The sequence below is a fragment of the Senegalimassilia sp. genome (assembly GCF_977052095.1).
Genome location: NZ_CDRSTZ010000003.1, coordinates 1 through 57,671, shown reverse-complemented (window position 1 = coordinate 57,671; position 57,671 = coordinate 1). Strand labels below are relative to the sequence as shown.

The 57,671-nt window shown below is 62.7% G+C and carries 48 protein-coding genes and 3 pseudogenes (1 of these 51 running past the window's edge); 17 read left to right on the top strand and 34 right to left on the bottom strand.

What is annotated here, in order from left to right; genetic code table 11:
* From ACWI6D_RS01255 to ACWI6D_RS01235, 5 genes are all read right to left on the bottom strand, one after another.
* Positions 1-2,226, bottom strand: the 5' portion of a protein-coding gene (locus ACWI6D_RS01255; protein ID WP_449133376.1) for a DEAD/DEAH box helicase. It extends 393 nt beyond the left edge of the window; the window shows 2,226 of its 2,619 coding nt (coding positions 1-2,226); it begins with the start codon at positions 2,224-2,226; its stop codon lies off the left edge, out of view.
* 120 nt (positions 2,227-2,346) lie between these two features.
* Positions 2,347-2,628, bottom strand: a complete 282-nt coding sequence (locus ACWI6D_RS01250; RefSeq protein WP_449133375.1) for a DUF2442 domain-containing protein — start codon at positions 2,626-2,628, stop codon at positions 2,347-2,349.
* A 9-nt stretch (positions 2,629-2,637) separates the two neighbouring features.
* The gene (locus ACWI6D_RS01245) at positions 2,638-2,904 is read right to left on the bottom strand and encodes a DUF4160 domain-containing protein (RefSeq protein ID WP_129425301.1); all 267 of its coding nucleotides are present in this window, start codon (positions 2,902-2,904) and stop codon (positions 2,638-2,640) included.
* Positions 2,905-3,045: 141 nt separating this feature from the next.
* Complete coding sequence (locus tag ACWI6D_RS01240; RefSeq protein ID WP_302936464.1) at positions 3,046-3,282, bottom strand: helix-turn-helix domain-containing protein; 237 nt, start codon at positions 3,280-3,282, stop codon at positions 3,046-3,048.
* A 133-nt stretch (positions 3,283-3,415) separates the two neighbouring features.
* Complete coding sequence (locus ACWI6D_RS01235) at positions 3,416-3,853, bottom strand: YbjN domain-containing protein (RefSeq protein WP_288285622.1); 438 nt, start codon at positions 3,851-3,853, stop codon at positions 3,416-3,418.
* Positions 3,854-4,060: 207 nt separating this feature from the next.
* Here ACWI6D_RS01235 and ACWI6D_RS01230 point away from each other — a divergent pair, with 207 nt between their 5' ends.
* Positions 4,061-4,522 (top strand): hypothetical protein, encoded by a 462-nt coding sequence (locus ACWI6D_RS01230; RefSeq protein ID WP_449133374.1) that lies wholly within the window; start codon positions 4,061-4,063, stop codon positions 4,520-4,522.
* 123 nt (positions 4,523-4,645) lie between these two features.
* Here the strand turns inward: ACWI6D_RS01230 and ACWI6D_RS01225 are convergent, their stop codons facing one another.
* A complete protein-coding gene (locus tag ACWI6D_RS01225; RefSeq protein WP_449133373.1) occupies positions 4,646-7,450 on the bottom strand; it encodes an AAA family ATPase in 2,805 nt (934 codons plus the stop codon).
* Positions 7,451-7,781: 331 nt separating this feature from the next.
* Between ACWI6D_RS01225 and ACWI6D_RS01220 the strand changes: the two genes are divergently transcribed.
* Positions 7,782-9,008 (top strand): OmpA/MotB family protein, encoded by a 1,227-nt coding sequence (locus tag ACWI6D_RS01220; RefSeq protein WP_449133372.1) that lies wholly within the window; start codon positions 7,782-7,784, stop codon positions 9,006-9,008.
* Positions 9,009-9,034: 26 nt separating this feature from the next.
* Here the strand turns inward: ACWI6D_RS01220 and ACWI6D_RS01215 are convergent, their stop codons facing one another.
* Positions 9,035-9,352, bottom strand: coding sequence for a hypothetical protein (locus ACWI6D_RS01215; RefSeq protein ID WP_449133371.1), 318 nt, complete (start codon positions 9,350-9,352; stop codon positions 9,035-9,037).
* 280 nt (positions 9,353-9,632) lie between these two features.
* On the opposite strand from ACWI6D_RS01215, the gene ACWI6D_RS01210 reads away from it, so the two are divergent.
* Genes ACWI6D_RS01210 through ACWI6D_RS01200 form a run of 3 tightly spaced genes read left to right on the top strand, consistent with a single transcriptional unit; the run spans position 9,633 to position 13,573 of the window.
* Positions 9,633-10,676, top strand: a complete 1,044-nt coding sequence (locus ACWI6D_RS01210; RefSeq protein ID WP_449133370.1) for a DUF4062 domain-containing protein — start codon at positions 9,633-9,635, stop codon at positions 10,674-10,676.
* On the top strand, positions 10,677-11,444 hold the full coding sequence (locus ACWI6D_RS01205) for an inositol monophosphatase family protein (RefSeq protein WP_449133369.1): 768 nt from the start codon (positions 10,677-10,679) through the stop codon (positions 11,442-11,444). It abuts the gene before it with no gap.
* Positions 11,441-13,573 carry a hypothetical protein gene (locus tag ACWI6D_RS01200; protein ID WP_449133368.1) on the top strand — a complete coding sequence of 711 codons (2,133 nt, stop codon included), beginning with the start codon at positions 11,441-11,443 and terminating at the stop codon, positions 13,571-13,573. Before ACWI6D_RS01205 ends, ACWI6D_RS01200 begins: the two co-directional genes overlap by 4 nt.
* Positions 13,574-13,910: 337 nt before the next feature.
* Here the strand turns inward: ACWI6D_RS01200 and ACWI6D_RS01195 are convergent, their stop codons facing one another.
* Together ACWI6D_RS01195 and ACWI6D_RS01190 are read right to left on the bottom strand one after the other, a co-directional pair.
* Complete coding sequence (locus ACWI6D_RS01195; RefSeq protein WP_449133367.1) at positions 13,911-14,279, bottom strand: hypothetical protein; 369 nt, start codon at positions 14,277-14,279, stop codon at positions 13,911-13,913.
* 31 nt (positions 14,280-14,310) lie between these two features.
* Positions 14,311-15,123, bottom strand: coding sequence for a toxin glutamine deamidase domain-containing protein (locus ACWI6D_RS01190; protein ID WP_449133366.1), 813 nt, complete (start codon positions 15,121-15,123; stop codon positions 14,311-14,313).
* 209 nt (positions 15,124-15,332) lie between these two features.
* On the opposite strand from ACWI6D_RS01190, the gene ACWI6D_RS01185 reads away from it, so the two are divergent.
* Positions 15,333-15,947, top strand: coding sequence for a hypothetical protein (locus tag ACWI6D_RS01185; protein ID WP_449133365.1), 615 nt, complete (start codon positions 15,333-15,335; stop codon positions 15,945-15,947).
* 35 nt (positions 15,948-15,982) lie between these two features.
* The gene (locus ACWI6D_RS01180) at positions 15,983-17,293 is read left to right on the top strand and encodes an ATP-binding protein (protein ID WP_449133364.1); all 1,311 of its coding nucleotides are present in this window, start codon (positions 15,983-15,985) and stop codon (positions 17,291-17,293) included.
* Between the two features lie 261 nt (positions 17,294-17,554).
* On the opposite strand, the gene ACWI6D_RS01175 is transcribed toward ACWI6D_RS01180, so the two are convergent.
* The gene (locus ACWI6D_RS01175; RefSeq protein WP_449133363.1) at positions 17,555-20,050 is read right to left on the bottom strand and encodes a hypothetical protein; all 2,496 of its coding nucleotides are present in this window, start codon (positions 20,048-20,050) and stop codon (positions 17,555-17,557) included.
* Positions 20,051-20,312: 262 nt separating this feature from the next.
* Positions 20,313-20,483 carry a hypothetical protein gene (locus ACWI6D_RS01170; RefSeq protein WP_449133362.1) on the bottom strand — a complete coding sequence of 57 codons (171 nt, stop codon included), beginning with the start codon at positions 20,481-20,483 and terminating at the stop codon, positions 20,313-20,315.
* A 69-nt stretch (positions 20,484-20,552) separates the two neighbouring features.
* Between ACWI6D_RS01170 and ACWI6D_RS01165 the strand changes: the two genes are divergently transcribed.
* Both ACWI6D_RS01165 and ACWI6D_RS01160 read left to right on the top strand, forming a co-directional pair.
* Entirely contained in the window at positions 20,553-20,708 is a 156-nt protein-coding gene (locus tag ACWI6D_RS01165) for a hypothetical protein (protein WP_288285636.1), read from the top strand.
* 178 nt (positions 20,709-20,886) lie between these two features.
* Complete coding sequence (locus ACWI6D_RS01160; protein ID WP_288285637.1) at positions 20,887-21,159, top strand: carboxymuconolactone decarboxylase family protein; 273 nt, start codon at positions 20,887-20,889, stop codon at positions 21,157-21,159.
* 332 nt (positions 21,160-21,491) lie between these two features.
* Here the strand turns inward: ACWI6D_RS01160 and ACWI6D_RS01155 are convergent, their stop codons facing one another.
* The 5 genes from ACWI6D_RS01155 to ACWI6D_RS01135 form a co-directional block, all read right to left on the bottom strand.
* Complete coding sequence (locus ACWI6D_RS01155; RefSeq protein WP_449133361.1) at positions 21,492-22,184, bottom strand: hypothetical protein; 693 nt, start codon at positions 22,182-22,184, stop codon at positions 21,492-21,494.
* Positions 22,185-22,462: 278 nt separating this feature from the next.
* On the bottom strand, positions 22,463-23,383 hold the full coding sequence (locus ACWI6D_RS01150) for a hypothetical protein (RefSeq protein ID WP_449133360.1): 921 nt from the start codon (positions 23,381-23,383) through the stop codon (positions 22,463-22,465).
* On the bottom strand, positions 23,380-23,823 hold the full coding sequence (locus ACWI6D_RS01145) for a hypothetical protein (protein WP_449133359.1): 444 nt from the start codon (positions 23,821-23,823) through the stop codon (positions 23,380-23,382). The genes ACWI6D_RS01150 and ACWI6D_RS01145 overlap by 4 nt, the downstream gene beginning before the upstream one ends.
* A complete protein-coding gene (locus ACWI6D_RS01140) occupies positions 23,823-24,734 on the bottom strand; it encodes a hypothetical protein (protein ID WP_449133358.1) in 912 nt (303 codons plus the stop codon). The genes ACWI6D_RS01145 and ACWI6D_RS01140 overlap by 1 nt, the downstream gene beginning before the upstream one ends.
* A gap of 1,349 nt (positions 24,735-26,083) precedes the next feature.
* Complete coding sequence (locus ACWI6D_RS01135; protein ID WP_449133357.1) at positions 26,084-26,929, bottom strand: Rossmann-like domain-containing protein; 846 nt, start codon at positions 26,927-26,929, stop codon at positions 26,084-26,086.
* A gap of 100 nt (positions 26,930-27,029) precedes the next feature.
* Here ACWI6D_RS01135 and ACWI6D_RS01130 point away from each other — a divergent pair, with 100 nt between their 5' ends.
* On the top strand, positions 27,030-28,031 hold the full coding sequence (locus ACWI6D_RS01130) for a hypothetical protein (RefSeq protein ID WP_449133356.1): 1,002 nt from the start codon (positions 27,030-27,032) through the stop codon (positions 28,029-28,031).
* 665 nt (positions 28,032-28,696) lie between these two features.
* Here the strand turns inward: ACWI6D_RS01130 and ACWI6D_RS01125 are convergent.
* The 8 genes from ACWI6D_RS01125 to ACWI6D_RS01090 all read right to left on the bottom strand — a co-directional run bounded on the left by ACWI6D_RS01125 (position 28,697) and on the right by ACWI6D_RS01090 (position 44,351).
* Entirely contained in the window at positions 28,697-29,809 is a 1,113-nt protein-coding gene (locus ACWI6D_RS01125) for an ABC transporter ATP-binding protein (protein WP_449133355.1), read from the bottom strand.
* Positions 29,809-31,038: a FecCD family ABC transporter permease gene (locus tag ACWI6D_RS01120; protein WP_449133354.1), complete on the bottom strand. Its 1,230-nt coding sequence runs from the start codon at positions 31,036-31,038 to the stop codon at positions 29,809-29,811. The genes ACWI6D_RS01125 and ACWI6D_RS01120 overlap by 1 nt, the downstream gene beginning before the upstream one ends.
* Positions 31,038-31,526: a hypothetical protein gene (locus tag ACWI6D_RS01115; RefSeq protein ID WP_449133353.1), complete on the bottom strand. Its 489-nt coding sequence runs from the start codon at positions 31,524-31,526 to the stop codon at positions 31,038-31,040. Before ACWI6D_RS01115 ends, ACWI6D_RS01120 begins: the two co-directional genes overlap by 1 nt.
* 2 nt (positions 31,527-31,528) lie before the next feature.
* Complete coding sequence (locus ACWI6D_RS01110; protein ID WP_449133352.1) at positions 31,529-32,290, bottom strand: MotA/TolQ/ExbB proton channel family protein; 762 nt, start codon at positions 32,288-32,290, stop codon at positions 31,529-31,531.
* An 18-nt stretch (positions 32,291-32,308) separates the two neighbouring features.
* Positions 32,309-33,472 (bottom strand): ABC transporter substrate-binding protein, encoded by a 1,164-nt coding sequence (locus tag ACWI6D_RS01105; RefSeq protein ID WP_449133351.1) that lies wholly within the window; start codon positions 33,470-33,472, stop codon positions 32,309-32,311.
* A gap of 37 nt (positions 33,473-33,509) precedes the next feature.
* Positions 33,510-34,127, bottom strand: coding sequence for a hypothetical protein (locus ACWI6D_RS01100; protein ID WP_449133350.1), 618 nt, complete (start codon positions 34,125-34,127; stop codon positions 33,510-33,512).
* Positions 34,128-34,434: 307 nt separating this feature from the next.
* Entirely contained in the window at positions 34,435-42,210 is a 7,776-nt protein-coding gene (locus ACWI6D_RS01095) for an InlB B-repeat-containing protein (protein ID WP_449133349.1), read from the bottom strand.
* 44 nt (positions 42,211-42,254) lie between these two features.
* Complete coding sequence (locus tag ACWI6D_RS01090; RefSeq protein WP_449133348.1) at positions 42,255-44,351, bottom strand: hypothetical protein; 2,097 nt, start codon at positions 44,349-44,351, stop codon at positions 42,255-42,257.
* 420 nt (positions 44,352-44,771) lie between these two features.
* Between ACWI6D_RS01090 and ACWI6D_RS01085 the strand changes: the two genes are divergently transcribed.
* The 3 genes from ACWI6D_RS01085 to ACWI6D_RS01075 all read left to right on the top strand — a co-directional run bounded on the left by ACWI6D_RS01085 (position 44,772) and on the right by ACWI6D_RS01075 (position 48,111).
* Positions 44,772-46,286 (top strand): APC family permease, encoded by a 1,515-nt coding sequence (locus ACWI6D_RS01085; RefSeq protein WP_449133347.1) that lies wholly within the window; start codon positions 44,772-44,774, stop codon positions 46,284-46,286.
* Positions 46,287-46,500: 214 nt separating this feature from the next.
* A complete protein-coding gene (locus ACWI6D_RS01080; RefSeq protein ID WP_449133346.1) occupies positions 46,501-47,439 on the top strand; it encodes a TOTE conflict system archaeo-eukaryotic primase domain-containing protein in 939 nt (312 codons plus the stop codon).
* Between the two features lie 144 nt (positions 47,440-47,583).
* Positions 47,584-48,111 (top strand): DEAD/DEAH box helicase family protein, encoded by a 528-nt coding sequence (locus ACWI6D_RS01075; RefSeq protein ID WP_449133345.1) that lies wholly within the window; start codon positions 47,584-47,586, stop codon positions 48,109-48,111.
* 4 nt (positions 48,112-48,115) lie between these two features.
* Here ACWI6D_RS01075 and ACWI6D_RS01070 read toward each other — a convergent pair whose 3' ends face one another.
* Both ACWI6D_RS01070 and rhuM read right to left on the bottom strand, forming a co-directional pair.
* Positions 48,116-50,170 (bottom strand): restriction endonuclease, encoded by a 2,055-nt coding sequence (locus ACWI6D_RS01070; protein ID WP_449133344.1) that lies wholly within the window; start codon positions 50,168-50,170, stop codon positions 48,116-48,118.
* 310 nt (positions 50,171-50,480) lie between these two features.
* A pseudogene (gene rhuM, locus ACWI6D_RS01065) lies at positions 50,481-50,816 on the bottom strand (RhuM family protein); the annotation flags it as partial.
* 53 nt (positions 50,817-50,869) lie between these two features.
* On the opposite strand from rhuM, the gene ACWI6D_RS01060 reads away from it, so the two are divergent.
* Both ACWI6D_RS01060 and ACWI6D_RS01055 read left to right on the top strand, forming a co-directional pair.
* A complete protein-coding gene (locus tag ACWI6D_RS01060) occupies positions 50,870-51,280 on the top strand; it encodes a hypothetical protein (RefSeq protein ID WP_449133343.1) in 411 nt (136 codons plus the stop codon).
* A gap of 713 nt (positions 51,281-51,993) precedes the next feature.
* Positions 51,994-52,833, top strand: a pseudogene (locus tag ACWI6D_RS01055) (transposase); the annotation flags it as partial.
* 210 nt (positions 52,834-53,043) lie between these two features.
* On the opposite strand, the gene ACWI6D_RS01050 reads toward ACWI6D_RS01055, so the two are convergent.
* The 5 genes from ACWI6D_RS01050 to ACWI6D_RS01030 all read right to left on the bottom strand — a co-directional run bounded on the left by ACWI6D_RS01050 (position 53,044) and on the right by ACWI6D_RS01030 (position 55,369).
* Entirely contained in the window at positions 53,044-53,565 is a 522-nt protein-coding gene (locus ACWI6D_RS01050) for an STAS-like domain-containing protein (protein WP_449133342.1), read from the bottom strand.
* A complete protein-coding gene (locus ACWI6D_RS01045) occupies positions 53,566-53,982 on the bottom strand; it encodes a hypothetical protein (RefSeq protein WP_302936495.1) in 417 nt (138 codons plus the stop codon). It abuts the gene before it with no gap.
* Complete coding sequence (locus tag ACWI6D_RS01040) at positions 53,976-54,272, bottom strand: hypothetical protein (protein ID WP_449133341.1); 297 nt, start codon at positions 54,270-54,272, stop codon at positions 53,976-53,978. Before ACWI6D_RS01040 ends, ACWI6D_RS01045 begins: the two co-directional genes overlap by 7 nt.
* A gap of 263 nt (positions 54,273-54,535) precedes the next feature.
* Positions 54,536-55,126 (bottom strand): UDP binding domain-containing protein, encoded by a 591-nt coding sequence (locus ACWI6D_RS01035; protein ID WP_449133396.1) that lies wholly within the window; start codon positions 55,124-55,126, stop codon positions 54,536-54,538.
* A 54-nt stretch (positions 55,127-55,180) separates the two neighbouring features.
* Positions 55,181-55,369, bottom strand: a complete 189-nt coding sequence (locus tag ACWI6D_RS01030) for a hypothetical protein (RefSeq protein WP_449133340.1) — start codon at positions 55,367-55,369, stop codon at positions 55,181-55,183.
* Positions 55,370-55,638: 269 nt separating this feature from the next.
* Between ACWI6D_RS01030 and ACWI6D_RS01025 the strand changes: the two genes are divergently transcribed.
* Positions 55,639-55,926 carry a hypothetical protein gene (locus ACWI6D_RS01025; protein ID WP_449133339.1) on the top strand — a complete coding sequence of 96 codons (288 nt, stop codon included), beginning with the start codon at positions 55,639-55,641 and terminating at the stop codon, positions 55,924-55,926.
* Positions 55,927-55,953: 27 nt separating this feature from the next.
* Positions 55,954-56,202: pseudogene (locus ACWI6D_RS01020) on the top strand (transposase); the annotation flags it as partial.
* Here ACWI6D_RS01020 and ACWI6D_RS01015 read toward each other — a convergent pair.
* The 3 genes from ACWI6D_RS01015 to ACWI6D_RS01005 form a co-directional block, all read right to left on the bottom strand.
* A complete protein-coding gene (locus tag ACWI6D_RS01015; protein WP_449133338.1) occupies positions 56,130-56,372 on the bottom strand; it encodes a sugar transferase in 243 nt (80 codons plus the stop codon). The pseudogene ACWI6D_RS01020 and the gene ACWI6D_RS01015 overlap by 73 nt on opposite strands.
* 258 nt (positions 56,373-56,630) lie before the next feature.
* On the bottom strand, positions 56,631-56,966 hold the full coding sequence (locus ACWI6D_RS01010) for a hypothetical protein (RefSeq protein WP_449133337.1): 336 nt from the start codon (positions 56,964-56,966) through the stop codon (positions 56,631-56,633).
* A gap of 93 nt (positions 56,967-57,059) precedes the next feature.
* Positions 57,060-57,671: hypothetical protein (locus ACWI6D_RS01005; protein WP_449133336.1), on the bottom strand; the 612-nt coding region annotated here is incomplete at its 5' end.

The window sequence follows — 57,671 nt, the reverse complement described above, 5'->3', positions numbered from 1 at the left end:
ATGCACCACCGCTTCAGCACCCGCTGCATCGGGCGGCGCCGCATCAAGCACCGACCCGGCGTTTTCCCACTCGTCCACCAAGCTGCTGTCAACGCTGCGCACAACCAAGCCCAGCCAAGCGATGATGTCCTTCAGCTGCTCGGTGCGCTTGTCCTCGGGGATGGTGCGGTCAAGGCCGCGGAATGCCTCGGACAGGTAGCGAAGTAAAATGCCCTCGTAGCGCATGATGCCCAGCTTCTGGATGTAGCCCTTGAAGTCGGCCGCGCTTTCCAGCATATCGCGCAGCACCGACTTCGGACGCAGGCAGTAATCACGCGCCCACGGCACTGCATCGCAGTACTTGCCGAATGCCGCATCAAGCAGGTCTTCCAGCGGCTTAGGATACGTGACCTCGGCGATGCGCTCTAGGCGCTCGTCATAGTCCACGCCATCCATCTTCATCTCCGCCATAGCCGCGTCGCGCGCCTTGCGTTCCTGCGCACGCAGCACCTGACGCGGGTCTTCCAGCGTTGCCTCGACCATGGAAACCAGGTCGAACGCGTACTCGGGGCTTTCAGGGTCAAGCAGCTCCAGCGCCGCCAGCAAAAACGGCGACAGCGGCTGATCGAGCGCGAAATCTTCCGGCAAATCCATGGTGACGGAATATGCGTCCTGGCCATTTTCATCCACATCGTGCACGACCACACCGGCATCGATGAGCGTTTGCAGAACCTCGGCGGCGCGCACGTGCAGCTTCACCTTTTCCTCGTCGGGCTGCAGCGAGTCATCGATAAGCTGGTCAACGCGAGCACGGGCGTTGCCACCTTGCTCAACCTCGGCAAGCACCATGGAATGCGTGATGCGCATACGCGGCGTCAACTGCTCGGGCACGGAATCGACCAGCTTCTTGAACGTGTCCTCGTTCCAGTTGACGAAGTTCTCGGGCGGACGCTTCTTCTTGATCTTCTTCAGCTTCTTCGGATCGCCCGCCGCCTTCACCTCGGCCTTATGGTTCTCGATTTCATGCTCGGGTGCCTCGGCTATGACCACGCCTTCCGTGTCGAAGCCGGAGCGACCCGCACGACCGGCAATCTGGTGAAACTCGCGGCTGCGCAGGCGGCGCATCTTGCGACCGTCGAACTTCGTAAGCTGCGTCAGCACCACGGTGTGGATGGGCACGTTGATGCCCACGCCCAGCGTGTCCGTGCCGCAGATAACGGGCAGCAGGCCCTGTTGCGCCAGCTTTTCCACCAGCAAGCGATAACGCGGCAGCATGCCCGCATGGTGCACGCCCACGCCGCAGCCCAGCAAGCGCTTGAGCGTTTTGCCGAACGCCGTGGAGAACTGCGCGCCCTTCATGGCTTCCTTCACCGCTTCGCGCTGCTCCTTGGTGGCCACGCCATAGCTGGCAAGGTTCTGAGCGCTGGTAAGCGCCGCGTCCTGCGAGAAGTGCACGATGTACAGCGGGCCCTCGTTCTTGCGCAGCGCCAGCTCCACCGTGCCCTCAAGCGGGGTGAGCGCATACTCGTACGACAGCGGCACGGGACGCGGGGCATCGATGACGTTCGACACGTCGCGCGTGGTTTGACGGCGCAGCAAATCGGCAATTTGCGTGACGTCCCCTAGCGTGGCGCTCATAAGCAAAAACTGCGTTTTCGGCAGCGTAAGCAGCGGCACCTGCCACGCCCAACCGCGATCGGTATCGCTGAAGAAATGGAACTCGTCCATGGCGACACTGTGGATAAGCGCATCAGGGCCTTCGCGCAGCGCTTGGTTCGCCAGGATTTCCTCGGTGCAGCAGATGATGGGGGCATCCGTGTTGATGTGCACATCGCCTGTGATCATGCCCACGTTGTCGCGGCCCAGAAGTTCCACCAAGCTGAAAAACTTTTCGCTGACCAGCGCTTTGATGGGCGCCGTGTAGTACGACGTCTCCCCAAAGCACATGGCCATGAAATGCATGCCCAGCGCAACCAAGCTTTTGCCGCTGCCTGTAGGCGTGCCCAAAATCACGTGGTCGCCCACCATAAGCGACATGAGCGCCTCTTCCTGGTGCGGCCACAGCTCAATGCCGCGATCGGCAACCCAGCCCGTGAACGCCTCGAACGCCTCTTCTTCCGTAAGGTCGGGGTTTGTGTCGTACAAGTGGTACGCCAGCGCGCCAAGCTCCCCCGGTTCATGCCCTTCGGCTTGCGCTGCGAGCGTTTCGACGATGTCCTCGCCCTCGAATGTATGAATATCAGCCATAAAGGATCCCCTTGTATCGTGAGCCTAAAGAGCCGTGCGTTTAATTCGCCGCTAGCTCTTCCCGGCGCGGTCTTTCAGATTGCGGCAACCGAGCATCCGTGCAGCGCCTTCGGCAGCAAACTACCGTGCAGCATCGATCGATATTGCCTGTTCGTATAAGGTTTCAGGCGCAACATCTTGGCCCTCGGGCCATTCGATGGTATCACCCGTTTCCGCAATGCGAACTTGTTGGAAATAGCCAGCATCAAGCACGTGCTGCCACGAAGCAGGACAGTGCTCAAGATATGACGCCACGTCGAATCGTCCGACAAAGCCGTCGGTCCAGGTTACAACCACTGTATGATTGGCATCGGCACAAACGGCCACTACGTCTAAGCCAATATCCCATTCCCTAGAGCACACCGCCACTCCTTAGCGCAAAGGTTCGATTCGATAGCAATCGCTTCGATGCGACGCGAGATACCAATTGTCTTGCAATTCCTGCTCATGCAGCGCAATCCATGCCTGCATAAGCTTGTGCTGCTTTATTGGCAAACCGCCGCGCAGCACCTGCCCTTCGAGCGAGTATACCGCCTTCTTGTCGGCATACTTCGCATGAATGTGCGGAAGCGAATGAGGGCTCCCAACCTCTACATACATGGTAACGATAATCCCGTAGAAACGGCTGAGTTCGGGCACAACTATCCCCTTCCCTGCGGCGCGGCGCCGCATTCCCGTGATGAAGAGGATCTTGCGAACGTGGTATGGGCTGAAGGCGGGACCCTTCGCCTGCTTGGACGCGGCATGAAGCCGAGCGTTCGCACTAGCTCGTTGCACCTACTATGCAACCTCTACGTCCGCAAGGTCGTCCACCAGGTTATCGAACACGTCCACCGCTTCGTCCACCAGTCGCCAAACCTTGTCGGGAATGTGCTCCGAAAGCCCTTCCCAAGCTACAACCTTGCTCACCGAAGCGCAGGTCACACGGGCAAAATCCTCCACCGACAGCCCCATGTACTCGCGCAAAGCGCGAAACTCGGCCCCGCCACGAACCTGCGAATTACCGCCAAAACCCATAGTGCGCCTCCTTTTGACTAGCTTGCATATGCCACGCGAAGCGGATAAATGCTTCGCGACGAGCAAGCGCGCAGCGTCCGACTTCGCCAAGCCTCAACCCGCAAAGCCGCAGGGCCGCGCGCAAACCCGTCGCCTACGACGTCTTCACCAAATCGCCCAGTTCCTCGATATAGCGGCTGGCGCAAGAGACGACGATGCGCAACGCGCGCACGCAAACGGGGCCGGCGTTACGCTCGTCAACAATCAAGTTGTAGTCGCATGCAACTCGATCTCGAGCGTCGTTGAGGTAGCACTTTGCGAAACGATAATCGCTGTTGACCTGGTTAAGCTTGACGATGATTTCAGGAATTTTCGCCGTGTCAACCACGCGCGCAATTGACGGCTCGACGAAATTGACCGCGTCGGCCTCATCGCCATCTTCATCGAAGTCGACGAAGACGATAAACTTCACGCCACGCGTTTTCACGGGAACCACCACGATGTTCTCTTCTTCGCTCAACAGTTCGAACTTCATGCCTTCGCGACGAAGTTCCTTGACGAACGCCTCGCGCAGCTGTGTTGCCGTTGCCATTGTTTCTCTCCCTTCCTGTGGGAACGTTGCTGCGACAAATCCGATTCAGCTTGCTTGCCGCTGACATCAGTATGCAAACGGCCCAACGCCGCCGTTGCGCAACGGCGGCAAGGCGCGGACGAGGCCAACCTGCTACACTTTATTAAGAGAAGCCTGCAAGGCAGTTTTGCCGATGAGCAGGCACATTGGGAGACGGGAGCGCCAAGCATGGAACAACTTGCAAGCGACACGGCCAAGGCGCATCAGCCGCTTGTTTTTCTTGGCGGCACGTGCAACGGATCAACATGGCGCAGCCGAATTATCCCGCTTTTGACCTGCGATTACTTCGACCCCGTTGTGAGCGAATGGAACGAAGCCGCGCGTGCACGCGAACTTGACGCACGCGAGCACGCCGATATCGTGCTGTACGCCTTGACCCCGCTGATGGAAGGCTGCTATTCAGTTGCCGAAGCGGTGGACGACTCGAACAAGCGGCCCGCCTCCACGGTGATGGTGCTGCTGGCGGCGCCTGACGGCGGCAAGCAGTTCACGCCGCACCAACTACGCGCGTTGCGCCAGACCGGTGAGCTGGTAAAACGCAACGGAGCTGCATACTTCGAAAACCTTGAGGAAGCCGCCGATTTCATCGCGCAACGTACGACAGCGTGTCAGAAAGAGCAAGAGAGCTAGAGAAGGAAGGGGCATTGGAGAAGTTCGGCGCCCCTTCCCCGCAGCGGCGCCGAAGCCCCGCCGCCTTCGAGTACCGCAGCCGGCAACGGCCTAATCCATGAGAATCGGCTGACACAGCTCCCTCTACAGCGTCATGACCAGCTCGTGCAGCTGCACGGCGTCTTTGGCGAACTCGACGGCCTGCTCCAAACGTGCAACGCCGATAAGTTCCACGCGCGCATGCTCAGCAGCCCGCTTGGCCTCGGGCGCGGTGGCAAATGACACGGGACACACCAGCGCATCGCAGCCATACGCCGCCGCGCGCGCAACGATGAACGGAGCTTTCTCCAACACATCGGACGAGTCGAGCGCAACCTCGCCCGAAGGGCGCACGGCGCCGAAAAACGCCGTGCGTTCAAGTTCGGCGGGCAAGCCGGCATCTGCCAGCGCCAAGGCCACGGCGAAGCCGAGCATGGCGTCCGGACAATGGCATCCCTGCAGGTCATCAGCTTCCGCAAGGAACAGCTGCACGCCTTTGGGGAACACGCGCAGCTGCGCCAGCGCAACCTGCGCCAGCTTGACGTTGCGCCCCACGGCAGGCACGTCGGACAGACACGAAACGGCGCCTTCGCCCGACACCGCACCCACGCACGCAAGCGCCGCTCCGCCCGCAGATCCGCCGCGGCCCATGATTACGCGCACGCCGCTAGTAGCGACAAGCTGCGCCGGAAACAGCTTACGCGCCTGTTGCACGCCCACGCGACCGTCGCCGCCGGCGCAAGCAAGCAGCTGCTCAAGGCGCTTCTCGAACCCGCGCAAGCCGGCAGCGTCATCAAGTTGCGCCAAATGACGCAAGGCATCGTCGCTCACTTTAATACCCGGCAAGCCAAGCTTTTCGCCCAGGCGCTCCACCAGCACCGCCTTCGCGATGGCTACCTTGGCCTCGGGCGTGTAGCCGAACACGTGCACAACGGTACAGCGATCCACAAGGTAAGGCGACACTTTGTCCAGGTCATTGGCCGTAAGCACCACCAACCAGCGTGACAGGTCCGCGGGCACGTTAAGGAAGGAATCGGCAACGCGCCCCTCATCAAGCAGCGAAAGCAGGGCCGTTGCGTCGCAGCAGCTAGGCTTGTCCACCTCGTCGATAAGCAGCACGCCGGGCGCGCCGGCATGAGCGGCAGCCACCTCGGTCAGCAAACCGGGCGCATTGCGGGAGCCGAACACCTCAGATGCGGACAGGCCAGGGAAGTCGCGCTTGGCGAACGGCACGCCGCCAAGCGCCCCCGACAGCGACTCGCACAGCGTGGTCTTGCCCGTTCCCGCAGGGCCTACCAGCAGAAGCGGACGCGGATGCGCGGCGCGCAAACTTGCGGAGACCGCCTTCGCCATGCCCTCGATGCCGCCAAGCAGCGGATGCGTGTGCTCAATTGCATCTACGACCTGGGCATTCGAGAGCGTCGGCAAGCGCGTACCATCGGGGACCGCATCCAGAAGCACCTTCAAGCGGCGACGCGCGTGCTCGCTCGCGGGATCGGCGTCGTCAAGCGCCGAGGCCAGCAACGCGCACGCCACATCGTCGACATCCGAGGAAAGCGCGGCGCGCTTCAGCCCGTACCACACGCGCGGGTCATTTGCGTTCGGCGCCGGAAGGATTTGCGCAACGCCTTCCGCATCCAGCGCAACGCCTTGTTCGCGCTGCGCGGCAGATGCAGCGAGCAGGCGGCAGCAGTTTGTCACCGACTCGGTACCATCATCGAAGCAATAGCCGTCAACCACGCATTCGGGCAGGTCAAAGGCGTATTCGACCTTGGCAGCGTCGAGTTGGCGGCGCACCTCGGCAACCTTCTCGTCACACGTCAACGCATGGACCGTAGCACTGACGGCACAGCACGAAGCAAAGCCTTTGTCACGCGAAGCGGCATCGCAAACGATAATCAACGGCTGCGAAAACCTCGCTTGAATGCCCAAGTAGGCATCGCGAAAAGTGCCGCAGCGCGCCAGCGTTTTCAGGAACTGGACCGGATCGCCGTCAGACTTTTTCAAATTCGCAAGAGTGTGGGCGTTACGCACGATTACGCCGCATTCCCCACTCTCGAACAAACCACGAGCAACCATGCCCAGCGCTGCCTGCGAGAACGGCGCCGCGCACCCCATCAGGTCAAGCGAGGAAGAACACGAACCGGCATCGATGGTCAACGCCGGCAACGCATCGCGCGAAACGCAGCTTGCAAGCGCGCGAGCAAGATCGTCAACCGGCGCTCCCGAAGGCGCATTCAGCAGCACCGCCACGCGTTGTCCCGACTCCGCGCAACGGCGAACGGCCTGGGCGGCGGTGACGAAATCCTCGCGATAGCACGGCGGCAAACCGGCAAATGCCGCTTCGTAGCGGCGTTCGTCAAACGCAACAGGCGAGCGCCCCGGGTCGGGCACGCGGCACAACGCCAACGCGCAGCGCAGGCGAGCGCGACCATCGCCGGACGGATTCTTCGTCAAGTTGCGAACTTCTGCGGCAGCTTGGGGCTCGATAACGCCGACCGACAGGCACAGCTTCGCAACCTGCGACAACTGCATGTCGGTGAGCATGCAAAGCTGGTCTTCGGCAACGGGTGCCTTCTCCAGCAGCAAGGCAAGCGCGCGCAAAGGCTCCTCGGCGGCTTCGATGTCGTCCTGATTGGTGCACAAAGCGGAAAGAGCGGCGGAAAGCTTGACGCCAAGCGCCCCGAAGCGCGCAGACCAAGCGTTCACAGCGGCGTCATGCGGCGTCAAGGGGGAAGCGTCGCGTTCGCCTTTGACGTCAGCCGCGTCCTCGGTTGCCCCAACCAGCTCGATTTCATCGTCGGCAGCCGCTGCCGACGCTCCAACGGCAGCGGTCGGCTCATCCGCACCCGAAAGCAGCTTCGCGATGTGCTCGACGATGATCGCATCGTCAACAGGGGTTTTCGCCATGATCGGTTCCTTTCCTCGGCATTGTTGCTGGGGAAACGGTACCGGCAAACGTTTGACACCGTTGCGCAACGGGACCGAACGCCGCGCCGCATTATGACAGCAGCGCAAAGGCCCCGAGACTTCAAGCCAGCGGCCGGTGCGAGGCCGAGCCGCGCATCCGGTTGCGCAACGAGCGGAGGACACAGCTCTCGGCAGCAACGAAACCGGATTTGCTCAAGACGACCCGCCCCGCAGCCGAAACGTGGCCCAGCCGGAAAACCGGTTGCGCAATGGGGCGAAAACCCAGTCGCTACCGTACAGACATCGGAAAACCCGCAACGAAAGGACCATCATGAAACGCACGTCTTGCACCCCCTCCCCCGTTCGCCGCCGCGCACTGGCCGTGGCGCTGTGCGCGCTGCTGGCAACGGCGCCGCTGGCCGGCTGCGGGCAGCAGGCCGAAGAACCGCAAGCCCTGGGCACCTACACCGTGAAAACATCTGCCGTACCCACTGACCAGGTTGAATGCTCCGATGCAGCGCTGGTGGTAACGGCCGCGCAAGGCCAGGCGTTCCGCGTTCCCAACAACGCGCTTGCTTTCGCGAAGGCCGCCGTGGAAGGCTGCGGCTACATGTCAACCGTCGACTCCGCCGGCAGCGTGGACGGCGCCGTGTACACGGCCACCTCGAACTCGAAGGCCAACAAGCGCGAAGAGACCGACACGAACACGAAAGCCGTATTCAAGGACGCTTGCAGCCTGCGCGCCAGCAAGCCCGAAGTAAACCTGCTGGCGGCACTGAACGCTGCAGCGTCCGACCTGCAGGCAAACGCCGTCGGCGACCGCAAGGCCATCTGCGTTGTGGCTTCCGGCATTTCAACCACCGGCCTTTTGGCCACCACGCCCGAGCTGTTGGCCGCCGATGCGCACGACGTTGCCGCGCAGCTGCGCGAGCTGAACGCCATCGGCAACTTCAGCGGCATCGACGTACACTTTTACGGCCTGGGACAAGCCACGGGCGATCAATCGATGCCCGCTTCCGTTGCCGGCAAAAACGCCGCGCTGCTTGCGGCCGTAGTGGAAGAAGGCGGCGGCACGGCCGTGGTTGAACCCGATCAGCTAACCCCGCTTGGCTGCGACGACGAGCTTCCCACATGCACCGTAATGGCGTTCGAAAGCGATGCGCTAACGCTTCCCACCGTTGCGCCTGGTGAAAGCGTCGAAGTGACCCTTGATGACGCGCAGCTGCAGTTCGTCGGCGACGAGGCAACCTTCGCCGACCCCGAAACCGCAGACGAGCTGCTCGGCAGCATCGCCGAGCAGGTTCGCGAGCAGGGTTACACCGTTGAAGTCGAAGGCCACACCGCCGCCTCGCAGCTGTACCCCGACCATGGCATGGAGCTTTCCACGCGCCGCGCGCAAGCCGTAGCCGATGCCCTAACCACCCGAGGCATCGATCCGGCCCAGGTCACGGCCGCAGGCGTCGGCGACCGCGACTCAACGTCGCTAGCCTCGGGCACCTTCAGCGAAGCCCAAGCCGCCCAAGACCGCAAAGTGGTCCTGCGCTTCCATGCAGCGTGAGCAACCATAGAAGCCTGCTCATCGCGTTAGACGACCTTATTCAACCCTTCACCCACATTCAGCTTCTCGAGAAAACGGCCACTGTTGGTCACTTTCTCGAGAAGCTGAATGAATTGGGGACATAATTCGCCGAAGCTGAAACGACCGCGAAGCACCATAGGCACGCCGCAACGAATAGCCTTGCAGCAATAAGCAAAACGCCAGGTCACAAGCTCACAAACTAGAAAACGCCCATGCCCAGCAACCACGCACCCCAACCGCAAATTCAGGAACTCGAAAAACCGTCCAACAGTGGCCACAATTCCGCGCTCCTGAATGCGGCAAAGAGGCTGCGGCATGACCACCCCAGCCCCTTCGGCAAAAAGACCCTTCGTCACGACGGGCGAATGCCGCAACCGCCCCTCGCTTCACCATCGCGCCGAACATCGCGAAGAAACCCGAGCGCAAGGGTTCTCGTCACGAATAGCGTCGCGCTCGCCAGGCAATCGGCGGGTGCGACGGGCAATTCGCGCAAGGTCGCACCTCTTGCGGGCGCAAGCGGCTATCATGGACTCACCTGTCAAACAACCGCGATTGACGGCGCGCTCCGCCCGCCCGTCGCGCCCTCGCCCCAAGGAGCCGCCGATGCCCAGTAAGAAGCTGCACACCGCGTTCGTGTCGTGCCCCACTGAGCTGCGCGAAGAGCGCCGCGCGGTGCTTGACGTGCTGCTGTCGTTCGACGCCTTCCCCATTTCCACCGAGTTCTTCACCATCCAGTCGAAAGACGGCTTTCGCGACATCGAGCAGCTGATCGACGACTCGGACTACTTCATCTTGCTGCTGTCCGACCGCAGCGGTTCGGTGCTTGACCTGCCCGACGGCACGTGCGCCAGCTGGACCGAGCTTGAGGCGCGCTACGCGTTCGCGCACGCCGAGGAAAACGGGCAGAAGATCATCGTGTTCCAGTTGCCCCAGCTCACGGCCGCGCTTTCGGCGGACCCCGCAACGCTTGACGCGCAGACGCGCCGCCAAGTGGCGTTCGCGAACAGCCTGGCCGGCAACACGGTGAACGCCGTGGGAAGCGTCACCGAGCTGCGCACGCGCCTGGCCACGTTCATCGAGGGCGCGAAATCCTCGGGCGCCACGCCCGGCTGGATCCGCGGCTTCTCGCGCGAGGGCGTGCCGGGGCTTGCGTTCGGCAAAACGTACCATCACGTGCACCTTTCGCAAAGCCTGCCCGACTACCTACGCATCGGCACCATCCGCTTCAGCTGCTCGACCACCGCGCCACGCATGATCCACGCCGACGCCGTGAACTACAAGGCCGCGCTTGGCGAAGACGGCCGCGTAGTGCCGCGCCTGGGCCGCAACAAAACGGAATGGACCGCCGAATACGCCTACGACGCCGGCCGGCTCACCGGCATTTACGAAGCGCACAAGCGCATAGCCGAAACGTTTGGCGACTTCTCGATTTCCGCAGGTCACCGGCGCGGCATCCACGATTTTCGCGTATCATCGCACCAGGACCGCTACGTGCTGGACGGTTCGTTCGCCGACGCCATCAGCCGCGACAACCTGAAGCAAAGCTGCAAGTCAGGCGAGGTGTACGTTTTCGAAACCGAAGACGCGCTCAACCGGTTCCTTGCGTCCGAATGCCCCGATTTGCTCGAAACCCTCAAGGAGGCCTAAATGAGCATGGATTTCGCACCCGTCATCGACGCCGTCAAGTCAACCCGCCCCATCATCTTCGACAAGGCGCTGGCGTCGTCGGTGAAAATGAAGGGCGAGGCCGACTTCGTTACCGAGGTTGACCTGCGCATCAGCGAGCACCTGAAGCAGCAGCTGGGGGCGCTGCACCCCGAGATCGGGTTCATGTCGGAAGAGGAGGAGCCCGGCGAGCTGGCGCGGCGGCGCTGGATTTTGGACCCCATCGACGGCACCACGAATCTGGTGTTCGGCTACAACATGTCGTCGGTGTCGCTGGCGCTGGTGGAAGACGAGCGCCCCGTGTTCGGCGTGGTGTACAACCCCTTCTCTGACGAGGTGTTTTGCGCCGAAGCGGGCCACGGCGCCACGCTGAACGGCGCGCCCATCGCCGTGGTGGACCGCCCGGTGGACGGCTGCCTTATCGAGTTCGGCGCCGGTTCCACGCGCAAGCACGAGGCCGACGTGGCGTTCGACGTGGCGAAAAACGTGTTCAAACACTGCCTGGATTTGCGGCGCATCTGCTCGTCGGCGCTGGCCATCTGTTTCGTGGCGTGCGGGCGCATCAACGGGTATTTCGAGAAGCGCCTGAAGCCATGGGACTACGCCGCCGCGTGCCTGATCTTGGCGGAAGCCGGCGGGCAATCCAGCAACTGGGACGGCGCACCCATGCAGTACGCCGCGCCGCAAAGCATCGTGTGCGGATCGCCGAAAGCCTACGCGTTTCTGCGGGAAGCCGTGGCCGCGAAGTGAGGGCGCGTTCTGCCGAAAACGCTGCGGGGCCTTCCGCGGAAGAGGGCGCTGGGGCGCGCGAGCTGGCGAGCGATTTCGCGCTAGCCGCAGGAGCGGGTGTCGGTGGCGTTGACTCTACCGAGAGTGCTACGGGGTTGCTGACAGCGGAGGCAGACGCCGAAGCCGACTGCGGCGGTGCCGCGGGCTCGCAATCTGCGGAAACCGAAACGGAAACGGGCTGGTCGCGGGCCGATTATGCGGCCGGCGAACGCTTGCGGCTTGTCTTTGGTGAACACGCTCGCCCGCTCGTGTCGTCGCGACGCAAGGAGACGTATCGCGCGTGCTATGTTGACGCCGACGGCGCGAACGCCATTCCCGTCGTAGCCACGTTCTTCAGCGACCGCAGGGCGTTCGAGAAAGAATTCGAGAAGCTTGAGCTGGCGAACAGCCTGGGGGTCGGCCCGCGCGTGTTCGACGTGTACCACCGCGAGAAACCGCAGGTCATCGGCGCGAATGACAGCGTGAATGGAACGACGGGCGGAAGCTATGCGAGCAAAGCAGCGGCCGCCGCGAACGCGCGCGATGCTTGCAGCGACAGCGCGCTCTCAAGCATTGCGGGCAACGCGACGCACGATGCGGCAGGCTTCAACAACGTAGGCAACGCTCCGGACAATCGCCCGGCTTTCCCCTGTTTGGTCGAAGAGGACCTGGGCGTTTCGCTGGCGGATATGATCGGCGAAGGGGCCGCGGCACCGCATATCGAAGCTGGCCGACGCGGGGTTCGCCTTGCGCCCGTCGGAAGCGCCGAGCGCACACGGCAGGTTGCGAAAATCGCATTCGACATCGGCGCCGAGCTGACGCTGTTGCACGAGCACGGCGCTTTTTATCTGGATTTGAAGCCCTCGAACGTGTGTGTGCGCGCGTACGGAAACGCGCCCGCCGACATCCGCGCGGGGCTGATTGATTTCGAGTCGCTGGTTACATCGAGCCGACCGTCGGACTACTCAACGCTTGCGTGCTATAACACGCTGTGCGCCTGGGCGCGCGCGAAAGGCGTTGCTGCGCCCATGTTGACGAACCAGATTGTTGACCTGGGGTTTCTTCTGCTTGTAGCCGCCAGTGCGCTTTGCGGAAAGACCGTTGGCTCGCTGTGCGCAGCCGATATCGACGCCGCTTGCGCCCTGCCGGGCATGGGATTTTTCGCCATCCGCTACGGCTGCTTCGACGTTCGACCGCTTAGCGAAAGCGACCTTGCCGCGCTGGCCGAAGCGGCGGGTATGACGCGCGCGCAGTCGAAAACGCAAGCGCTACCGCGCCCAACCGAAACCAACATGAACGAGGATGCCATTCCCGAGTCGCGCGAAAACGCAACCCCGAATTCGCTTAGCGGCGAAATGGCGAATTCGCCCAATGATGTGGCGGCCGCGTCCTCCGCACATGCCACGCCGACAACGTTGTCGGCGCGCATCGCGACAAGCTTCCCCGAAGTCGGCAACGATGATCGCGGGCCCGCCTTCGGACGCTTCGGCTTCTGCGACGCCGTCGACAAGCTGCGCGCGGCGCAAAATCCGCTGTATGTGCTGGCCAAGCGCAAATTCGACATCGCCCTGGCGTGCCACGGCGACTGGTGCAACACGGCAAACGCAAGCCGCAGCGACCTCATCAGGGATTTCTTCGCGCAAGACCCCGTCAAAATCAAGCAGGGGCTGCGTCAGGCAAACGGCATCCTCAGCTACGTGGAACGGCTGGGCTGCGCGCTGGTTCCCGAACAGCTTGCCAACCTGCCCCGTTACCGCGCGCGGCGCCTGCGCCAGCTCACCTGCGGGCAAATGCTGCTGGTTGCCCAATGGGAGCACGAAAGCTGGCGCGCGCTGCACGAGCAGCTGGGCTTTCGCTACGCCGAGCGCAACGCGGACGGCACGCGACCCACCGGGGCCAACGAGTACCTGTTGGACTGGGAAAGCCTGTGCGAAACGCCCGAGACGGACGCGGCGCCCCTGCCTGCCGACGCCCCACGCGACGCCGCGCTCGCAAAGCTGTGGGACACGCGCGCCCGCAACGACATCGCGTTCGCCTGCGGCATCGTCGGCAAACTGCAATCCATCGGCCTCTCCGTCATCAACGAAACCTACCGCCCGCCCAGCAGATAGGCATAGCGAGCGTCAGGATTTTTCTCGGTTTCCTCACTTTTTGCAACTTTTTCGAAGTAGCGGGGCAATTTGAAACCATCATGCACGGTTCTTTGCATCAGCTACGCTGGATATGCTTTGTTCATTACTGAAATTGCATCGTTCATAGCACAGTTCAAGAATCAAAGCTACGATAATCCTGCCTTTCCTTCCCCGCTTGCCCCTCTACTCCAAAAAACGTGCAGTTTTTGCTAACAATCGCAGTTTTCGCAACGTTCGGCAATCGCGATAGAGGTCCCCATCGCAACGATTTGAGACAAGCCGTTAAGCCAACCGCCTCTTGCGCCACCGGCAAACGTCAGTTGCGCTGGCCCGCTAGCCATTCGCGTACGTGACGCGCGGGCGAGTAGGCGCTTGGGCGCCACAGCTGCTCGCCGGCAGCGCTAATCAGCACACGCGGCGCGCCAAGGCGCGGGCCGGCGGAGAAGAAAAACGCGCCCGGCACCTGCGGCCCAACTTCGCTAAAGCGCAGGTCACTGGGGTTGCAGCCCAAACGTTGCGCTGCCGCAGCGCGCATGGCCTCGCTGGGAGCAACCGCGGACTCGACCGCGCCGCGGGCCGCGTGCCCAACCGCGCACTGCTGGCTTTGCGCCGCCTCAGCCTGCATGGCCCCATCCAAAACGGCAGCCCGCTCCTCGGGTTGATTGTTGGGCAATTTCGTGTTCATCACTGCATCCTTCCTTGCTCGTTTTCCTAGGTTATCGCACATTCACGTGATAGCGAATGGCCGGGTTTTCCTGCACGTAGTCGCGCAGCAGGCTGACCTCGCCACATTGGCTGTCAAGCACGTACACGTGGCCCGTCTCGCTGGTGGCCAGGTTCACCCAGTGGCCGGTTTCGCCGTCGGGCGGCCACTCCATGGCGCACATGCCGTGCCAGCCCGGACCTTGCGAACGCGCGAACTGTTCCAGCTGGTCAGGCGCGCAATCCGCAAAACGCATGTCGCACGCCTCCTCCATCCCGCCAATGGTGCCGATGTTGCGCCAATCGGCCTGCGCCTGCGGGTCGATGCCCGACAGCCGCTCCCACGTGGCGAACGCGCAACCGCCGCAATTGCGCGCGTACGCGTTGTCCACGTTGGGGTCGAAGTTCGGGTTCACGCCATTGATGAGGCTTTCATATTCGGAAACTTCTTTGCCGACGACCAGCTGCTCGCGCGCCTCGACAAGCTCGTCGTACGTCATGGCGTCGAGCGCTTCGTCGATCGAGCCGGGCGGCGGCGCAGCGGACGGCGTTTCGTCGAACTCACTCAGCGGCTGCGCCGCTTGGCTTGCCGTCTCATCGGGAACGCTGAGCACCTGGTTTGCCGGCACTACCTCTTGCCCGCCGGGGTCGAACGCACCGGGGTCCAGCCCGCTTTCGCCGCTCGAAAGCTCATCGGGAAAGTCAAGACCGGCGGCCGCATCGAACGCAACCAGGCCGGCAACGCACCACGCGCCTACTTCGATATCGGCCGCGCCCGTCTCGTCGGTCTCTCCGTCCGTCTCGTCCACGTCATCGAATTCGGACATCGCACGCTCCTTCCTTGTCCGCAAATAGCTCTAAGGAAGGCAAATTCGCAGGCCAGACGATTGCTTTCGCCATCTCGCATCTCTTCTATCTTCAGCGAATCACCTTCCGGCGCCCATTGTGTCGACCGGCAACGCGCCCCATTGCGCAACGGCGCGCGAACGCGAAGGCAACAATGCAGACACGGAAGCAAGAGAGCGAAAGGCGAATCATGAGCAGCGAAAACAGCATGTCGAACTCCGTTGCTGAGCGCGAGGCGCTTGGCATCAGCACGCAAACGCCCCTGGTGCAGGGCGACATTGTCAGCGGGCGCGTGGTGGAGGTGGTGGCGCAGCAGTCGATCCAAAACGCGTCCGGGAAGTGGGTGGCGCTGGTGGCCGACGGCAAGCCCTACGAGTTCGGCACGCAGACGCACAAAACCACCCTGTTCGTCGAGCCCATAAACGCGTTCGGCAACGACTTGGCTGCGCAACAGCGCGCGCTGGTGGTGTTCGGCGACATCAGCGGCAGCGTGGCGAAGGGCCACATTGTGCAAGCGAAGGTCAAGGAACGCGGCGGGGCGCTGGTGGTGCAGCAGCTGAACAACCTCACCACGCATTCGTCGATTCAGCCAGCGGCGCAAGCGAACGGCTCGACGATCCTTGTCGTTGGCGCCGTGCTGCTGTTGGCGCTGGCGTTCATCGCCTGGCAAGCATTCGGGTTCGTGGCAAGCGGCGGACTTGCTTCGGCACTTGTTGGCCTTATCAGAAGTCTGCTCGATGCCTTCGGACCTGCGCTCCTTTCGATAGGCTTGTTGTTTTTGCTGGTCAGAAGCTTCGTTAAGTAGCCGCCTGATCGACCCCGAAAGTAAAGGAGTTCCCCATGTTCGGAAGCAAGCTTGGAAAGTTGAACCCGCTTGAGGGCGGCCAGGTCGTGCGCGCGTCATCGCCTGTGTTCGCTGCGCGAGCCCACACCCTGCCAGCAGGCGCCCAGCCGTCCGCGCCCTGTGCCCTCGCACCCGCGCTCTGCGGCCCCGCGCCCACGCTCCGCGAAACCGCGCCCGCCCTTGCGCGCGGCGCTTCGCCGCAATCGGGCGAGCGCATCGCCCTTGGGCACAGCGACAGCGGCCCGTGCGCCATCGACGTGCGCGTGCTGGCAAGCCACCTGTGCGTGACGGGTCAGCCCGGCATGGGCAAGACCACGGCCATGGTGCGGTTGATTGCCCAGCTGGTGGGCTGCGGCATCAGCGTAGTGGTGCTCGAACCCGCAAAAGTGGAATATGCCGATGCGCTGCGCCGTGCAGGCGTACCCGCAACCGCGCTCGGCTTCGACGGCGAAAGCGGCACCGCCACGCTGCAAACGAACCCGTTTCTAGTGGACGAACGCGTGCTGCCGCGCGTGTGGATCCAAGATGCGTGCACGTGCCTGGAAGACGTTTACGGGTTGAAAGAGCAACCGCTGCCGCTGCACTTGCGCGCGCTCACCGAGCGCCTGTACCGCCTTCGCCGCATCGACGCCAACCGTTTCGCCAGCTCAAACACCGATTGGCCAACCGTGCGGGACTTCCTTACGCAAATTCAGCCGTATCTGAAGGAGGAAACGTGCCTGAGCGCCAAGCTGACGCAGGACCTTGCCGGCGCGCTGACCAGCCGAGGACGGGCGCTGTGCCAAAACCCGGCGTTCACCGTCAAGCACGGGCTGGCCGCAAACGACCTGCTCAGCTTCGGGGCGCACGCAAAAGTTCTGCAGCTTTCCGATCTTGGGCCCAGCGACGGCGCGTTTGTTGGCATGCTGCTGTTGCTGCGCGTCATGCGCGCAAGCCGCAACCTTGGCGCACGGCCGCTGCACACGGTGTTCGTGGTGGAAGAGGCGCATTCGCTGCTGATCGACCAGATGAGCGGGCAGCCAACCACGTTCGCGCGCCTGCACGAAAGCGCGCTGGCGGAGCTGCGCGCGGCGGGAATCGGGTTCGCCACCGTCGACCAACGGCCGGCGCTGCTGCCGGCCGGCGTGCTGTCGAACAGCGTGACGAAGCTTGCCCTTGCCAGCACGCACGGCGACGACCGCAACGCCATCGCAAAAGCCCTCGCGCTCAGCGAGCCCCAAGAGCAACGCTTCGGCAGCCTGAGCACCGGCGAAGCGTTGCTGCAAACCACCGGCGTCCCCGCGCATTTTGTGAGGCTGGAAGCTTAATCAAGCGGTCGTGCACCGGCCTTTCACCCCTCGTATCAGCCAATCAATCGAAGCGATGCCGCCCAAGTCCGCCCACAACCGCCTCCTTCGCCCCAATGCTGGCTTTGGCACGATTTTGAACTTTCCGAAACTCTTCGCCCCCCGTTTCGGCCGCAGAAGCCCTGCTTTGGCATGAATCGGAGCTTTCCAAAGCTCATGAGGATGTTTCAAGGCTCGGAAAGTTCGAAATCGTGCCAAAAAGCGACGGGGGTTGTTCGCCATCTAGTCGCTGATGCGGATGGTTACGCCTTCGTAGGCGGGGATTTCGATCACGTCATAGGGGCTGAGCGCGAACGCGGCGCCTTCCGGCGCCAGCGGCAGGTCGGGCTGGCGGGAGAAGCGGCGGGCGCGATCGAGACGGCGGGCACTGGCGTCGTCGAGGCGCGACAGGCTGAACTGCGTTGGCGCGGCGGCCGTGTCGACGATGGCACCGTTCTTGCCGTCCAGGCACGCCACGCTGAAACGGTGGCCGTTGCGCTCGTCAAGGAAAAACGCCAGGTGTCTGCTGCTGATGGCGCGCAGGTGCTTCGCCGCCTCCTCGTCGAGGTCGGCGCCGACAGGCCGGCACTCAAGCGTGATGCGCTTCTCGAACTCGACGAAGCGGTCGAACGCGTCGGACAGGCACGACTCGAGCAGCGGCAGCGTTTTCTCGCCGTCCGATTCGGACCACGCAAGCACGCCGCACGCAAGAAAGTCCATGATTGCGGACGTGAACAGGCGCTTTCCCGCCAGGCCAAGCGCGGGCGACACCGACGCCGTAACGCAAGTGCGTACCTGCGCAAGCAGCTGGTTGCGCGAAACGTCGAGCATGCGGTCGCGCGCGGGCACCTTGACGGCGCCGGCGCCAGCAATAACCGCCTGGGCAATTTTCGCGGCATCGTAGTCGACGAACCCGAAATCGTCCTCGCGTCGCAGCTGCGTCAGGCGCACCGCGCCAGCGCCCCATCCCACGCGCTTCGCAAGCGCGTGCAAGCAGTCCAGCTCCTGGGCCTCAAGAGCGGCGACAATGCTGCCGCTGCCCTGGAACAGCCTTTTGCGCAACGCGGTTTTCGACGGCGCGTCTTCAGGCGCAGCCGCCACTTCTGCGCTAGCGCAAAAACGCTGCACGGCGCGCTCGAAGCCATCGCGCAACCGCGCGAAATCAAGGCTCGCCTCGCCGCCAGCCGGAAAACACTCTTCGCGCACCAAGCGCTTCACCAGCGGAACCCAACGCTGCGCATCCACACCGAACGAAGCGTCTATCCCCTGGTCAACGAAGCATTCCGCGTACGACGCGCCCCCGTCGCCTTCGCCCTCTCCTGCGCTCGCGCCGACTCCCGCGCCGAAATACGCACGCGCAGCCCCTGAAAGCGCGCGGCGCAGCTCGTCCCACTTCGAGCTGTCGTAGCGCCGGCCCACGATGCACAGCAGCGCCCCGCCGGCCACATCCGCCTCGACCGCCGGAAACTCGACAGCCTTGCTGGCACTGAACGCAGTGCCGGCAAGCGCATGGTTAACGCTGATCGTAACGGGCGGCGCGCCAACGCCTAAGGCAACGTCGCCGCTCATCCCACGCGGCACGCAATCCGTGGCTTCCACGGTGCCTTCGCCAAGCGAGCCCTCGCCCGCAAAGGCAAACGGCAGCTCCTGGCAGTTGACGATGCCCACCGCCGGCGCCAAGTACACGCCGAACACCAGGTTCGCCTTGCGTTTGAGCGCCTCGGGGAACAACGCGGCGTCGAACGACCGGTATAAATCGGCAACCGGCAGCTCCGCAAGCAGATTGCGCGCCTCAGCGGCGCCGCCACGCGGATCGCTCACCACGCAATCGGGAACGAACGGCCCGCCCGGCCGCGCGGCAGCCTCGACCAGCGCAACGTAACGCGCCCGATTCTCAACCATCAGCGCCCGGAAACGTTCGCCGCGCATGGCCTCGATGCCCTCGTCGTTGCGCACAATCTCGTCGATAAGCGCATTGATGGGCTCGGCGGCCAGCGCCTCTTCGCCCTCGCCTTCGCCCCACGCCTCACCCGGACAGCAGCCCCACCAGCGTTCCGTGTCGAAAAAGCGGCTGCCGAACAGGTTCGGCGCGAACGCGGCATCAAGCGCCACCGGCTTCGCGCCGGGACCGCGATTGCCCAAAAACGGCTGCCAAACCTTGCAGCAATCCTGCTTCGCAACCCAAATGGGAACAAGCCGGCGAAACGCCCGCAGTATAAACGTGTTGTCGCCGATTTCCGCCTGGCGCTTCGCCTGCGCGCGCAGCTCGTCGTAGAACAGCAGCTCGTCCTCCATGGCCGCGGCAATCGCGGCGGCCTCTTCGCGCTGCTGCGGCGCGAACGACGCGTCGGCAAGCAGCGCGTCAAGTTGCTCCTCGATGACCTCGGCAAGCGGCTTCGCGTAGTGCGCGTCCACATTGCGCTTCGAGCGCGGCAGGAACGTTTCACCTGATGAGAAGTGCTTCAGCGGGTCCTTCCCCGTCAGGAAGTTGCCGCTCATGCCCACGGCGTCAAGATGCGCGCACAGCTGCTCGACGATGGGATTGTGCGTCGGGTTGGGGTAATGGCGGAAGTACGTGGTGTTGGCCAGCACGCGCTGCAGGCGCATCTCGCGCAGCGCGTCGCCGGCAGGAAAGCCCGCGCCCTTCGCAAGCGCGCAGCCGTCGGCGCGCTCGGTGGAGCAAGCGTCCACCCAACCCGTCAGCGCCTTCGCAACCGCCTTCAACGAACGCTCACCCATGCGCGCACCTTTCCCTTTCCCTGCCGCTTGCCATCATTTTCCACCATTTCACCTGTGAGCGAACGTCAGAATAGCAATTCCCGAACAAACGGGGCTATCTGGCCTTACGCGGCTGCGCGGCTGTCGCGCTATTAGCCAATACTCATATAACCGCTCCAAACAACAGGCCAGCCAACATGAAAGCACAGACACAAACGACAGGAATCGCCGAAAGCAGAGCCAATCAGCATTCCATCCATTAGCCTTATCTTTCTAGTCATTTCTAACCATTTGCTAACCATAATGAACAGAAGAAGCCATTTTGCACTTCTTGGCAAATCATCAGGAGATAACGCGAAAAGAAGTGCAGGCGCTCCTTGATGTCGGGCAGTCGACGGCTAGGCGAGTCGTAAAGGAAATCGATGTGCGGATAGCGCGCGGCGAAAGCGGCCACGGCGGCCCGCACCTCCAACCCCGTCGAAGGGCCTGGCGGCGGGCGAACCCGCCAAGATGGCGGGTTCGCATGATCGAGTCCGTGGCCATCGAGCCGGCGCCGCTTCGCCAGGTGTACGGCAGTCAGGCGCTGGCCGCAACCATCGAGCGCTTGGAGAAGCGCGTGGCGGACTACCACACGCAAACGGCGCTGGCCGCATCCACCGATTACCCGGCGGGAGAATAACCGTGGCCTACGAAGCACGCATCACCGGTGCCGCCAAGGCGTTCCACGAGAAGATGTTCCCCGGCTACGTGTCGGACTTCCTGCGTACCGACCCCGAGTTCATCGAGCGCTTCGACACCTTCGCGTTCGACGAGGTGGTTGCGCAGGCGAACCTTGACGACGAGACCCGCTACCTGGGATGGCTGGCCACGCTTTTAGGTTGCCAGGGCATCGACGAGTACCGCGCCATGCTGCCCGCTGCGCTAAGCTGCGGCAACGCGAGCTGGCCACGTTCTGCTACATCGCGACGCAAGGTGGTTGCGGCGCGCAGACGAAAGCGCACGCCGCCGCCAACCTCTCGGCGGGCAACACCAAAGAGCTGCTAGTTACCGTTATGTCCGGCAACCTGCCCTTCATCGGCTACCCCCGCACACTCAACGCCCTCGCAGCCATCGAAGACGCAAGCAAGTAGAGAAGCGAGGGTCAAAGCGCCCGCAGGGAGCAACGAAAGGCTCACAGCAAAACGAGCTACCTCCCGTCAGGTTTAGCAAAAATCGCTCATGTATGTGCTTTAATTGCTCTCCGCCACCTACAACGACAAGAGGATCTTACATATCCCCAGGTCACAGACTCGGCGCTATTTTCGTTACCCCGTCAAATTGGGTTAAATCACATACATGAGCGATTTTTGTTGCCCAAGGAGCCCAATCTGACAAGGAAACACGAAAAGGGACGGGTCGTTTGTCGCATTTGCCAGACCTGACAAGGGGCCAGGTCGTTGTCAGCTCGGTGGTTTCCCGTCGGTTATGCGGAGCGACGAAGGGCGAGAGCGGAAGCGTCGTCGGGGGTGAGGCCCTCGTAGGCACGAGCGAGAGCCGCTGTTGCCAGGTCGGTGGCTTGTTCGCCCTGTGCTGCACGGGCGATTGCGCCCACATTCGCGTAGCGCCAGCAGCCGTCCGTGGCCACCAGCAGAGCGGCGTTCGGCGGCAGGTCAGCCGAGCCCGACGCAGAGCGCTTCGGGCATCCCAGGTAGTTCGTCAGCTTGCCGTCCGCGCTGTCTAGCTGCGACAACAGCTTCGCCTTGCCGTCGTACAGGCCGAACACGGCCACGTCGCCTTTGCTGGCCCACTCCACGTGGTTGCCGCGCACGCGCAAGCTCACACCCGCCGCGCCGCCGTGGCGATGCACCACGTGCCGCTCCAAGTTGCCCGCCGCCTGCGACGCCAGGTCAAGCGCCGCGCGGGCTGACAGGCCGTCTTCAAGCGCGTCAAGCCCCACGCACGCCGACGTCGACGCGTACAGTGCGCCGTGCGCCCGGCCGCCCATCCCGTCCACCACCATGGCGCATTCGCCGGAATCAGACACCAGCACCACGTCCTGGTTTTCACGATTTGCCCGACGCAGCAAAGCGGAAGTCACACTCACTCCATCAGGAGTGGTTTTCGTTGCTGTGCTTTCAATCCACAAGCCCTTCGGGCTCTCAATCGCCGATTTCATAAGGTTATCCTTTCTTTAGATGATAACGAACGCGCTACCGCTTAAGCGCGCAAGGGGCATGCGAAACAAGCCTGCCCGTCATGCGCGCCTTTGCCACCTCGCCTGCTCATGCGGCAGCGCACCGCTTCTCATCAAAATGGCGAACAGGGGCAGCAAGCAAAGCGATTTCCCTTGCGGCCCTGTTCGCCCGCCTTCGTTCCCGTGAGCCATCGCCATTTGACCTCGCGAAACATGCGGCGCCCCGACCCGATGAAGCGGGCGGGGGCGCCGCGAGGCTCTTACGCAGCCACCTGGCCGCAAGCGGGGCCGGCGTGCATGCCGCCGACAGCAGCGGCGTCAACGGCCGAGGCAAGCGCAGGCGCATCGGCCACCGACGCATCGGCGGCAGCAACGCCGGCATCGGCAACCCCAGTGGCCCCGACGCCAGCCCCGACCCCGACGCCCGCGAACGCGACCTGCGACGTGCGCGCCAGCGCGAAAAGCTGCTGCGAGAAGCGGACACGGCTGTCGGTGATGGCCGTGGTGAAGCGGATAAAGTCGTTCTGGAATTCGCCCGAAAGCGTCAACAGGCCTTGATACAGGCTCTCACCTGCGCCTTCGCACGCGCAGAACGCCTCGCTCTTCGCCAGGTCCGCAAGCTGGCCCGCCGCCTGAACGCGGGCGTCCACGTCGTCCAAGTCGGCCTGCAGGCGCAGCTTGAGCGCCTGCAACTCCGCACGCTCGGCACGCAGCGCGCTGTACTGCTTCCAGTACGACGCGATGGCCTCGCCCGCCGACAGCGCCAGCATCACCAGCACCAAGAACACGCCCTTGAGCACCGCCGTGGCCTCGCCCGATTCGAACACGGTGCTGGCTACGTCGGACGCGAAGCGCAGCCCGGCGATGATGAGCGCGATCGACGCCGCCGCGCCCAACGCCGCGACGCACGCTTTGCGCGAGCCCATGGCGAAGTTGTTCGCACCCACGCGCGGAAGCACCCACAACGTGGCGGCGCAGCCAAGCGAGATGACGATGGCGATGATGTTCGACACCAGCATCGCCTGACCCTCTTCGCTGCCCGACACGATCTCGGTCACAGCTCCGTCGAACAGGCTGTCGACGTCGAGCGCCTTGCACACCGCCGTGTAGTCCAAGCAGGCATTCGCCAGCACCAACAGCGCGATGACCAGCACTAATCCAATTCCCTTGCGCGTTTTCATCGGGTTACCTCCTTGCCTTGCGTCGCGTTCTTCACGCGCTCGCGCTTGCCGAATGTCAGCTCCGCCAGGCGGTTGTCGCAGCGCTCAAGCTGGGCCGCCAGCGACGCGCGGTGCGTGGCCTCAAGCTCGGTGCGGTAGCGGATGAGCCCCGCGTCCACCTGCGCCACATAGGCGCCCAGCTGGCCAAGCAGCGTGCGCGGATACTGGTCGATGCCGCTTTCGTGAAACGCCGGATGCGCGGCCGCGGCTCCGACCAGGCGTTTCGCCGTGACCTCGAAGTCGGGAGCCGGCGGCGTGTCGAACGCCACGCCCAAGCGCTCATCGGCACACAGGTCGCTGGCGCTGGGGATGCGCGCCTCGCCCGACGCGCTCGACACGCGCGGGAACTGTGGGGCGCCATCGTTCTTGCGGCCGAATAGGCCCTTCATGCTGAAAGCCATCAGCGTACTCCTTCCTCACGTGCGTCAACGGAAACGCCCGCACCGGCAGCAGCATCTGCCACGGCGACGGCAACATCGGCAGCGTCGCCAGCAGAGCCGAGCTTGCCAACACCGGCGTCGGCTTTTTTGCCGGCTCCAACGCCCGCATCGCCCGCGCTGCCTTCGCCAGCCAACTCCGCCAGCTCGGACAACTCGATGTCCGGGAGCTTCTCGAGCACGCCGGGAAGCACGTACGGGCGGTTCAAGCCGGCGCGCTTGTGCGACCAGCGCAGGTGGGAAAGCGCCTGTTCACGGAAGTGGTTCTGGCAGTACGCCATGTTGCGCTCCATGCTTTCGGCCAGCAGCGCCTGGACGCGACGGGCGCGGTTGAGCAGCGCCATCAGCTCATCGCGGCGCGCCTCGGCCGCCGCAAGCGCCGCCTTCTTGCGAGCGCGAACGACGTCGCTGTCGTGGCTGGCCACCGCGCTGCGATCGGCCTCGGACAGCCCATCGGTGGCGCTCAAGTCCACCTCTGGCTCCTGCCTCGCCGCCTCCTCGGAGCGCGCCACCTCGCCACCCACCGACGTGCACAGCTGCTCGGCCGCGTCGACGGCGATGGTGGCCACGTGCAGCGTGGACGAGTAGTCCTCCACCTGGGATTTCACGTGCGAACGGCAGCGGCTCTCCAGCACCTGCAGGTACGGCGAGTCGCACACGCCGTTTTCGTCCTGCTTCACCTGGCTTGCCCACAGAAGCGCCATCATGCGCTGCGCGCGGATGCGCGGGTTGAACGTTTCGGGGAAGATTTTCACGCGCTGGCCAAGCTCGACCTGGCGCTGCTCGCACCATTCGCACGCGTTGACCAAGTCGGCTTCCGTCTTGAACGCGACGGGCTTTTCGACCACGCGACGCGCCTCGGCTTTTCCTTTCATGCTGGTCTCCTTTGCCATCGGTAACCTGACGGCTTACACCCTAGCGACCGCATTTCGCCCCCATTGCGCAACGAAGGCGAAGCCGCCCTGCGCCGGCGTGCTCGGAACCGCCCTGCGCCGGCAGGCCTTCGCCATCCACCACCGCTTTCGCCCACGCGCACCCGATGGCAGCCGGGAACATCAGGAGGCATCCGCGAACGATGGGCGGCAGCCCATCACGCCTCGAAAGCCCGACAAACGACCCGGACGGCTGTCGGACTTTCGGAGCGGTGAAAATTGCAACCCTCAACGGCCACGCACTGCGCAGGTCGCCTGCGAACAGCACGCCAAACGCGTCGCGCGCCTGGAGCCGCACCCCCTCACACGTCCGTCACGCCTTTCCGCCTTCGAAGGCACTCGCTGTATTCAGGAACACGGAATTATGGCCACTGTTGGACAGTTTTTCGCGTTCCTGAATATTTGGCGGCAGGTCGCGACCACTAGGATTCGGCACATCTTGGTGGCGGCTAGATTACGCGCCCGCGACCTGGGGTTTCGTCAATAGCCACAAGCTGTTACCTCGCAGCAAAAGCAAGCACGCCTCAAGGCCATTCAGCTTCTCCAATTTCTGACCCCGATTCGTTCAGCTTCTCCAAAAAGTGGCAAACAGTGGCCATTTTCGCGAAAAGCTGAGCACACGTGGTAAAGCCGGGCGCAGTCCGCCCGGTAAGTGAAGCAACAAGGAGAACCTCGCGCCGAAAACCTGGCAAGCAACCCATCGTTTTGCGGGCCCGCCTCGCCCCCTACCTAGCGAACAACCTGCCCTTTTGCCGGCTCGCCTCCTTGCCCGGCAACCGTCCTGTCGCTTTCCGGCTCGCCCCTCCCGACAACTGTCCTGTCGTTTTCCGGCTTGCCCCTTGCCCGGCGAACGTCCTACCCCTTTGCCGGGCTAGACTCCCTATGCATAGCAAAAACCGCTCATGTATGTGATTTAGCTCGATTTGGCAGGGCAAAGAAAACTGCACTACGTCTGTGACCTGGGGAAACGCAAGATGTTCTTATCGTTCTAGACAGCAGAGCGCAATTAAATCACATACGTGAGCGATTTTTGCGCGCAAGCAGCCTATACAGCGCGAAAAGGGGGCGTCCCCTTGTCGAGGCGCCCTGCCCCGTCGGCCTTGGCGCGCTTCCAAGCAGGCGAAAGCGCGCCAAGGCCGCTGCCATGCCTTCGCTTTCTGCACCCCCAGGAAAGCCAGCGAAGTGGGCGAACGCTGGCTGAATGCGTTCTGGCAATATTTGTCGAGCGGGAGCAATGCCACCCGTGGCACCGCCAGGGCCGATGGTCGACTCCTGGCGTTGCCGCGAAAGCGCTACTTCGCTTTCAGGCTGGCCATGGTCAGCGCTTCGCCGAACAGCGGGCCGGCGCCGTTCATCACGGCGAAGCGGACACGCTCGGGGTCGGCCACCACGCTTCCGGCCAGCTCATGCACGCCGTAGCCGAACAGCTGCGGGCTCATGACCACGCTGGGACCCACCATCACCGTCAGCGCGTCGCGCGACAGCGCAAGCAGGCGCGGCGCCGTTTTGTTGATGAACGTCACGCCCGTGATGAACGCGAAATCGGCCTGCGGCAGCACGAACTCGCACGCCGGATCGGGCGTGTCCAACCCGTCGCGGCAGTTGCGCTCGAGCACCGTGAGGTTCGCGTACTCGGCGATGTCGGTCACGTGCGGGAAATGTCCCACCACCACGACGTTCGCGCCGTCGCGCGCCGCGATCTCGCCGCGATACGCCTGGAACGCGTCCTTCGGCCCGCCGCCGCGCTCGCCATCGGCGGGCCGGTCGGCGTTCGAATCATATTCGCAGCCCAACGGGTCAAGCAGCTCGCGGCGCGCGTACCACGCGTTCAGCGCCGCCACGCCCAGTGACGCCTCCTCGAAGCACCACGACTTCGCCAGCTCGGTCACGTGGCGCAGCTTCATGCCGCGCAGGTCGGCCTTAAACGCGCGCTTTCCACCGCCGCGCGTGGTGAACGCCACGCCCATGCCGCAGTCGGCTTCCACGTACGACCAGTTCAGACCCAGGCAATAGTCGCGTACTTCCACGTCTTCCGGAATTCCCGCGATAAGCTGGTTGTACAGGTCCCACGCCGTGCCGGGCGCGTACGTCCCGGGGTACGCAATGGGCGAAGCGGCGTCAAAGCTCATGGTCGACATGGCACGTCCTTTCATAGCGAAACGGTGCGGCGTGTCCCTTCAAGCCGCAATTCCCGTATTATTCTCATTAAGCACTAATGATACAACGAACGACGAAACGATGGGGGCTTTCATGCTGTTCCTGCTGACCGGCGACGTGCAAATCGGGAAAACCAGATGGCTTGAGAAGCTGTGCGGCGACCTGGCAGCCGCGGGCGTTTGCGTTGCCGGCGTCATCGCGCCTGGTCAGTGGGTGCCGCGCGCCGAGGGGCAGCCCGGCGGCAAGCACAGATTCGACGGCGAAGGACGCTTCGAGAAACTCGGCATCAACAACGTGCTGCTGCCGCAAGGCGAACGCATCGTGTTCGCGCGCCGCCGCGACCTGGCGGAAGGCGACCAACCGTTCGCGCAGGGTGAGCAAGCGAAGGCCGCGCAACTTGCCTGGGCCATCTCCGACGAGGCAATCGCCCAGGTCAACAACCATTTCGCCACGCTAGCGAAAATGGGACAAAGGGACAGTCCCTTTGTCCCATTCGCAGCCAAGGAATTGAATAGGAAAACGTGCGGCGGCGGAAGCCCCGCTGCCACAACGAAGCCAGAAAACCACCCACGCTCATCATTCACCTTCGGTACCGCAGGAAAAGAAAGCATTGATGGGCATAAACCAATTTCGCGCAACGGCAATGTACCTGCCGATACGGCAATGGGACAAAGGGACTGTCCCTTTGTCCCATTGCCGGGCGGCGACGCGAACGGGAGGGCGACCACAGGCGGCACTTCGGCGGATAGCGACAGCGCAGGCGGCCATCCAACTGCAGGCGGGGCTCTAACGGGCGCAGTTTCCGCCAGCGAAAAGCTGGCGCCCGCAATCGCGCCCGGGTCGTTCCTGATGGTCGATGAGCTGGGGCGGTTGGAGCTTTTGCGCGGATGCGGGTTTACGAACGCCGTGGCTCTGCTTGACGCCGGCCCCACGCCGACATTCCCCCACGCGCTTGCTGTGGTGCGCGAAACGCTGCTTGACCAGGCCGTCAGCCGCTTCGCCCCCGCTTGGGGAAAGCCGCATCCCATCGCGCCGGGAGACGAAGCGCGCCAACTTATCCTCAATACGTTCGGGGTTCGTTAGCCCATTAAGTCGCGAACTCGCTCGGCCCTATGAGGTGCGAGGAAGATCACCTCACTTAGGTGGCACAAGAAGCCCGCCACACAAGGTACGCACAAGTCGCGCCGAAAAGCTGGGCACGATTGCCGTTTTGGCCCGATGTGGGAACTACCACGATTCCCACATCGGGCCAAAACGGCGCCGGACGCCCAACACGGGCTGCTTCCGTTCCCACTTCGCCGCTTTTCGACGTCGCGCCACGGGGGGTTCCAGCTACGCGGCGCGGCGGCTTTCCCACATCTAGCGAATACCGCCTTCCTGGCCGAGCACTCTTTCCCACTTCGGCCAAAAGCGGCATCGCCCGTCAGAGCGATTCGCTCGCATCGGCAAAAAACAACCGATGCGCGGCGGAAAAACGCGCCCAATGCCACCAAGCAGGCGCGAAGGCAAACGCATACGTCTAATCGGCCTGGCCACATAAGCGCTCTCGTCTGACAAGATAAAACCTGGCAAGGGGATGAGACGTTCGCCAGGCCCCAGTCCTCGCACGGTCACAAAGGGCTGCTTTCACCAGGCGCCTACCCTCTCTTGTCGCATCCGGCCCAAAACCTGACAAACGACCCGTCCCTTTGTCATGCGTGCCGTGTGTGGCAGGTTGCCTCCCGCATCGAGTTGGGGCAGCGCGCCCTCTAGCGCGTCAGCACGGGGACGCAGACGCGTTCTTGCAGGCCGTCGTCCAGTTGCACGTCCACTACGCGCGCGTCGGTGCCGTAGATGCGCGCGAGCATCTCGGTGGTGATGCACTCGGCGGGCGTGCCTTGCGCCAGCACGCGCCCTGCGTCCATGACAATAACGCGGTCGGCGCAGAACAGCGCGTGGTCGGGGTCGTGCGTGACCATGACCACGGCTTTTCCCATGCGCGACAGCATGCTCATGCGCGACAGCACCAGCTGCTGGTTGCCGAAGTCGAGCGCCGCGGTGGGCTCGTCCATCACCAGCACATCGGCCTGCTGCGTAAGCGCGCGCGCAATGAGCACCAGCTGCTGCTGGCCGCCCGACAGGTTCGTGTACGCCTTGTCGGCCAGCCCCACGATACCCAGAAGCTCCAGCGCCTTGTATGCGATCTGCCGGTCGCGCGCCGTGGTTTGCGCCAGCTTGTTGATGTAGGGCGTGCGGCCCATCAGCACCACATCGGCCACGGAAAACGGGAACGGCGGCGTGTGCGCCTGCGGAATGTAGGCGAAATGCCGCGCGCGCTCGTGCTCGGGCATGCCGGAAAGCGGCCGTCCCGCCACGAACACCTGGCCGCCCAGCGCGGGGATCAGGCCCATCATGGCCTTGAGCGTGGTGGTCTTCCCGCAGCCGTTCGCGCCGATGATGCACACGAACTCGCCGCGCTCCACGCAAAACGACACGCCGTGCACGATCTCGGCCGGGTGCTTCTTCCCGTAACCGCACACCAGACCGCGCACCTCAAGCGCATGCGGCTCGCCGGCAGGCCCGCCAACGGCAGCGGCAGCGGCCTCGTGCGACGCACGCGCAGCACTCGCAGCATAAACGGCCGCTGCACCGACACGGCATCCCTCAGGCCCGCCAACGCCAACGCACGCAATATCAACAGCGCCTGCCGCGGCCTCACGCGACGCACGCGTATCGCTTGCTCGCTCGCCGGCAAACCCGCCAGCGCCCACGCTCGGCGTGCCCGCGGACGCAGCCACGCCTTCGCCAGCCTGCTTGCCTGCGCGCGCGGCAGCCTCTTCGCCGCCCGGCGCGCCCGCTACCTGCACTTTTTCCGCGGCCATTAGCGCCACCCCTTCATGTTGTGCTTGAAAATGACCACGAAGAACGGCACACCCAGGATAGCCGTCAGAATACCGATGGGCACCTCCACCGTCATGGCCAGGCGCGCGATGTTGTCCACCAGCAGCAGGTACACGGCGCCCACCACCATAGAGCACGGCAGCAGCACCTTGTAGTTCGGGCCGACGATGGCGCGCGCAAGGTGCGGGATGACCAGGCCAATCCAGCCCACAATACCCGCCACGGCCACCGACGCGCTCGTAATCAGCGTGGACGCGAAAATCACCAGCAGGCGCGTGCGGCCCGTCTTGATGCCCATGGCGCGCGCCTCCTCGTCGCCGAACGACAGCACGTTGAGCTTCCACGACTGCGACATCAGGATGACGAACCCGATAAGCATGGGCGCCAGGCACATAAGGAAGTCGCCGGCGTTGACGTTGGCGAAGCTGCCCATAAGCCAGAACGTGATGGTGGGCAGCTTGTCGTCGGCGTCGGCCAGAAACTTCACCATGGACATGCCCGATTGGAACAGCGTGGACACCAAAATGCCGGCCAGCACCAGTCCCAGCGTGGGGTCGTAGTCGACCTGCCGGTTCAGCCACACGGCCATGCCCACGGCCAGCATGCCGCCCGCGAACGCGAACAGCTGCACGTATTCGCCGGCAAGCCCCCACAGAAGCGCCAGGCACGCGCCCAGGCTTGCGCCCGCCGATGCGCCCAGCAGATCAGGCGAGGTCAGCGGGTTTTTGAACATGCCCTGGTAACTGGCGCCCGCCACGGCCAGCGCCGCGCCCACCAGCATGCACACGCCCACGCGCGGCAGGCGGATGCGGAACAGCACGCGGTCCATCTTCGGATCGACGTTAGCCGGGTCGAAGAAGTGCGCCCAAAACGTCTGGCACACCTCCACGGGCGTCATGGCGTATTTGCCCATCATGAACGAGAAGAAGAACGCCACTATCACCACCAGCGCGATGAGCAGCTTCACCTTCAGCGTGACCTTCAAACCGAACGTCTTGTCGGCGGCTTCCCGCACGGCCGCGTCGGCGGCGTCGGCGCGCGCGTCTATGTCGGAAAGCAGGCTGCCGACCAGCTGCTCTTCAGCGGCCTGCTGCGAAGGCGCTTGCGCGGCGGGTGCCTGCGACGCAGAAGCCTCCAGGAGGCACGGCGGCTGCACGGGCGTTTGCGAAGCGCGCTCCGCCTGCGCCTGCTGCGCTTCCTGCGCCGCCATCAGTCAGCTCCGTTCGCGCGGGCGCTGGTAGCGGCGGACGCGGAACCCGCGGCACCGCCAGCCGACCCCGACGCGGCCGCCGACGACCCCGCCGACGCGCTACCGGCCGCAGCGCCCGCCGAACCCGCGGCCGCGCCGTCGCCAGCCGACGCGCCCGAAGCCCCATCGCCTTCGCCATTTTCCTGCACCAGGTACAGCTGGCCGGTGTTCGGGTCCTGATACACCTTACCGGCGTCGATGTAGTACGACCCGCCCGCCGTGACATCCTCGGGCATGTCCTGCGGGTCAACCTCTTCCATGCTTGATTCGTCCAGCTCGTCCACCGACGTGGTGGCAATGTTCCAATGCAACATAAGCATGACCAGAAAACCGCAGGCCAGAACTAACATGCAGTCAACCATGTTCACGATGTACGCCGACGGGTTCACGTCCTCGCCCATATCCTGCCCGCCGCGGCGAAACGAGCTTGCGCGGAAATCGCGATGCATGGCTACTCGCCCGCCTTCGCGCCCGCCGACACCGCGGCCGGCTTGCCCTTGCCCGCGCAGTCAAGCTGCTTGAACTCCTCCAGCGGGTCGCCGTCGTAGTTCGCCGGCAGCTCCACGCCTTCCTTGCGGGCGGTAGCGGCCTTGTCAAGCACGCACGTCATCAGCGACTCAAGCGACTCGATGTACTCGCCGTACCAGCCGCTGCGCACCTTCGACACGATCAGCGCCGCCACCGCGCACGTCAGGCCGCACACGGTAGCGTCGAACGCCACGGTCAGCGACTGCGACAGCAGCGTAACGTTGTTCTGGCCCAGCGCCACGATGCCCGGGCCCAACGGGATCAACGTGCCCATAAGGCCCAGAAGCGGCGCGACCTTCGAAATGGTATCGGTCCATGCCAGGCGGCTCTTGCAGCGGCGCTCGGCCTGCGCAATCTGGATCTGCGCCAGCGCGAACAGCGGCTCCTCGGGCAGGCCCATGTTGCGCGCCGCCGTGATAAGCGCGGCCTTCTGGTAACGCAGAAGCTGGCTGGCCAACACCACGTCCACCACGTCGGCGTATGCGGCGTCGTTAATCTGATTCACGATGCGCGGCATGTTCTGCTTGAAATGGCGGCGTTCGGTGAAGAACTCGACGATCACAGCGCCCAGGAAAAACAGCGTGACCACGATAAGCGCCACGATAACCACCATGACAGGCGTAAGCAGCCCCTGCGCAATGTCGTGCAGAATGTCGGGCAAGTAGGTGTCGTTGTACAAATCCACGGGTGTCTCCTTTAACCGTTAGTGCTTGCCGTAAGGCGGATAGCTGTTGCCAAGCAGGTCGCGCGCCTGCTCATCGGTGATGTCGCACCAGTACAGAAGGCTGTAGAACTTCTTCGTTTCCTCGACCATGTCCACGTCGTAGCGGTCGGGGTACAGCATGTTCGCCACCCACTGCAGGCCCAAAAAGCGGTTGACTCCCGGCGGGCGGTCGCACCAGGCGAACGGCGCGTTGGGCATAGTGTAGACGCGCCCGTCGCGCACGGCCTTGATGACGGCCCAGTCCGAGCTGGTGCGGATGATCTCGTCGGCGCCACCGCGAATGACGTCGTCCCACGCGATGATGACCTCGGGATCCCACTGGATCACCGACTCCAGCGACACCGACGACATGCCGTAACCGCTGGTTGATACGGGCACGGCCGCCACGTTGCGCGCGCCGGCTTCGGCGAACGTGCGCGCGTGCAGCGAGTCGTTGGGCTCCGACGCCAGGCCGAACGGGCCCTCGGCGTAGTACAACGACACCTTCTCGTCCTCGGGGATGTCGGCCACGGCGGCGCGCACGTCGTTGTAGATGCCCTCGCAGTACGCGGCAATCTTCTCGGCGCGCTCCGTTTGGCCAATGATGTCGCCGATGAACCGGTACGCGTTCATGACGTTCGTGAACGACCCGTCCACCATGACCACGGGAATGCCCGTTTGCTCCTGCAGGTTGTCGCACGTGGAGATGTCGGACGCGGAAATGGCCACGGCGCTGACATCGAACACCAGCTGGATGTCCTCGGCCATGAGCATTTCCAGATCGATTTCGCCGCCGCCGGAAAGCGAGCCCATGTACTTGAGCTTGTCGATGCCTTCGGGCAGATATGCCAGCTCCTGATCGGTGAACTGGTACGCGCAGCCACCCTGCAGTTCGGGCGCCAGCGAGAACACGTAGATTTCGGCCAGGCCCGAGGTGAAGTAGATGCGCTCAAGCTTGTCCACCGTCGGGATGGTAAGCGTGCGGCCGGCGTGATCGGTTACCGTGCACTCGCCGCGGAAGAACGCGTCGCCGGCCTCCGAGCGGCAGCCGGTCAGCATGGACAGCGCGCCGGGCAGCGCCAGCGTCAGCGCCGCGGTGCCGCCGAATTTGATGAACGAGCGGCGCGAGATGCCGCCCGCTTCTTGCATAGGTTGTGTGTGCAACGTTTCCCCCCTGTGTCATTCGCTGCATGGTTCCTTGTTAGTTTGCGTCGATTTGGCGCGGGTCGTAGCCGTCAAGCAGCGCGGCGGCCAGCGTGGCCTTGTCGTTTATGGTCCAAGCGCCGTCGGAGCCCTTCGACAGCGCAACGCTGACCTGGCGCTGCTCGGTTACCACCTGCGCGTTGGCCGCAGCGGCCTCGAACTGCGCGTTGGCGTAGCCGTCCTGCATGGCGTTCGCGCCCGTCTCGATGGCGGCATCGCGCGCGTGCTCCATGATGGGCAGCACGTCGGCCATGCGCTTGGCGTTGAACGTCACCGTCACCGTTGCGGCGTCGCCCTGCACGTCGGTTGCGGCGGGTTGGCAGTCCGCGCCGTCGAAGTACCAGGCGGCGAACACGTCAGGCGCCACGCCGTAATCTTGCGGATAGAACGCGATGAGCTCGAACAGGCCCTCCGCCGTGGCGGCGTCGGTGTCCAGCGTGGACGTGATCGCCGTCACAGCTTCCTGAGCGGCCTGGCCCTTCGAGGCGCCACCGTTAGCCGCGCACCCCGCAAAAGCACCTGCGGACGCAATCAAAAACGCAGCAAGCACCGAAGCCACCGCGCCGACGCGCACGCGCGCAACAACGTTGTGTGCCCTTGATTTCATCTGCAGCATGTTCACTCGTTTCCTTTCCGATAAGGGGCTGGCGCGCGCCGGCCCCGCTTGTTTCATGGCGAGGCCCAGGCGCCGCGGCAGCTTGGCCACCATGGCGCCTGGGGCTTCTTTGCATTTGGGGGAAGGCGCTCCGCAAGGCGCCCCAGCTTGGGAGCCAAAAGGCTTCCCGGCCCCGTCAACTAACCCGCACTCGGCAGCGCAAGGTTTGTTGGGTCCCCAACTGGGGCGCGAAAGGCGCCGAAGCACCCGTCGCGCCCCAGTGTCTGCGGAAGCGGCCAATGTAACCGTTTCCGCACGTCACGCGAGCCTAACGGCTCATGCGACGGCGAGCCAGCGCAACGCCCGCAGCCGCCATGGCGGCGATGGCCAGGGCCGCTACGGCAGCCATGCCCGCCGCGTCGGCCGTGGGCGCCAAGGCCGCCGCGTTGCCGGCAGCAGCCGCAGGCGCGCCGGTCGCAGCGGTGTTGCCGCCGTTGCCAGCAGCAGAGCCGTTGCCGTTGTCGCCGCCGTTTCCGTCGGTGCCATCGCCCGGCACCGCAGGCTCGGGAGCCTTGGCGATGTCGAACGTGCCGGAAGCCGTGCCGGCGTAGTTGCCCTTGAACGTGACCGTATAGGCCGCCGTGCCAACTTCGACGTTGTTGCTGTACGCCACGTCGTAGTCGACGCCGGCGGCCAACGTCACGCCGTTGTACACGACGGTCAGGGCGGGCTCAAGCGCCGCACCGGTGTAAATCTGGCCCGGAGCGGTGATGGTGGCCACGTCCTTCGCCAGGTTCTTCGGGGCGACCTTCACGGCAACCTTGACGCTTGCGGCGTTGTAGTTGTCCGCATCGGCCGGGGCGAAGCACACCGCCATGCAGGCGATGCCGGATTCGGAGACCTGCGGCATGCGCTGCGGGTCGTCCCAGGCGAACGTGCCGGCAACGCTTGCCGCGCCGCCCGCAAGCGAGCTTTCCGCAAGCGTCTGGCCGAACACCAGGTCGGTTGCGGAAGGAGCCGCCGTGATGACGGGCGTTGCCTTGTTCACCGTCAGCGCCACCAGGCGCTTGACCGTCTTGGTGACGGGATCCCAGCCATCGACCGCGGAGTAGTCGGTGGAGGCCAGCTGCTCATCGGTGGGGGCGAACACGGCGTCATAGGCACCGCACTTCACCGTCGGGACCGCGGAGGCATCGGCCCACTTCCAACCGGAAGGAAGCTTGATGCCCGCAAGCATGGCCGTCGGGTCGTAGGTGACCGGGTCGAGCACGGGGTTCGCAAGCTTGCCTGCGGCCTTCGTGCGCACCTTGAGCGGCTCGGACACGGCATCGGCGTAGTTGGGCAGGCCGGAAACCTTCGCGTACACGTAGTAGGCGGCGTCGGCATCCAGACCGGTGAAGCTTGCGGAATCCTGCCATGCAAGGGCCGAGGCATCGGCGCTTGCAGAGGTCGAGATCGCGTACTGCACCGCTGCGGCGGTTTCGCCGTCCGCCTCCGCGGCAGGCTCGGCCTGGGCCGTCACCGTCACGGAGCTGGAGGAGGCATCGAAGCCCTCGCCGACCCACGCGATGGAGTTGGGGGCCTTGGCAACCACCAGGTCCACCGTATTGGTGGTCACGGAAACGGCTTCAGCCTTCGCGTCCTTCGCGGAAACCACGCAGTACACCGTGTAGGTGCCTGCGGACATGCCGGCGGGCAGCTCGTAGGTTGCCGACGTCGCGCCCTCGATGGGCGTGCCGGCAACGCGAGCGCGCGCCGTGGCGTCTACGCTGTACCACTGGTAGGACGCATCGGTCAGGCCGCTCATGAGCTTCGCATCGACGGTCGCCGCGATGTCGCCCTGCTTGTAGCCGAACGCGCCCTCGCCGCCCTCGATCTTCGCGATCGAGATCTGCTGCTGGAACACCAGCTTCGTGAGGCCCGACCAGAAGCGATTGCCGCCCGTTTCGCCATCCCAGGCGCCCATGATGCTGACGACGCCGGAGCCGGAGCCCATCTCCTGGGCGCCCTCGAGCGCCTCGGAGACCGTGGCGCCGCCGCCCTTCGCGTAGGCCAGCATGATGCCCGCGGGCAACGTGCCATCAGCTTCGCCGAGCACGGCGTCGCTTTCGGCTTCGGGATACCACTTGCCGGCGTTGGCGGCATCAAGCGTTCCACCCCAAGCCTTCGGGCTGGTTTCGTCGAGGATGACCTTGTCCTCGCCCGCAACGTCGAGCTCCAGGTTGTCGATCAGGTCGTTGAACGTGACGTAGTCCGTGGAACGGTAGACGTTCCACTTGCCGCCCTTGTAGTACTGGCCGCGCGCCTCGCCGTCCGACTTCCATTTCAGCAGGTCGGCATAGCTCGCATCCTTCGATGCGGTGATATTGCCCTCGGCGTCCCGCGTCTCGACCGTCAGCGCGGTCGCGGCGTTGCGCGTCACCTCGATGGTGGCGACGTTGCTCCAGAAGCGGTTGCCGCCCACGGTGTTGTCGCACACGCCCATCAGCTGCAACGGGGCCTTGTCGGTAACAACCTCAGCCTTCTCGGCAGCCGCCAAAGCGTCAGTAGCCGTTTCGCCCGTGCCAAGCTGATAGTTCAGCGCCAAACCAGCCGGCAACTGCTGCGCAGCATCGCCCAAGTTTACGGTCTTGCCGTCAGCGCTCGCCGTGGCATCGGGATACCAACAGCCCTTGTTCATGGTCGCCAGGGTGCCGGACCATTTGCCACCGCCGTCCGCGGCGCAAGCCTTCACTACGTCGTACTCGCCAACCGTCACGCCCATATCAGCGAACAGGTCGTTATACGTAATGTAATTGGTGGAGCGGTAGACGCTCCACTTGCCGCCCTTGCAGTACTGACCCAGGGCCACATCGCCGTCGGTGGTAGCCAGGGCCTTGAGCCGAGCCGCCGCAACCGGAACGGTCTGCTCCACGTTGCCCTGAGCGTCCTTAACCACGATGTTCAGCGCCGTAGCGGCCTTTTTCACCACGATCTTGTCCACACCGGACCAGAAGCGGTTGCCGCCCGTGGCGCCGTCCCAGGCGCCCATGAGCTGCAGCGGCGCCTTGGACTCGTCGGTCTTCGCGGCAGTTGCAGCAGCCAAGGCAGCCTGCGGCGTCTCGCCGCTGCCCAGCTGGTAGCTCAGAGCCAAGCCGGCGGGCAACGTCTGGGCAGCCTGGCCCAGCGAACCGTCGGACTCCGCGTTCGGGTACCACCTGCCGGCCTTCATCTGACCGAACGTGCCCGTGAACTTACCGGCGCTGCCGCCCTGCCAGGCCGTGACCTCATCGTCGTCGCCCACGGACAGGCCGAGCTTCGCGAACAGGTCGTCGTAGATGACGTAGTTCGTGGAGCGATAGACGCTCCACTTGCCGCCCTTATAGTACTGGCCCAGGGCCACATCGCCGTCGGCGGTGGCCAGGGCCTTGAGCTCGGAGGCCGTCACGGTCTTCGTGTCGGTCACCGTGCCATCGGGATCCCGCACTTCCACGGTCAGGGCCGTTGTGGCGTCGCGAACCACCTTGACAGTGGTGACATTGCCCCAGAAACGGTTGCCCATGACGTTACCGTCGGAAACGCCCATGATTTGCAACGGGGCTTTCGCAGTGGCCACGTCAACCTTCTCGGCTGCGGCCAGCGCCTCAGAAGCGGTGGAACCGCTGCCCATCTGATAGCTCAGCGCCAGGCCGGCCGGCGACGCCTGCTTCGAAGCCTCGCCCAGCGTGCCGTCAGCAGCCGCGTCGGGATACCACTTGCCCGCCTTCATCTGCGCCAACGTACCGACATACTTTCCGGAGCCATCAGCCGCGCAAGCCTGCACGGTATCGTACTTGCCCACCGTCACGCCGGCGTTTGCAAACAGATCGTCGTACGTCACATAATTCGCAGAGCGATAGACGCTCCACGTGCCGCCCTTGTAGTACTGGCCAAGCGCGGGCTCGCCATCGGTGGTGGCCATAGCGGTCAGTTCAGCAGCCGTGAAGGAGACAGTCTTCTCCAGCGTCTTGCCATCGGCCTGGTAAACCTCAACGGTCAGCGCCGCCTGGCTTGCCGATTCCCACTTCGCGTACAGCGTCTTGTCGGCATTCACCGGCGTGGCGAAATCGTACGCGGAAGCGGCCAGCGTCTTGCCGCCGTCGGTGCTTTCGAACCAACCGGCGAACGTGGCGCCATCCTTAGCGGGGTCAACCGCGGGTTTCGTGGCCGCAGCGCCCTTCGCCACGGTTTGCACGGCCGGCACCGGCGTGCCGCCCATCGCATCGAAGCTCACCGTGAACTCGGACTTCGCGGGCACCGAACCCATGGAATCGAACTTCCACTGGTTGCTGGCAACCATGCTCTGCGCGAACGCAGCCGCAGCCGTGCCGTCATAGGCTTTCGCCGTCACGTTATACACGCTGTAGAACGAGCTCTTCGTCAGCGGGCTCGTCACGAACGCAGGCGTGCTGGCCGACTCGCCCAGGAACGTCACCGTCTTCAGCGCACCGTTGTTGCCCGCAAACGCCAGCTCGCCCACCGACTTCACGCCAGCCGGGATGGTGATATCGGATACGCCCGTTGCGCGGAATGCGCTGTTACCGATCGTCTCAAGCTGAGAACCCTCGGCAAACGTCACGGACTTCAGCTGCGCCATGGTGACATCGGTGCTCGAGGAGCCAAACGCATATGCGCCCAAGCTCTTCACCGTGGCAGGAATGCTTACGCTGGCAATCTTGCTCTTCGATTCGTTGACGGCCGAACCCGAGAAGTCGGAATACGTGCCGCCGAACGCCTTGTCAGCGATGGCGGTGACAGTGTAGGTGGTGCCGTCCTTCTCGACCGTGGCCGGGATGACCAGGCCGAACGTCTCGAGCGCGCCCTTGTACTCGACGCCGGTCACCGTAGCGGTACCGTCAGCGTTGTATACATACTGCAGCTCATACGGCGTGCCCTCGACCAGCTTGAAGCTGCCGGTCTTCGTGCCGGTGTAGCAGCCCATGCCCGCGATGGCATACGTGGCCGTACCCAGCTTATCGTTGCCTGTGTAGGAGATGGTGTAGTCGGTGCCTTCCGTCAGCTGGGAGCCGCCGTACCACACCGTGACGGGCGTGTACACGCCGCCCTGCTCGAACACGATGTCGTCCGTGCCCTTGACCTGGGCACCGGCGATGTCGAGCTTGGCGCCCTGGTCGACGATCTTGAACTTCATGTTGTCGTAGTTGCTGAAGTTGCCGCCGGAGATGTAACGAGCGGTCACATAGCCGTAATCTTCGCCGCCGACCTTGCCCAAGTTCTCCTCACCGGGCTTGACGACCTGGCCCTCGTTGAGCGAAGCGCCGTACACCACGCGGTAATCCTTACCCAGCGTCAGCGACTTGCCCTTGTACACCACGTCGTTGACCGTAGGCTTGATGCTCTTGCCCGTGTACGACACCGTCAGCAGGCCGTCGTTTTGGTGCTCGGGGGAAAGATCGGCGCGCAGCGTCATGGAATCCCACGCGATGGCGTCCGCCGTGTCGGTGGTCTTCGGCATCGAGATGATGCTGCCGTCATAGGAGACCGACGTCGGATAGGCGTTCTGCTTGAGCTTCTCGGCATCCTTGTCCCACGCAATCTTGGCCGTCTTGATGGAGAACGTGCCGTCGGCCTTGCCGGTGAAGTGCGCGGAATCTGCCGCGGCGGTCACCACCATGGTGTACTTCTTCGCGTTGACGGCGCCCTTCTTGCCCGTGTTCTCGGTCGTGGCGTTGCCGGACGCGTCGACGTTCGACAGGTTCTTATCGCTTTGATCAAAGGCGAACGTAAACTCGCTGGAGTCGATCTCCTTGCCAGCGGCGTTCTTCACGTGCACACCGGAAGCCGCCGGTTCCTGCGCCGTCCAGTTGAACACCTTCGTATCGAAGGTGACCGTGCAGTTCGCCAGGTCGCCCTTGTCGATGCCGTACGCGAACGAGCCGGCCTCGCCGGAGTACGCGCCGATGCCCTGTACCGTGGCGGTGTAGGGCTTGCTGTCGGCAGCCGTAACCTCGACGGCGTCCTTCTGCGGAACGACGCGGAAGTCGGTATCCTGCTGCAGCTGCTTGCCGTTGAGCGTGACCGTCGCCTTCGGCGTCGCGGCCAAGCCGGTGTACTGGGCGTTCGCTGCGAATTCCACCGTCGCGGCCGAGAGGTCGGTCGTAGGCCAGTTCACCTGGGAGTTCAACGCCGGGTTGCCGCCGTTGACCTTGCCGTCGGACTTGGTCCAGTACGTGCCCCAGCCGTCCTTGTCCGCACCGACGTTCAGCACGGCGATGGCGTTGGTGGTGTTGGGGTTGTAGCGCGAGACGCTGTCCTGCTTGGCGGGGTCGTAGGCGTTGTTCGCCTTGAAGTCGTCCGCGGAGAGCAGCACGTTGTTGTACACGGTGCCGCCAGACGTCTCGGTATCGTCGGCGTACATGCCGTACACCAGGCGATCGTTGTACACCAGGCCCGCAACCGCAACGTTATCGTGCACGTAACCGCCGTTGTCGCCCACCAGCGCGCGCTGGCGCATGTTGTCGATGGCCTTCACCGCGCCGGCATTGTAGCAGCCATACACCTCCGGCGTGCCCGAGGCGTTCTGCTGCTCGCCGTCCACGTCCTTCGTGAAGCACGACAGGTTACCCGCGATGCCGGAGGCGAAATAGCCGCCGGACTGCGTGATGGCACCGCCCTGGCCGGTCCAGGTGCCGGCCACGATGGTGCCCAGGTTGCCACAGTACGAGACCGTGCCGTAGCTGCTGCCCACGATGCCGGCCGGGAACGGCTTGGTGGCGCGGCTACCCAGGATGGTGGCAGCCGAGTCGTTGATGCAGCCCGAGATCTGGGTGTACGTGCCCGCGCGGCCCACGATGCCGGCCGGGAACGAGTAGCCGTACACGCTGCCGGAGTTCGTGCAGTTCGTCACGGCAAGCGCGTCCGCGCCCGCGACCATGCCGTCGTCGGAGCCCACCTGCATGAAGTTGCCCGAGTACGACGTGGTGGTGGTCTTCGCGCGCAAGCCGCCCACGATGCCGCCCATGCCCGTGGCATGCGGCGCATCAAGGTAGCCGGAGTTCGTGCAGTTATCCATGGAACCGCGGCTGTAACCCGCGATGCCGCCCACGTTGGAGGACTGCGAGTACACCGTGTTGCCGAAGCGGTCAAGGCCGTTGGTCTTGGGCGTGTCAACCTTCACCGAACCCGTGTTGCTGCAGTTCGAGATCTTGCCGTGCGCCGTGCCCGCCGTCTTGTCGACGGTGGAGTCCACGTCGCCCGCGCTGCCCACGATGCCGCCGATGTTGATGGCCAGGATGGACTGGTCCTCCCATGCGGAGTCGGCGGAATCGGCCTTGTACGGCACGCCCGGCTCGGACACGGAAACCGCGCCCGAATTCGAGACGCCGGTCACGTCGCCCGTGCAGATGCCGGCCACGCCGCCCACGTTCTTGATGGGGAAGACGATGTCGCGCGTCTGATCCATCGTGTGCGACACCGTCAACGTGCCCGCGTTGGACACGTTGGAGATGGAGCCTTTCGAGGAACCCACCAGCACGCCAACGTTCTCGATGGCCTTCGTGCTATCGGTGGCGGCGATGGTCAAGCTAACCGATTTGTTGATCTTAATGTTCGAGATGCTCGAGCCCTCACCCGCCGCGCCGATGAGACCGACGTTGGAGGTTGCGCCCTGCGCATCGATCTTCGCGTTGATGATCTCATGGCTGTTGCCGTTCTCACGGTCCTTGCCGTCGAACGAACCATCGAACGTGTGGCCGCCCTGGCCGCCCACGGGCAGCACATCCTGACCGAAGAAGTTCAGGTCGGCGCCCAATTCGACGGTCTTGCCCTTAAACGAATCGACGGTCGTGCCCGCCCGGCTCTCGTCGGCGGTCCCGTTCACCAGGTTGGCGAACGCGTTCCACTGACCGGGCGTTTTGATGACGTACGTCGACCCCGTGGCGTTTTTGTACCACGAGTAGTCGACGGCGAAGGTGTTCGCGATGGCGATCGCCGGAACGGCGATGAGCGCGACGGTCACGGCCAGTACGGCCGCTATCGCCTTACGCGAGAACCTCCTTCTTTTCTTCGCATGCAGAGCCGTCGAGCCGCGCGACGGCGGCTGTGCATGCTGCTGCGTTTCGTGCATATGCCGCACTCCTTTCCTTCCCTTTCCGAGTCCGAGTTGCACTGCTATATCAGCGACGTGGGCCTTGCCTGTCGTCGATACCAAAGAGCCGTCTGCCCGGCGCCGGCCACCACGGCCGCCGCGCCCAAGGGGCCGGCGTATTTCTTGAAGGGGTTGTCATGCTCCACCGTGCGCTCCACTTCGGAAGCATTCGGATTGGGAATCTGATACACGGAGAACGCCGGGGCGCCCGAGCCGGAATCGCCCGCAGAGGCCTGCGCGCCCGTGTCGGACTGTCCGGCCGAACCCGACTGCGCGCCCTCGGCGGCGTTGTCGGCAGCTTCGGAGCCGCCCTGCACGTCCGTGCCGCCCTGGTTGCCCTTGGCCATGCCCGAGCCGGTGCCGTTTCCCTCGTCGCCCGAGCCGGTGCCGTCGCCGGTGGTCGTGCCGTTGGAGATACCGCCGCCGCCCGGCTTGTCGTCTTCGTTGTTCGAATCGCCGCCGGGGTTTTCGCCATTCCCGGGCCGCACCGGAGGGCCGCCCGCCAGCACCACGTACAGCGTGTTGATCCACTTGATTTGGTACTGCGACGTGCCGCTGCCGGGAGTGGAGCCGAACAGCAGGCGGAAGCGCGTCGCCTCGGTCATGTCGTAGTTCGGGTCGGTGCCGGCGTTTTCGATCTCGTTGCTCTCGAACGCGATGATCGGGTACACCTGCACGGCGCCCGCATAGCTTCCGATGTCGATGTTGGGGAAGTAGTAGCGGTTGGTGTCGAAGATGAACGCCGCGCTAACGGGACGGTCGATGTTGTCCGCCGTCCCGAAGTTGAGCTGGGACATTCCCGCGATGTTCACGCCCGCGTCCTCGAGCACCGTCGACAGGGGCACGCCGCGCCCGGTCATGGTGTAGTAGGCGCTGTCGCTGAGCGCAGTATAGGTGGCGGTCACCGAGCCCATGCCCTCAAGCTGCTCGAGCGAGTACTCCTTGTTGATAACGAAGTGCTCGTCGGAGTCGTCGTGCAAGTCGGCGGGCGGGTCGCTTTCGTAGTACGCCTTGACCTTGATGGAACTTTGGGGATGGTAGTCGTCCTTCACCTCCCCGCCGGTGGGGTCCTTCGTGTTGACCGTGGCGCCGCCCGTCACCGTGGCGCCGCCATGGCCCGCAGCGCTGGCGCAGTATATCGACGCGATGCCATAGCTCGACGGGCGGAACAGGCCCGTGGTCTGATCGATGGCGGCGATGGTATCGCCCACGTACCACGTGACATCGGCGATATCGCCGGTTTGCGCGGCAATGGAGCCGTTTTGCGTCGAGTACGTCTGCGTGGCGCCCGTTGCCGGATCCACCACGTCGACCAATGCGTAGAACTGGGCCATGGCCGTGGACAGGTCCTGCTCAAGGATGTAAGGGCCCGACAGCTCCGCCCCATCGGGACCCGCGATGCGGATGCCGGACACGTAGCGCGCGTCGGTCTGCCCGGTCACCTCGACGTAGATCGTGCAGGCAAGGGGCGCGCCACCCTGTGTGTTCGCCGTGGCGGTGGCCGTCACGGCCACGATGCCGTCGCCCACCGCGGTCAGAATGCCGCCGGGCGAGATAGTGGCGATGGAGGGGTCGGACACCGACCAGCTGACGTAGCTTTGGTTCGCCACGCTCGTGCCGTCGTTCCACCAGGCCACGTTGTCGAACCACAACGTGCCGCCCTTCGCGGTGATGCGCGCCACCGTGGCCGAGCTGGGGCTGGTGGCGTAGCCGAGCGTGGTACCCGTGTCGTGCGACCAGATGGACACGTCGGCAATGTAGGGCTGTGCGGCAGGCTGGGAAGGAGTTGCGGGGTCGGTTGTTGAGTCGCCGGTGCCCGCTCCCGGGACGGTGCCAGCGCCGGTGCCGGAATCCGCTTGCACGGCAACGCCGGAAGCCTGCAAGCTGAATTCCGCTGCCTGGGTGGCGGCACTTGCAGCATCCACGCCCTGTTCGTTGGCATCCGCTGCCTGCAGGTTCACGCCAGCGGCGGCCGCAACCAAACGCCCACCGACACCTGTCGCCTGCGCGCTTGCAACCGATACCGTCGGCAACGGCAACAGGCCGATGACCAGCGCAAAGCTTAGCAACAACGCAGCGGCGGCTGAGCGATTCCGCTTCGTTTTCCCCATCTTCACCATCGCGCGAAATCGTCCCCTTTAATCTCGTCTAACTTTATTCGCGTGCGGGCATAAAGCCACTTGCACGCCATTCTATAGCAGTTCGAGATTATTTCAAGCGAAGGCTATTCCCTTTTGCAGCTAATTAACAGGCAAGCAACTTTACGTCCCTTCCCCAACTTCCCCATTGCTTTAGCACGATAGAGTGCTAAAGTGTTCACCGTCGCATTCGCAGAGCGCTGCTGCGTGCCCGATAGCCCATCGGGCACGCAGCAGCGCAAACGGACGCGGGCGCGCAAGCGCATCGCCAGCCTGGGTGCGCAGACGCACGCCGCCAACCCGGCCGCGCAGCGGCCCGGCGGCCGCACAAGCGCACTGCCACTCGCCTGGCCACACGCGCTCGCAGCACCCGCGCACCGCCCGCACAACGAAAGGATCGCCATGAGCAACCAACCTGCTGGCACCGCCGCCGGCGCGCCCGTCGCAAGCGGATCGGGCCTTAAGCGCACGCTGGGGCTGCGCGAAGCCATCACTATCACGGCCGGCACCGTCATCGGCGTGGGCCTGTTCACCACCGGCGGCAACGTGGTGGGCGAGATGGGCCCGTTCGTGGTGCTGGCCACGGCGCTTGCGGCGCTCATCAGCATCTATCCCGCTCTCATGTACGGCGAGATGGGCGCGGCGCTGCCGTTCGCAGGCGGCACGTACCAGTACGCGTCGCTGGGCCTGGGGCGCCCCGCCGGGTTCCTTGCCGGCTGGAACTTCATCATGTCGCTCATCGCCGTCACCGGCGGCGAAGCGCTGGCGTTCAGCTACTACTTCAAGACCATCTTCCTGGCCGTGGGCATCGAACTGCCCATCGACGACGTGGTCATCGCCATCATCGCGCTGGTTGCGTTCATCATCGCGAACGTGCGCGGCGTGGAGCTGACGGGCAAGCTGCAAAACGGCTTCATGTTCTTCTTCTGGGGCGTGGCGGCCATCTGGTTCATCAGCATGATCCCGAACGTCCAGCTGCCGAATTTCGTGACGACGCCCGACTTCATGGGCGACATGGGCGCGGGCGGGTTCATTGCCGCCGTGGCCATGATCTGGTGGTGCTTCGCCGGGTTCGAGACATGCTGCGCCATGGGCGAGGAAATTCGCCATCCGCAGATCAACATCCCGCGCGCCATGATGCTGTCGCCGTTCATCATCTTCGTGGTGAACGCCCTGTTCCAGTGGTTCCTCGTGGGCATCGTGCCCGCCGACGGGCTGGCCGCCGTGGCCGAGTCGTCCGCGCCGTACGCCGAGGCCATGATGAGCGCCGGCATCCTGGGGCTGCCCCTGCTGCTGCTGGCGCTGGGCGTGTCGTTCGGCGGCGACTTCTCCACGCTGAACGCGTCGATCGCCGTGCCTCCGCGCTACCTGTTCACCATGGCGCGCGACGGCAGCCTGCCCGCCGTGTTCGCCAAGCTGCACCCGAAGTACCGCACGCCGTACGTGGCCATCATCTCGCTGGGCGTGCTGACCGTGGCGCTGGTTGCGACGAGCACGCTGGACTACATCGCGTCGCTGTCGCTGTTCGCCGACCTGTTCTACTACGTCATCGGCATGATCGCGTGCCTGGGCCTGCGCCGCAAGCTTCCCGACCTCGCGCGTCCGTTCAAGGTGCGCGGCATGCTGCCCGGCGCGGTGGTAAGCATTGTCATCTACGTGGTGATGATGACGCAGCTTGACACGGAAGCCCTGGTCACCGGCGTGATTTACTGCGTGGTTGGCCTGGTGATCTACGCGGTGTGCACCAAGGCGTATGGCCCGCGCACCATCGACGTGAACGCCGTGCAAGACGCCACTGAGCCCACCCCCGCCGAGCGAGCCAAGATGGACCGCGAATTCCACATCTGGATCGCCGCCGCCGCAGCCGGCTGCGCGCTAGTGGCCGCGCTGTACCTGCTGCCGGCGGTGATGGGATAGCAAGCGGAACACCCCCACCAAGACCGAAGGCCGTCTCCCAATCCAGGAGACGGCCTTCTGCAAATTCCAACTCTGTTTCCCTTAGCCGCAACACAGGGGCGGCCCTCCACCCGGAAGGCCGCCCCCTTTTGCGCACACACCCGCACGCCTCCGTGCTACCCTTGGCAAAACGCGGCAACAAGCCGCGGAGCCCAAGTAACGCAAGGAGAAGGCCATGGAGCAGCCGTTCCCGAAATACGCCCTCTTCAGCGGCAAGTTGTACGCATTCGTCAAGCGAGTCGAGCCCGTCCCGAGGACTACCCACCAAGCTATCGTAATTTACAGCTCCAGCAGCGACATCAACAGCCCAAGCGACGAGCGATACGTCGAAGAGCCCGTCTGGCTTGAAGCCGCGCGCGATTCCAAGCAAACCGCGCAAAAAACCGGACTCGTCACCTCCCAAAGCTCGGCCCAAGAGAAAATCACGCTCTTTCGCTCGCTCTTCAGGGGAAGACCGGACGTCCACGCGCACGGCTTTCGCAGGAAAGATGGCGGCATCGGCTATGTCCCCGCCTGCGCAAACGAATGGAAACGCGGCACATGCCCACGCGCAGAAAGCCCGAAAGCGAAGTGCTCGCTCTGTAGCAAGCAGGCCCTCCTTCCGCTGACCGACTCTGCGATTGTCCGTCACTTCAAAGGAACCGACGACCGTCTCCGCGACATCATCGGCCTCTATATACTCCGCAAGGACTCAACCACGTCGGTTTTGGTTATAGACTTCGACAAAAGCGGTTGGCAAGACGCCGTCTCCGCCATCCGCACGGTTGCGAAATCCCGCGGCCTGCAAGCCAGCGTAGAACGTTCAAGATCGGGAAACGGCGGACATATCTGGTTCTTCTTCGAGCGGCCCATAAGCGCGAAGCTTGCCCGCGACTTCGGAAGCGCACTCATCACCGAAGCAATGAGGCGCACCAAAACGGTCAAGTTCGATGCCTACGACCGCATGTTCCCAGCTCAAACGACTATTTCTGAAGGCGGATTCGGCAACTTGATATCCCTGCCATTCCAAGGGAAAGCTCAGCGCGAAGGCAATAACGTCTTCGTTGACGAACAATTCCGCCCCTATTCCGACCAGTGGCTTTTCCTTTCTCGGGTCGAAAAAATCGACGAGTAAGCGGCGCAGAACGCCATTGACACCTTGTCAGCGAAGCCTCTCGGAAACCTTGCGGAACCGTACCCCGCCCCATGGAGGTACCAGCCACGCGAGCCGATTTCGCAAGACAGCTTCTCGGAGCCTGTCGACATCGTCGAATCAGACATGATTTACGTCCCCGGGTCAGCCCTTAACGCCAAGGCCGCCAATGCCGTAAAGAGACTTGCCGCATTCGCCAACCCCGAGTTCTATCGCGCCCAAGCCATGCACCAATCGGTCTACGGAAAGCATCGCGTGATCTTCCTCGGCGAAACCCGCGAGGGGCACATTGCTCTTCCACGAGGGTGCAAGAAGCGCCTGTTTGAGCTGCTCAACGAGGCCGATGCCTACTACACCTATCACGACGAGCGGTACGCGGGCGAAAACGTTTCTGCCAAGCTCAAAGGCGTACTTCGTCCCGAGCAAGAGCATGCTGCCAGCCAGCTGCTCAAGCACAACAGCGGAATTCTCTCGGCGCCAACCGGATTCGGGAAAACAGTGATCGGAGCCTTCGCCATCTCGCAACTGCAACTGCCAACGCTTATCATCGTGCCGAAAACCGCGCTTATCTCCCAATGGACGACAAGACTCTCCGAGTTTCTCGACATCCAGCATCCCGATGGCCCGCTTCTCAGAGACCAAAAACCCGTCTGAACCGCTAGAGCATGGTCCCCTTGTCGACCATCGAACAGACATTTGCATAAAACCTGAGTTTGTTGGATGCCTCGTTCAGCGAACCAATAGCATAATATTCGCTCTTCGCCCTGCCAACACAATTCACGACAGGAGAGGATAGAAAAGCAAGCATACTGTCAATCTCGTCCAAACTTAGCAACAAGTCCGGATATTCAGCTTTTAGCAGGACATATATTTCGCGAGCCGAGAGCATGCCGTCAGTAACCCCATCGTCGCTTTGGGACACAAGACAGCTCATAACGGCACGCAGCAACACCGCACTACGAGTAAGATCGCCCCGCGCGCTAATTAGCATATCAAGGTCGGCATTCCCGTAACTTTCGAAAAGCGCTTTGTAATCCTGTGCGCTAAGAGGGACCCTGTCATGCAGCTTAATCAGCTCACAAAGAGCATCAACATCCATCAAGACGATTCCATGTTTCTTAGCCCTCGCAACAATTCGCTCGCCCTGAAAGAGGGGACCGACCACAACAGTAAACTGAGCATTATGCAGCTTGCGATGATCGACTAGCGTATCGAAGTTCAACTGAGATTCGCTAATGATGCCATTTGCCGACGATTTCGCATCGACTGTCACACGATAGGCATATTTCGCGGCCGATTGCGCCGAGACGAGCACATCGGTTTTCCCAGAGCCCCCAAGCCATTCCGCTTTAAAGCCAAGAGCATTAAAAGCATCCGCACAAGCTTTTTCGAACCTATCCGGATTCGACGAATCTCTGGCTGACAGTCTCAATTCGGTTAGGAGCTCGCCGCCTTCCCAGCTTTTAACATTTGCAGCAACGGCGCTTCCCTTCGCAATATCGGCAGAATCCCGCACAACAGCAGAATCGGCATTCTGAATAGACACCTTGCGCAGCATCTCGAGGCCTGCAGGAGTTATAGAAAACTCCGCCGCACGATAATCCTTCAGCAAACCAGCAAGCTGAAGAAAATGGGTGCGCTTAAGCACTTCCGAACCGCCATCCCCGCCAACATCGTACTTGGCAACCGCTGCAGCTGAAAGTTCAGCTCTAGTCTTCGGGCCCGATTCAAGTTCGCGCAACAACTCGAACACAAATGAACAGCTTGCATGCAAGCAACAACATAAATCGAGCGGGCTAGCATCCCGATTCCACCGCTTCACCAAATCTGTTGCTCGATAGCTGTCGCGCGATATCCGCTCAACGAAGCGAATGCCCGACAGCATATTCAGCATCGAATCAGCCGAAGAGGCTTTAATCCCATAGTTCTCGGCGGAGAATTGCTCTATATCGCCTTTCGTCTTGTCGTCCACCAAATACGAAACATATGCAGAAATGGTAGCTACCAATTCCGCCTTCCCACCTGGACAATACCCAATCGAAGGCTTGCGCGCAGCTAGCATATCTTGACTAAGGCGGCAAAGCTCCATCGCCCAAGATGAAGCCGTATAATTTGGCCGATTCTCGTCTTCGAGGCTTTTCGCTACTTCTTCCGGAGAAGTCACATCGATATGCTCCAGAAAAGACTTGCCAAAATCTGTTAGCACATACGATAACGTGTAGTCGAGAAATTCGACCAAACCCAAATCCCTAAACCAAACGAGACGCCTACTAACCTCGCTCGTCCTTTTCCAGGGAAGGTAATAGGCGTCATTTGCTGCAGCTTGAAGTTCGGATATCGTCTTAGGTTCCTGAAGCAAATAGAGAATTTCCCCCATGAACTTGATGCTCGAACACAGAGTCGCAGCCAAAAAAGCGTCATCGCCCGACAACGCCCAAACCCCCGCCTCCGGGGATAACTCCCAGCTGCCCCTTTTATCGCGGACAAGTCCGGTAGGGCGCAACCGCTGACAACAGACGCCAAGCGTAACATTCGAGGAAGAACCAGGAATTGCGACTGGTACGTTTGCAGACGTCCCATTAGCAACGTACTCGAAAATAATTCGAAGCGACCCGACCATGCCGACAGAGCCACGAGGGATGTTTGGAACCGACTGAGCCCTCATCGGCCATTGTCTCGGCATCGGATACTGTTCAATGGGCACGATGGTCATTGGAGTCACCCCTTAAAGCGGAAGCCCAGTTCGCAATAGGAGGATAGCACGCGCACCGCCCGCTTCCCCCCAATCGCGCAAATGAACCGTGTACGCGGTTCATCACCTGCTGGCAACGAAGTCCCCGCATGCGGCTGCGCAAGCCGACGAAATGCGATGAAGATCTGCGGCACATCCTTGTAGTTGGCCAGCAGCCGCTTAGTCCCCCGACCCCATGACGAGAAAGTTCATCACCAGAGCGACCATGGCATCCTTCTCTTCCGACTTGCTTTCGGCGATCATCACGGTTACGGCAACAAGCGTGCTGCCGTCAATGGACTTGCGGCCGCCAGCCAATGCGCTGATGATCGTAATCGTCCAGCAAATCCAGCGCCGCGGTGTAGCTCCGCACGATGTCGAGCACCTGACGGGTTTCGAGGCTTTCCGGGATGCGGACCATAACGCTAGCGGCCTGCCCGAGCTGCCGCAATCGCTGCTCGTTAGCGGCATTGTCATCAACGATGTAGCGGCGAAGCACGTCGATGGCCCATCGGCGGAACTCCACGCCTCGCTTCGATTTCGCGCGATAGCCAACGGAGATGATTACATCAAAATTGCAAAGCTTCGTCTCATAGTTCTTGACATCAGATGCAGTTGTCAAGGATTCCTTGACAACTGCAACCCCCTCACAAGCTCACCCTCCTTGAAACAATTATTCACATGCAAGCTTACATTTTGCTTCGTGGTGCCGAACAGCGTGGCCATCTGAGCTTGGCTAAGCCACACCGTATCCCCGTCGAAGCCAACCTCCAGGGAAACGTTTTCGTCTTCAGACTCAAATATCACAATCGAGCTAGCCACAATTCATCTCCCCCGTCGATTCTAAAAATGCCTGGCTATTCATTCAGAGAAGCAGCGCGCAAACCGCAAATCCCCTTCTTTAAAGCACTGTACTATCGAACGCATGTTCTTGTCAAGCGATATAGCCTTCTGTCGCCAGCATCGGTAGAAGCCTGCCGTCCCCACGAACCTTCACTAACCGACACCCATGGCGGCTCGATAAGCGTTGTCGCTCTGCCCACCCGACTCATCAGCGAAAACGCTAACCTCACTCAAGTTAATCTCCTTTAATGTCAGAACGCCGAGGGGGGGGCGAGCCCTCGGCGTCCGACAAATCATTTGCGAGAGATAATATTCCCGCGTCTTGAAGGAAGCGCTCGTGAGCCTCCGATTCTTTTATCCGGCATGGCCGCATCGCCTCGTCCGTCCACGATTCGAACGCGAGTCGGCGCTAAGCCGCCCCGCAGGCAACCCAGCCGCAAGGTCAAACCGAAGCCCTCAAACCCCTTACTGCCCCTGCGCTCGGTACTTTGCCTCCGTGGCGGCCTTCGCGGGGCGCCACCAGGCCTCGTTGGCGCGGTACCATGTATTCGCTACCATAAAACTCGGCACATCGCTAAGTAGGGTTTCGACGCTTCGCTAGCGAACATGCCGACCACCCCAATCGGCTACCTTGGTCATCGCCATCACAGATCGACCAAGGAGGCCAGGAAGGAATGATCAGCATGTCCAAGGCTTATTCTATACGCCAGCTGAGGATGGAGGGCGACTCGATCGCCGAGATATTGAATCTGAATCCGTTATCGGCCTGCCCATCGAGATGATGTAGTCGGCGGTCTCGCGCCTGGACTCGTCGGTGTACTTGACGGCTGGGTTGGCCATGGTGCCGTCCTTTCGGTCGTCGTAGGTTGCATTCTAAAGCATCGAAATGTCTAGCATGCGCGTCCGAAAGAACGATACAGGTCAGAAGGCCCAGGATGGAGAGGTACGAACAGCAGCAGGACACCTTCAACGGCCGCAAGAGCTTCTCGAAGACCGACCCGGACGCCACGTTCATGCGCATGAAGGGCGACGCCATGGGAAACGGCCAGCTCAAGGCGGCCTACAACGTGCAGGCCGGCACCGAGAACCAGTTCATCGTCGGCACCACCGTGCACCAGCGCCCCGGAGACACGGCCTGCGCCATCCCGCACTGCGAGCACGTCAAGGAGAGGATCGGCCGCCTGCCCGCAAACTTCGTGGCCGACGCCGGCTACGGCAGCGAGGAGAACTACGCCTACCTCGAGGGCGAGGGCGCAGACGCCTACGTCAAGCACAACGAGCTCTTCCGCGAGTGCCGCAACGAGAAGTGGCGCGACGACGAGATGAGGGTCGCCAACTGGGCGCACGACGAAAAGTCCGACGAGCACGCCTGCCCGGAGGGCCGGACGCTTGCCTTTTGCGGGGAATCGCGGCGGGTGTCTGACCTGGGCTACGAGAGCGCGGTGCGGACATACGAGCGCGAGGACTGCTCGGGCTGCTCCCGCAGGGCGAGGCGCTCGAAGTCGGCGGACCCGGATTCCCCGAAGCGGATCCAGGTGAACCCGGCCTTGAACGCCTTCAAGAGCCGCGCCGGCGAGATGCTGCGCACGGAGGCGGGGTCCGCCTTGCGGAAGAGGCGCTCCGTCGACGTGGAGACCGTGTTCGGCGACGTCAAGAGAAACCTCGGGTTCACGAGGTTCACGCTAAGGGGCCTTGAGAAGGTGACGCCCGAGTGGAGATTGGTCGCCGCGGGCCACAACATACGGAAGCTCTTCCTGGCGGAATGCGAAAAGGGGAAGATGGCGGCAGGGGCCATGGCGTAAGCCGGCCCCTCTTTGCTTTTTCGCAGCCAGCCGCATCGTCTGAGTGCTTTGGATGCAAGAAAAGGGGGCTGTATCGAAATCACTTTTGATACAGCCCCCTTTTCTCGTCTTCAGACCGGTAAATCGGTGTCGACAATCAACGGCTGCTCAAGCAACCCGAGATCATCATGCGAAGTCTGTACACGCACCTTCCCAAACCGCCTACCGCTGCTATTGCTTGGTCACAGCGTTAATCGCAGCCGCACATTCCCTGCTCAGGTTCTCCATGCGAAAACGCTGCATGAACCCTATCAGGCCGTACTTGCTGACCAATTTCCTAATTAACTCATCGGCGAAAGAGAGGCTGATGGACTCGACGCCTTCAAAGTCAATGATCACCTTCCCGTCCGCCTCGACAAGGCAATTCTCCACCAGCATCCGAAATTGCTCGGCATCAAATCGGCTACCCAGCCCAGCGGATTCTTTTTTGACGGACAGCCTCATATCCCGCTCGTCTGCAGCGTCCTCATGAGCCTCGGCCCAAAGATCGACCATGCCGCTTTCCCCAACGATATCCTCAAGGCTAATGGAGTCTGTGGCCTTTAGCTGGAAGTCGACAAGGGTCGTCCCCCCGCCCGGAATCTTGCTCCGCAGGCTGAACGTCGCCCCCCCGCAAATGCCGAGAGAGTATTGAACCCCGTCGGCAGTTATCTCAAGGGACCCACGGCCAGCCCGCACGGTTTCGTTTAGCACTCACAGCCCATTTCCCGCGCCGCGATTATCGGTCACCCCACGCTGCAAGGCCAGCAGGATAGCCGCTTCCGACCCATCGAATTCATACCCGGCGGAGCGAAGAGGCGACGGAATGCCCGCCCCGTTGTCGTAGACCGCGATAGCAATGCGACCCGATTCCTTGTGAACTTGAGCCATCACGTAACCAGGCTCGAGGCAATCATCTTGGCGGCTTGCGTGAAGAAGGATATTGTCGGTAACTTCGTTAAGACATAGCTCGATGCTGCTGAGAACGCCACGCCCGAGATCAATCGACCTTCGAATCGACGAGACGATACCCGAAACAAGTTCGTAGTGATTGCTCTCGTCAAACTTCCAGATTTTATTAAGGAAGGGCCCCGTGGTGCTGTCCGGAAGATCAGTAAACGGCTCTAGCAATCCGATTTTCCCGCCGGCGAGTTCCCCGAAGTCGAACGAGACGGCAAGAACACGCAGTTGCGCGACGCGCGATAATAGTCAATTGCCCCGGCAAGCGGAACGCAGTAGTTTGGGAACAGCGGAGCTGCCTTATCTGGAAATTTGATTTTGAAAACCCTATGCCCTTCGGAAATTCTCTCTTCGACTCTACGTATGAAATAAGAGGCCATACCTTTATTGGGCTTCAGCAAAATATTGATATGGTCCCGGGAGTTCTTTTGGCCAGATGTGCTGAAAGCGTCTAAGGTCATGGCTTGTTCCTTTGAGGTCGACAGAAGTTGCTGTGAATTTTACGCTATGCCGCGACCACTGTGCTAATCTGCGATTGTGAAACCCCCGGCGCCTCTGCTGCATGCGAAACTCGGGGGTATATTTTTATTCCTTTAACATGCAACTCCCGAAGACGCCTATCGCAACAGTTGTGGATTGTCCGCGCATCCGAGGTTCCAGAAGAGGAATATTGCGTCCTTCATCATTTCCGCCATACTCGCAATCTTGTTCCCTAGCGAATATCCTAGTCTCTCTTGAACAAATCCCTCGTGTAGATCCTGTCCGCCACGTCGGACAGGTCGTCGCTCCAGCGGTTGACCACGATCACGTCGCAGCGCTGCTTGAAGGCCGTCAGGTCGTGCGTCACCTCGCTGCCGAAGAACTCGGGCGCGTCGAGCGTTGGCTCGTAGACCGCCACGGAGATGCCCTTGGCCTTGACGCGCTTCATGATGCCCTGGATCGACGAGGCGCGGAAGTTGTCGGAGTTAGACTTCATGGTCAGGCGGTACACGCCCACCACCGGCTTGGGCCTGCCCCCGTACACCAGCGACATCACGCGGTCGACCACCTGCTCGGCGACGAAGTCCTTGCGCGTGCGGTTGGACTCGACAATCGCCTCGATGAGGTTCTGCGGCACGTCCTTGTAGTTGGCCAGCAGCTGCTTGGTGTCCTTGGACAGGCAGTAGCCGCCGTAGCCGAAGCTGGGGTTGTTGTAGTGGGAGCCGATGCGCGGCTCCAGGCACACGCCCTCGATGACGTCGGCGGTAGAGAGCCCTCGCGCCTCGCAGTAGGTGTCCAGCTCATTGAAGTAGGCCGCTACTTGCCCCCCGCTTATCGCCCGCCAAGCCTCCGAGCAGCCATCCGACGAGGCAGCTACCCAAGCCGTAACCTACGCCCACACCGCCACCGCAGAGCAAAACGGCGTCACGTTCACCGAGGGCTGGGACAACGCGCCCGCAGGCACCGCAACCACGTTCCACGTCACGCAGACCGGCGGCAGCTCCGCCGCAAAGGCCCGCATGGACGTACCGACGTACTGGGACACCGACGGCAGCTCCGAGAGCGTCTGCGACCCCACGCGCTCCCAATGGGGCAACTACCACGAGCTGGGGGCTGAAGGTTATGACTTCACCTTCGAGCTCACCACATCGGGATCTTACTACATCAACTTCTACTTCATGGACACCGAGGCCAACGTCTGGCACCTGCGCACTACAGCGGTCGCCACGGTCAACGACGAGGCAAGGCCGTCCGTCACACAGATCATCAAACAACGCCGTCGCCCAGTGCGGCGCCGAGACCACCGGCTCCGAGTACGACATGGCCCTCTGGCTGCACGACTGGGCCATGGACCAGCTGGAGTACGACCGCAGCCTGAACCACTGCCCCGAGAGCGGTTTGACGCGCGGCCAGGGCACCTGTGAGAGCTACCAGCGCATCTACGCCAAGCTGCTCAACGCGGCGGGAATCGCCAACGGCCGCATCGAGGGCAACGGCCACATCTGGAACGCCGCGCGCATAGACGGCAAGTGGGGTAACGCAATACCCCTTTCGCAAATTGAAAGCCGAATACGTCTAGGAATGAAAAAGACATGGTCGCCAGCCATCGGCATGGTTTTCAGCGACCAAGCATAAAAACGTACCGAGGAAGGCATCGCGACTATGTCCGCCGACATAGCATCGGTCGACGAGGAGCCGTTGGAAGCAGACCTTCGCGAGCTCGTGAGGAAAACCGTGCAGGAGACGCTCAACGCCCTGCTGGACGAGGAAACCGACGAGATGGTCCGGGCGGAGCGCTACGAGAGGACGGCGGCCCGCGAGGCGCACCGGTCTGGCCATTACAAGCGGAAGCTGGTCACCACGAGCGGCGAGGTCGTGCTCGACGTCCCCAAACTTCGCGGCGCCACCTTCCACAGGTCGAGCACTACTTTCTCCTTCGGAAGCAAGTCGTAGCCACCCGTCACCTGGGCGAGGCCAGACAGGCCCGGAGTCACCATAGTGCGGTAATGCCAGCCGTGGATACGTTTCTCAAACTCAGCGCAGAACGCCGGACGTTCCGGACGCGGTCCGATAAGTGACATCCCTTTTGTCAAGACGAAAAAACAAGATTACCTGCAGAAATGCTCTGACTAGGCAGCTGAACTATCTGCCTTCTGGAGCTTGGACCTCAAAGCTTTTACAACTCATGCCGACCGCCATTGGCGATGAACCGGCTCCGAAAAGCTGCCTCTAAATCGGATAGCAAATCGTCCCATTGGGGCATTTTCCCAATGGGACGATTCTTCGCAGGCAGCTTGGGGCTACACAATCTTTAATCAGATCAAGCCAATTGGAGCCGCTTAACCCGGGGACTCTAGCGCTTCATCATCAATTTCTTCACCTCGGAAAGGATGCCGGCCGTCACCTTCCCACCGTACCGGGAGCGGAAAGCGGGCTCGCAGCGCCGCCGCCCGGGGCCGCGACGCGTGACCCTCATCCAGCTCGACACCTCGCTCAACCTGCGGGAAAAGCGGCCGGGGTTCCTCCTCGCGGAAGCGGGTCGCCCATTTGCACAGGCTGAACCCCACAACCTTGTTGAGCGCGTACCACTCTTTGGCGGTCATATCGGCGGCCAGGCAGCGCTCTATGCGCCCGGCCCACATGTCGCGCCCGGCGGCGTCGCCGTTGGCAGACACCGCGAAACCTCCAAGGTCGGAAAACGTTCGCGACAAGCATGGACCATGCAGAGGCACGTGTTAAGACGCGCTATCTTTGACGCTCGCAATTCGCTAACCCCATATGTCACCGTAATTAAGCAGCTGCTTGTATGTTGGCGTATATTTGGTTGAAATGGATTCAACCAGAAAGAACTCGCCGTGATTAATTTTGAATACCAGAAATGAATCAGAGAAGACTGTTGCGAGATATGTATCAAATCCAGGGCTCGTCTTCTCCCGATATAGAAACAGGTTTCTGAAATCATCATTCATCGCGACCCTTATCGTTTCTATGGGATCTTGCGAATGAAGTTCTTGCCTAAACGAGAATATGTAAGGGAGCAACATCAGGATATGCTTCTTCACTTCAACGACCTCGAGAATCTGCGGTATGTCGTTTTGGATGTTGGTGTGGTTCGTTTTAGTGCGCCGGATATCTACAAGGTCATCGACGGATAATCCGCGCAACGCAACACGAAGTTTCGTGGCCTCGACCTTTCCATTTGGCTGTTTACATTCGCCACACGCCACAGTCCCAGGAGCTAGAACCATAGGCCGCTTCTTGAGAATACTGTCCGCCATCAGCATGGTTTGCGAATCAAGTAGCTTGAAATCCAACTCGTATTCTTCGGAAATAGCATCACATTGGCCAGCTTCCTCCGATGGAGGTTCGCTGTACGCTGA

Coding starts and splice junctions, on each gene's coding strand:
- ACWI6D_RS01240 (WP_302936464.1), bottom strand. CDS start 3,282: ATGGGTTTTGGCGGTAATTCGCAGGTTCGTGGCGGGGCCGAGTTTCGC.
- ACWI6D_RS01235 (WP_288285622.1), bottom strand. CDS start 3,853: ATGGCAACGGCAACACAGCTGCGCGAGGCGTTCGTCAAGGAACTTCGT.
- ACWI6D_RS01230 (WP_449133374.1), top strand. CDS start 4,061: ATGGAACAACTTGCAAGCGACACGGCCAAGGCGCATCAGCCGCTTGTT.
- ACWI6D_RS01225 (WP_449133373.1), bottom strand. CDS start 7,450: ATGGCGAAAACCCCTGTTGACGATGCGATCATCGTCGAGCACATCGCG.
- ACWI6D_RS01220 (WP_449133372.1), top strand. CDS start 7,782: ATGAAACGCACGTCTTGCACCCCCTCCCCCGTTCGCCGCCGCGCACTG.
- ACWI6D_RS01210 (WP_449133370.1), top strand. CDS start 9,633: ATGCCCAGTAAGAAGCTGCACACCGCGTTCGTGTCGTGCCCCACTGAG.
- ACWI6D_RS01205 (WP_449133369.1), top strand. CDS start 10,677: ATGAGCATGGATTTCGCACCCGTCATCGACGCCGTCAAGTCAACCCGC.
- ACWI6D_RS01195 (WP_449133367.1), bottom strand. CDS start 14,279: ATGAACACGAAATTGCCCAACAATCAACCCGAGGAGCGGGCTGCCGTT.
- ACWI6D_RS01190 (WP_449133366.1), bottom strand. CDS start 15,123: ATGTCCGAATTCGATGACGTGGACGAGACGGACGGAGAGACCGACGAG.
- ACWI6D_RS01185 (WP_449133365.1), top strand. CDS start 15,333: ATGAGCAGCGAAAACAGCATGTCGAACTCCGTTGCTGAGCGCGAGGCG.
- ACWI6D_RS01180 (WP_449133364.1), top strand. CDS start 15,983: ATGTTCGGAAGCAAGCTTGGAAAGTTGAACCCGCTTGAGGGCGGCCAG.
- ACWI6D_RS01175 (WP_449133363.1), bottom strand. CDS start 20,050: ATGGGTGAGCGTTCGTTGAAGGCGGTTGCGAAGGCGCTGACGGGTTGG.
- ACWI6D_RS01165 (WP_288285636.1), top strand. CDS start 20,553: ATGATCGAGTCCGTGGCCATCGAGCCGGCGCCGCTTCGCCAGGTGTAC.
- ACWI6D_RS01160 (WP_288285637.1), top strand. CDS start 20,887: ATGGCTGGCCACGCTTTTAGGTTGCCAGGGCATCGACGAGTACCGCGC.
- ACWI6D_RS01155 (WP_449133361.1), bottom strand. CDS start 22,184: ATGAAATCGGCGATTGAGAGCCCGAAGGGCTTGTGGATTGAAAGCACA.
- ACWI6D_RS01150 (WP_449133360.1), bottom strand. CDS start 23,383: ATGAAAACGCGCAAGGGAATTGGATTAGTGCTGGTCATCGCGCTGTTG.
- ACWI6D_RS01145 (WP_449133359.1), bottom strand. CDS start 23,823: ATGGCTTTCAGCATGAAGGGCCTATTCGGCCGCAAGAACGATGGCGCC.
- ACWI6D_RS01140 (WP_449133358.1), bottom strand. CDS start 24,734: ATGAAAGGAAAAGCCGAGGCGCGTCGCGTGGTCGAAAAGCCCGTCGCG.
- ACWI6D_RS01135 (WP_449133357.1), bottom strand. CDS start 26,929: ATGTCGACCATGAGCTTTGACGCCGCTTCGCCCATTGCGTACCCCGGG.
- ACWI6D_RS01130 (WP_449133356.1), top strand. CDS start 27,030: ATGGGGGCTTTCATGCTGTTCCTGCTGACCGGCGACGTGCAAATCGGG.
- ACWI6D_RS01125 (WP_449133355.1), bottom strand. CDS start 29,809: ATGGCCGCGGAAAAAGTGCAGGTAGCGGGCGCGCCGGGCGGCGAAGAG.
- ACWI6D_RS01120 (WP_449133354.1), bottom strand. CDS start 31,038: ATGGCGGCGCAGGAAGCGCAGCAGGCGCAGGCGGAGCGCGCTTCGCAA.
- ACWI6D_RS01115 (WP_449133353.1), bottom strand. CDS start 31,526: ATGCATCGCGATTTCCGCGCAAGCTCGTTTCGCCGCGGCGGGCAGGAT.
- ACWI6D_RS01100 (WP_449133350.1), bottom strand. CDS start 34,127: ATGCTGCAGATGAAATCAAGGGCACACAACGTTGTTGCGCGCGTGCGC.
- ACWI6D_RS01095 (WP_449133349.1), bottom strand. CDS start 42,210: ATGCACGAAACGCAGCAGCATGCACAGCCGCCGTCGCGCGGCTCGACG.
- ACWI6D_RS01090 (WP_449133348.1), bottom strand. CDS start 44,351: ATGGTGAAGATGGGGAAAACGAAGCGGAATCGCTCAGCCGCCGCTGCG.
- ACWI6D_RS01085 (WP_449133347.1), top strand. CDS start 44,772: ATGAGCAACCAACCTGCTGGCACCGCCGCCGGCGCGCCCGTCGCAAGC.
- ACWI6D_RS01080 (WP_449133346.1), top strand. CDS start 46,501: ATGGAGCAGCCGTTCCCGAAATACGCCCTCTTCAGCGGCAAGTTGTAC.
- ACWI6D_RS01075 (WP_449133345.1), top strand. CDS start 47,584: ATGATTTACGTCCCCGGGTCAGCCCTTAACGCCAAGGCCGCCAATGCC.
- ACWI6D_RS01070 (WP_449133344.1), bottom strand. CDS start 50,170: ATGACCATCGTGCCCATTGAACAGTATCCGATGCCGAGACAATGGCCG.
- ACWI6D_RS01060 (WP_449133343.1), top strand. CDS start 50,870: ATGCAAGCTTACATTTTGCTTCGTGGTGCCGAACAGCGTGGCCATCTG.
- ACWI6D_RS01040 (WP_449133341.1), bottom strand. CDS start 54,272: ATGACCTTAGACGCTTTCAGCACATCTGGCCAAAAGAACTCCCGGGAC.
- ACWI6D_RS01025 (WP_449133339.1), top strand. CDS start 55,639: ATGGACCAGCTGGAGTACGACCGCAGCCTGAACCACTGCCCCGAGAGC.
- ACWI6D_RS01015 (WP_449133338.1), bottom strand. CDS start 56,372: ATGTCACTTATCGGACCGCGTCCGGAACGTCCGGCGTTCTGCGCTGAG.